Origin of the sequence: Streptomyces olivoverticillatus (genome assembly GCF_014203555.1) — a bacterium.
GTDB lineage: Bacteria > Actinomycetota > Actinomycetes > Streptomycetales > Streptomycetaceae > Streptomyces > Streptomyces olivoverticillatus.
Genome location: NZ_JACHJH010000003.1, coordinates 270899 through 327187 on the forward strand (window position 1 = coordinate 270899; position 56289 = coordinate 327187).

55 protein-coding genes and 4 pseudogenes (1 of these 59 running past the window's edge) are annotated in these 56289 nt (G+C 70.0%); 30 read left to right on the plus strand and 29 right to left on the minus strand.

Features of this window, described 5'->3' with window-relative positions:
• Together FHS39_RS11705 and FHS39_RS11710 are read left to right on the plus strand one after the other, a co-directional pair.
• Positions 1 to 643 (plus strand): IPT/TIG domain-containing protein (locus tag FHS39_RS11705; RefSeq protein WP_184349206.1); only part of this gene is annotated, 643 nt, incomplete at its 5' end.
• Positions 644 to 684: 41 nt separating this feature from the next.
• Positions 685 to 933, plus strand: coding sequence for a helix-turn-helix domain-containing protein (locus tag FHS39_RS11710; RefSeq protein WP_184349207.1), 249 nt, complete (start codon positions 685 to 687; stop codon positions 931 to 933).
• A 223-nt stretch (positions 934 to 1156) separates the two neighbouring features.
• Here FHS39_RS11710 and bioD read toward each other — a convergent pair whose 3' ends face one another.
• The 3 genes from bioD to bioB form a co-directional block, all read right to left on the minus strand.
• Positions 1157 to 1873: a dethiobiotin synthase gene (gene bioD, locus FHS39_RS11715; protein WP_184349208.1), complete on the minus strand. Its 717-nt coding sequence runs from the start codon at positions 1871 to 1873 to the stop codon at positions 1157 to 1159.
• Between the two features lie 100 nt (positions 1874 to 1973).
• Positions 1974 to 3278 carry an adenosylmethionine--8-amino-7-oxononanoate transaminase gene (locus FHS39_RS11720; protein WP_184349209.1) on the minus strand — a complete coding sequence of 435 codons (1305 nt, stop codon included), beginning with the start codon at positions 3276 to 3278 and terminating at the stop codon, positions 1974 to 1976.
• Complete coding sequence (gene bioB, locus FHS39_RS11725) at positions 3271 to 4446, minus strand: biotin synthase BioB (RefSeq protein WP_184349210.1); 1176 nt, start codon at positions 4444 to 4446, stop codon at positions 3271 to 3273. Before bioB ends, FHS39_RS11720 begins: the two co-directional genes overlap by 8 nt.
• A 148-nt stretch (positions 4447 to 4594) precedes the next feature.
• On the opposite strand from bioB, the gene FHS39_RS11730 reads away from it, so the two are divergent.
• Positions 4595 to 5755 carry an 8-amino-7-oxononanoate synthase gene (locus FHS39_RS11730; RefSeq protein ID WP_184349211.1) on the plus strand — a complete coding sequence of 387 codons (1161 nt, stop codon included), beginning with the start codon at positions 4595 to 4597 and terminating at the stop codon, positions 5753 to 5755.
• Positions 5756 to 5791: 36 nt separating this feature from the next.
• Here the strand turns inward: FHS39_RS11730 and FHS39_RS25390 are convergent.
• Positions 5792 to 5962: pseudogene (locus FHS39_RS25390) on the minus strand (DUF397 domain-containing protein); the annotation flags it as partial.
• Between the two features lie 19 nt (positions 5963 to 5981).
• On the minus strand, positions 5982 to 6866 hold the full coding sequence (locus tag FHS39_RS11740; protein ID WP_184349213.1) for a helix-turn-helix domain-containing protein: 885 nt from the start codon (positions 6864 to 6866) through the stop codon (positions 5982 to 5984).
• A gap of 290 nt (positions 6867 to 7156) precedes the next feature.
• Here FHS39_RS11740 and FHS39_RS11745 point away from each other — a divergent pair, with 290 nt between their 5' ends.
• On the plus strand, positions 7157 to 7582 hold the full coding sequence (locus FHS39_RS11745) for an ATP-binding protein (RefSeq protein WP_184349214.1): 426 nt from the start codon (positions 7157 to 7159) through the stop codon (positions 7580 to 7582).
• A gap of 146 nt (positions 7583 to 7728) precedes the next feature.
• On the opposite strand, the gene FHS39_RS11750 is transcribed toward FHS39_RS11745, so the two are convergent.
• The 3 genes from FHS39_RS11750 to FHS39_RS11760 all read right to left on the minus strand — a co-directional run bounded on the left by FHS39_RS11750 (position 7729) and on the right by FHS39_RS11760 (position 9644).
• Positions 7729 to 8202, minus strand: coding sequence for a C40 family peptidase (locus tag FHS39_RS11750; RefSeq protein WP_184349215.1), 474 nt, complete (start codon positions 8200 to 8202; stop codon positions 7729 to 7731).
• A 492-nt stretch (positions 8203 to 8694) separates the two neighbouring features.
• Positions 8695 to 9006 (minus strand): hypothetical protein, encoded by a 312-nt coding sequence (locus tag FHS39_RS11755; protein ID WP_425507768.1) that lies wholly within the window; start codon positions 9004 to 9006, stop codon positions 8695 to 8697.
• Positions 9003 to 9644, minus strand: a complete 642-nt coding sequence (locus FHS39_RS11760; protein WP_184349216.1) for an ATP-dependent Clp protease proteolytic subunit — start codon at positions 9642 to 9644, stop codon at positions 9003 to 9005. The genes FHS39_RS11755 and FHS39_RS11760 overlap by 4 nt, the downstream gene beginning before the upstream one ends.
• Positions 9645 to 9859: 215 nt before the next feature.
• On the opposite strand from FHS39_RS11760, the gene FHS39_RS11765 reads away from it, so the two are divergent.
• A complete protein-coding gene (locus FHS39_RS11765) occupies positions 9860 to 10273 on the plus strand; it encodes a hypothetical protein (RefSeq protein WP_184349217.1) in 414 nt (137 codons plus the stop codon).
• Between the two features lie 17 nt (positions 10274 to 10290).
• On the opposite strand, the gene FHS39_RS11770 is transcribed toward FHS39_RS11765, so the two are convergent.
• Positions 10291 to 11448, minus strand: a complete 1158-nt coding sequence (locus FHS39_RS11770) for a methyltransferase domain-containing protein (RefSeq protein ID WP_343069522.1) — start codon at positions 11446 to 11448, stop codon at positions 10291 to 10293.
• Positions 11449 to 12028: 580 nt separating this feature from the next.
• Here FHS39_RS11770 and FHS39_RS11775 point away from each other — a divergent pair.
• Positions 12029 to 12224 (plus strand): annotated as a pseudogene (locus tag FHS39_RS11775) (NF041680 family putative transposase); the annotation flags it as partial.
• A gap of 370 nt (positions 12225 to 12594) precedes the next feature.
• Here the strand turns inward: FHS39_RS11775 and FHS39_RS25835 are convergent.
• Positions 12595 to 12681: pseudogene (locus tag FHS39_RS25835) on the minus strand (IS5 family transposase); the annotation flags it as partial.
• Positions 12682 to 12862: 181 nt separating this feature from the next.
• Between FHS39_RS25835 and FHS39_RS11780 the strand changes: the two are divergent.
• The gene (locus FHS39_RS11780) at positions 12863 to 13375 is read left to right on the plus strand and encodes a hypothetical protein (protein ID WP_246470146.1); all 513 of its coding nucleotides are present in this window, start codon (positions 12863 to 12865) and stop codon (positions 13373 to 13375) included.
• 723 nt (positions 13376 to 14098) lie between these two features.
• On the opposite strand, the gene FHS39_RS11785 is transcribed toward FHS39_RS11780, so the two are convergent.
• Together FHS39_RS11785 and FHS39_RS26035 are read right to left on the minus strand one after the other, a co-directional pair.
• The gene (locus FHS39_RS11785; protein ID WP_281396807.1) at positions 14099 to 14731 is read right to left on the minus strand and encodes a helix-turn-helix domain-containing protein; all 633 of its coding nucleotides are present in this window, start codon (positions 14729 to 14731) and stop codon (positions 14099 to 14101) included.
• 52 nt (positions 14732 to 14783) lie between these two features.
• Positions 14784 to 15847 (minus strand): IS630 family transposase gene (locus tag FHS39_RS26035; RefSeq protein ID WP_425507769.1). Its coding sequence is split into 2 segments (ribosomal slippage): positions 14784 to 15401 and positions 15404 to 15847, totalling 1062 coding nucleotides; the frame shifts between segments, so codons are not numbered across the junction.
• A 133-nt stretch (positions 15848 to 15980) separates the two neighbouring features.
• On the opposite strand from FHS39_RS26035, the pseudogene FHS39_RS11800 reads away from it, so the two are divergent.
• The 4 genes and pseudogenes from FHS39_RS11800 to FHS39_RS11815 all read left to right on the plus strand — a co-directional run bounded on the left by FHS39_RS11800 (position 15981) and on the right by FHS39_RS11815 (position 20628).
• Positions 15981 to 16825, plus strand: a pseudogene (locus FHS39_RS11800) (IS5 family transposase).
• Positions 16826 to 17018: 193 nt separating this feature from the next.
• A complete protein-coding gene (locus FHS39_RS11805; RefSeq protein WP_184349219.1) occupies positions 17019 to 18077 on the plus strand; it encodes a class I SAM-dependent methyltransferase in 1059 nt (352 codons plus the stop codon).
• A gap of 51 nt (positions 18078 to 18128) precedes the next feature.
• On the plus strand, positions 18129 to 19376 hold the full coding sequence (locus FHS39_RS11810; RefSeq protein WP_184349220.1) for a glycosyltransferase: 1248 nt from the start codon (positions 18129 to 18131) through the stop codon (positions 19374 to 19376).
• A gap of 688 nt (positions 19377 to 20064) precedes the next feature.
• Complete coding sequence (locus tag FHS39_RS11815; protein WP_184349221.1) at positions 20065 to 20628, plus strand: IPT/TIG domain-containing protein; 564 nt, start codon at positions 20065 to 20067, stop codon at positions 20626 to 20628.
• Between the two features lie 352 nt (positions 20629 to 20980).
• On the opposite strand, the gene FHS39_RS11820 is transcribed toward FHS39_RS11815, so the two are convergent.
• From FHS39_RS11820 to FHS39_RS25840, 6 genes are all read right to left on the minus strand, one after another.
• Complete coding sequence (locus FHS39_RS11820; RefSeq protein ID WP_184349222.1) at positions 20981 to 22246, minus strand: IS701 family transposase; 1266 nt, start codon at positions 22244 to 22246, stop codon at positions 20981 to 20983.
• Between the two features lie 537 nt (positions 22247 to 22783).
• Complete coding sequence (locus FHS39_RS11825) at positions 22784 to 23176, minus strand: DUF4265 domain-containing protein (protein ID WP_343069523.1); 393 nt, start codon at positions 23174 to 23176, stop codon at positions 22784 to 22786.
• A gap of 165 nt (positions 23177 to 23341) precedes the next feature.
• Positions 23342 to 24432 (minus strand): IS630 family transposase gene (locus FHS39_RS26040; RefSeq protein WP_425507770.1). Its coding sequence is split into 2 segments (ribosomal slippage): positions 23342 to 23943 and positions 23943 to 24432, totalling 1092 coding nucleotides; the frame shifts between segments, so codons are not numbered across the junction.
• A gap of 46 nt (positions 24433 to 24478) precedes the next feature.
• Positions 24479 to 24931, minus strand: a complete 453-nt coding sequence (locus tag FHS39_RS11840; protein ID WP_184349225.1) for an iron chaperone — start codon at positions 24929 to 24931, stop codon at positions 24479 to 24481.
• Between the two features lie 539 nt (positions 24932 to 25470).
• Entirely contained in the window at positions 25471 to 25941 is a 471-nt protein-coding gene (locus FHS39_RS11845; protein WP_184349226.1) for a hypothetical protein, read from the minus strand.
• 280 nt (positions 25942 to 26221) lie between these two features.
• Complete coding sequence (locus FHS39_RS25840) at positions 26222 to 27490, minus strand: outer membrane protein assembly factor BamB family protein (protein ID WP_184349227.1); 1269 nt, start codon at positions 27488 to 27490, stop codon at positions 26222 to 26224.
• A 1052-nt stretch (positions 27491 to 28542) separates the two neighbouring features.
• Here FHS39_RS25840 and FHS39_RS25140 point away from each other — a divergent pair.
• The 4 genes from FHS39_RS25140 (at position 28543) to FHS39_RS11870 (ending at position 32265) form a co-directional block, all read left to right on the plus strand.
• A complete protein-coding gene (locus FHS39_RS25140; protein WP_221462684.1) occupies positions 28543 to 28971 on the plus strand; it encodes a hypothetical protein in 429 nt (142 codons plus the stop codon).
• Between the two features lie 484 nt (positions 28972 to 29455).
• Entirely contained in the window at positions 29456 to 30289 is an 834-nt protein-coding gene (locus tag FHS39_RS11860) for a hypothetical protein (RefSeq protein ID WP_184349228.1), read from the plus strand.
• Between the two features lie 66 nt (positions 30290 to 30355).
• Positions 30356 to 31705, plus strand: a complete 1350-nt coding sequence (locus FHS39_RS11865) for an FG-GAP-like repeat-containing protein (protein WP_184349229.1) — start codon at positions 30356 to 30358, stop codon at positions 31703 to 31705.
• Positions 31706 to 31770: 65 nt separating this feature from the next.
• Positions 31771 to 32265, plus strand: a complete 495-nt coding sequence (locus FHS39_RS11870; protein ID WP_184349230.1) for a hypothetical protein — start codon at positions 31771 to 31773, stop codon at positions 32263 to 32265.
• A 468-nt stretch (positions 32266 to 32733) separates the two neighbouring features.
• Here FHS39_RS11870 and FHS39_RS11875 read toward each other — a convergent pair whose 3' ends face one another.
• The 4 genes from FHS39_RS11875 to FHS39_RS11890 all read right to left on the minus strand — a co-directional run bounded on the left by FHS39_RS11875 (position 32734) and on the right by FHS39_RS11890 (position 35038).
• Positions 32734 to 33603 (minus strand): IS3 family transposase, encoded by an 870-nt coding sequence (locus tag FHS39_RS11875; protein WP_184349231.1) that lies wholly within the window; start codon positions 33601 to 33603, stop codon positions 32734 to 32736.
• Positions 33600 to 33908, minus strand: coding sequence for a transposase (locus FHS39_RS11880; protein WP_184349232.1), 309 nt, complete (start codon positions 33906 to 33908; stop codon positions 33600 to 33602). Before FHS39_RS11880 ends, FHS39_RS11875 begins: the two co-directional genes overlap by 4 nt.
• A gap of 87 nt (positions 33909 to 33995) precedes the next feature.
• Complete coding sequence (locus FHS39_RS11885; protein WP_184349233.1) at positions 33996 to 34253, minus strand: hypothetical protein; 258 nt, start codon at positions 34251 to 34253, stop codon at positions 33996 to 33998.
• A gap of 608 nt (positions 34254 to 34861) precedes the next feature.
• A complete protein-coding gene (locus tag FHS39_RS11890) occupies positions 34862 to 35038 on the minus strand; it encodes a hypothetical protein (RefSeq protein WP_221462685.1) in 177 nt (58 codons plus the stop codon).
• A gap of 298 nt (positions 35039 to 35336) precedes the next feature.
• Between FHS39_RS11890 and FHS39_RS11895 the strand changes: the two genes are divergently transcribed.
• The 10 genes from FHS39_RS11895 to FHS39_RS11940 all read left to right on the plus strand — a co-directional run bounded on the left by FHS39_RS11895 (position 35337) and on the right by FHS39_RS11940 (position 43613).
• Entirely contained in the window at positions 35337 to 35636 is a 300-nt protein-coding gene (locus FHS39_RS11895; RefSeq protein WP_184349234.1) for a type II toxin-antitoxin system Phd/YefM family antitoxin, read from the plus strand.
• Positions 35637 to 35869: 233 nt separating this feature from the next.
• On the plus strand, positions 35870 to 36172 hold the full coding sequence (locus tag FHS39_RS11900) for an urease subunit gamma (protein ID WP_184349235.1): 303 nt from the start codon (positions 35870 to 35872) through the stop codon (positions 36170 to 36172).
• A gap of 14 nt (positions 36173 to 36186) precedes the next feature.
• Positions 36187 to 36498: an urease subunit beta gene (locus FHS39_RS11905; protein ID WP_184349236.1), complete on the plus strand. Its 312-nt coding sequence runs from the start codon at positions 36187 to 36189 to the stop codon at positions 36496 to 36498.
• Positions 36491 to 38212, plus strand: a complete 1722-nt coding sequence (locus tag FHS39_RS11910) for an urease subunit alpha (RefSeq protein WP_184349237.1) — start codon at positions 36491 to 36493, stop codon at positions 38210 to 38212. The genes FHS39_RS11905 and FHS39_RS11910 overlap by 8 nt, the downstream gene beginning before the upstream one ends.
• Positions 38212 to 38892 carry an urease accessory protein UreF gene (locus FHS39_RS11915; protein WP_184349238.1) on the plus strand — a complete coding sequence of 227 codons (681 nt, stop codon included), beginning with the start codon at positions 38212 to 38214 and terminating at the stop codon, positions 38890 to 38892. Before FHS39_RS11910 ends, FHS39_RS11915 begins: the two co-directional genes overlap by 1 nt.
• Before the next feature lie 21 nt (positions 38893 to 38913).
• Positions 38914 to 39624, plus strand: a complete 711-nt coding sequence (ureG, locus tag FHS39_RS11920; protein ID WP_184349239.1) for an urease accessory protein UreG — start codon at positions 38914 to 38916, stop codon at positions 39622 to 39624.
• On the plus strand, positions 39621 to 40415 hold the full coding sequence (locus tag FHS39_RS11925; protein WP_184349240.1) for an urease accessory protein UreD: 795 nt from the start codon (positions 39621 to 39623) through the stop codon (positions 40413 to 40415). The genes ureG and FHS39_RS11925 overlap by 4 nt, the downstream gene beginning before the upstream one ends.
• A 172-nt stretch (positions 40416 to 40587) precedes the next feature.
• Positions 40588 to 42180, plus strand: a complete 1593-nt coding sequence (locus FHS39_RS11930) for an alpha/beta hydrolase (RefSeq protein WP_343069526.1) — start codon at positions 40588 to 40590, stop codon at positions 42178 to 42180.
• Positions 42181 to 42342: 162 nt separating this feature from the next.
• Positions 42343 to 43188, plus strand: coding sequence for a hypothetical protein (locus FHS39_RS11935; protein WP_184349242.1), 846 nt, complete (start codon positions 42343 to 42345; stop codon positions 43186 to 43188).
• 32 nt (positions 43189 to 43220) lie between these two features.
• On the plus strand, positions 43221 to 43613 hold the full coding sequence (locus FHS39_RS11940) for an SSI family serine proteinase inhibitor (RefSeq protein WP_184349243.1): 393 nt from the start codon (positions 43221 to 43223) through the stop codon (positions 43611 to 43613).
• 45 nt (positions 43614 to 43658) lie between these two features.
• Here the strand turns inward: FHS39_RS11940 and FHS39_RS11945 are convergent, their stop codons facing one another.
• From FHS39_RS11945 to FHS39_RS11965, 5 genes are all read right to left on the minus strand, one after another.
• Complete coding sequence (locus FHS39_RS11945) at positions 43659 to 43817, minus strand: hypothetical protein (RefSeq protein ID WP_184349244.1); 159 nt, start codon at positions 43815 to 43817, stop codon at positions 43659 to 43661.
• A gap of 128 nt (positions 43818 to 43945) precedes the next feature.
• Positions 43946 to 44899, minus strand: a complete 954-nt coding sequence (locus FHS39_RS11950; RefSeq protein ID WP_184349245.1) for a cytochrome c oxidase assembly protein — start codon at positions 44897 to 44899, stop codon at positions 43946 to 43948.
• Between the two features lie 102 nt (positions 44900 to 45001).
• Entirely contained in the window at positions 45002 to 46027 is a 1026-nt protein-coding gene (locus FHS39_RS11955; protein WP_184349246.1) for a 6-phosphofructokinase, read from the minus strand.
• Between the two features lie 104 nt (positions 46028 to 46131).
• Positions 46132 to 46860: a type 1 glutamine amidotransferase gene (locus tag FHS39_RS11960; protein ID WP_184349247.1), complete on the minus strand. Its 729-nt coding sequence runs from the start codon at positions 46858 to 46860 to the stop codon at positions 46132 to 46134.
• A 30-nt stretch (positions 46861 to 46890) separates the two neighbouring features.
• Entirely contained in the window at positions 46891 to 48129 is a 1239-nt protein-coding gene (locus FHS39_RS11965; protein ID WP_184349248.1) for a Mur ligase family protein, read from the minus strand.
• Positions 48130 to 48294: 165 nt separating this feature from the next.
• On the opposite strand from FHS39_RS11965, the gene def reads away from it, so the two are divergent.
• On the plus strand, positions 48295 to 48855 hold the full coding sequence (def, locus tag FHS39_RS11970; RefSeq protein WP_184349249.1) for a peptide deformylase: 561 nt from the start codon (positions 48295 to 48297) through the stop codon (positions 48853 to 48855).
• A gap of 28 nt (positions 48856 to 48883) precedes the next feature.
• On the opposite strand, the gene FHS39_RS11975 is transcribed toward def, so the two are convergent.
• Positions 48884 to 49528 carry a TetR/AcrR family transcriptional regulator gene (locus tag FHS39_RS11975; RefSeq protein WP_184349250.1) on the minus strand — a complete coding sequence of 215 codons (645 nt, stop codon included), beginning with the start codon at positions 49526 to 49528 and terminating at the stop codon, positions 48884 to 48886.
• Positions 49529 to 49676: 148 nt separating this feature from the next.
• Here FHS39_RS11975 and FHS39_RS11980 point away from each other — a divergent pair, with 148 nt between their 5' ends.
• Positions 49677 to 50906, plus strand: coding sequence for an acyl-CoA dehydrogenase family protein (locus tag FHS39_RS11980; RefSeq protein ID WP_184349251.1), 1230 nt, complete (start codon positions 49677 to 49679; stop codon positions 50904 to 50906).
• Positions 50907 to 51081: 175 nt separating this feature from the next.
• Positions 51082 to 51678, plus strand: a complete 597-nt coding sequence (locus FHS39_RS11985; RefSeq protein ID WP_184349252.1) for a DUF4352 domain-containing protein — start codon at positions 51082 to 51084, stop codon at positions 51676 to 51678.
• On the opposite strand, the gene FHS39_RS11990 is transcribed toward FHS39_RS11985, so the two are convergent.
• The gene (locus tag FHS39_RS11990) at positions 51668 to 52450 is read right to left on the minus strand and encodes a 4'-phosphopantetheinyl transferase family protein (protein WP_343069527.1); all 783 of its coding nucleotides are present in this window, start codon (positions 52448 to 52450) and stop codon (positions 51668 to 51670) included. The two genes, FHS39_RS11985 and FHS39_RS11990, sit on opposite strands and share 11 nt — an antisense overlap.
• 391 nt (positions 52451 to 52841) lie before the next feature.
• On the opposite strand from FHS39_RS11990, the gene FHS39_RS11995 reads away from it, so the two are divergent.
• Positions 52842 to 55685 (plus strand): AAA family ATPase, encoded by a 2844-nt coding sequence (locus FHS39_RS11995; protein ID WP_184349253.1) that lies wholly within the window; start codon positions 52842 to 52844, stop codon positions 55683 to 55685.
• Positions 55686 to 55696: 11 nt separating this feature from the next.
• Positions 55697 to 56289: the start of an AAA family ATPase gene (locus FHS39_RS12000; protein WP_184349254.1), read on the plus strand. The gene runs 2152 nt beyond the window's last position; the window shows 593 of its 2745 coding nt (coding positions 1-593); it begins with the start codon at positions 55697 to 55699; its stop codon lies beyond the right edge, outside the window.

The following is a 56289-nucleotide window of genomic DNA, read 5'->3' on the forward strand; positions in this document are numbered from 1 at the left end:
GTTCGGCACCAAGCCGGCCGCCTCGTTCACCCAGGTCTCCGGGGTGCAGGTGCAAGCCGTCAGCCCCGCCGGCGCCGGAACGGTCGGCGTCACCGTCGCAACCCCGGGCGGCACCAGCGGCCCGGCGAACTTCTACTACCTCAACCCCCCATCAGTCACAGGACTGACACCCACAGCGGGTCCACTGGCAGGCGGCACGACAGTGACGATCAACGGCACCAACCTGGAAGGCGCCACCACAGTGACCTTCGGCGGCACCGCCGGAACCATCACCGCCGCCACCGGCAGCACCATCACCGTCACTACCCCCGCCAAGGCCACCGCCGGGCAAGTCGCGATTGTCGTCACCACCCCGGGCGGTAGCACCGACAACCTGACCTTCACCTACACCGCCGCACCCACGATCACCGGTGTCACCCCCAGCGCAGGCACCACCGCCGGAGGCGCCGTCGTCGGCATTACCGGCACCAACCTCGACACCACCACCCGCGTCACCTTCGGGAGTAACGCGGTACCCACCCTCGCGCCCCTGACCAGCACCAAACTCGCCGTGATCACACCTGCGGGGAGCTTGGGGCTCGTCAACGTCACCGTCACCAACCCTGCCGGAAGCGCCGCCTCCCTCGCCTACACGTACATCTGACCTTGTGGACGGAGGTGCTGCTTTTCGTCTGTCTCACATGCATGGAACGGATCTACATGCTGGAGCGCACCGCCGGCGCCCGCGCGTCCAAAGAGGCCCGCGGCCTGCTGACCGGCCGTCCCGCGAAGCTGAACGCGACCACCCGCGCCGGAGCCGCCCAACAGATCAAGGACGGCGCGATCCCCGAGCAAGTCGCCGCCGAACTCAGCGTCAGCCGCTCCACGCTCTACCGGGAACTACGCAAACACCGTGAAGGCGCCACCGCCGAACTCGTCGGGCAGGAAGGCTGATCAACGACCCAGACCGCATCCGCCCAGGTCAGGGGTATCCGTTGTTTTTTCAGTGATTACTACGGGGACCCCGACGGCTACCGCGATTCTTCCCCCGGCCGCCCCGATCGGCACCGGCGGCGCGCCGCAATATCCGTTCACCGAGGGGAAGTTGGGAAACCAGAGGCGTATGCGCCGGGTGGGCCGAAGGGGTCGACAGGGCCGACCGCGACCGCGGGTGCCGTCAGGGCCGCCGCTCCGCCGCGAACCGGGCCGCGTCCCATGTGCCGTACAGCTCCGGCGCCAGCCAGCCGGCCGCCACCGCCCGGAAGTCGTCGGGCGGCAGCGTGCCCGCCCCCTCCGGGACGGCTCCCAGCAGCGGAGCCTCGGCACACTTCGGCAGGTCGGCGAGGTTGCAGAGAGTGGCCAGATCCGGATCCGCGGGCCAGCTGCCGATGACGACGCCCGCGCACCGCAGACCGCGCGAGCCGAGCGCCTCCGCCGTCAGCGCCACGGAGTTGAGGGTGCCCAGCCCGGCCTGCGCCACGACCAGGACGGGCGCGTCCAGCAGTCGGGCCGCGTCGGCGAGCGTGCTGCCCGCCTCGTCGATGCGGACGAGCAGCCCGCCCGCGCCCTCGACCAGGACCAGGTCGTGGTCGGCGGCCAGCCGCGCCGCCGCCTGCTCGATCTCCCGCGGCCGCACCGGCGCCCGCCCGGCGCGCCGGGCCGCCGTGTCGGGCGCCAGCGGTTCGGGGAAGCGGGCCAGTTCCGCCCCCGTCACCGGGCCCGCCAGCCGCAGCACCTCCGCGACGTCCCCCGGCTCGCCCGGGGCGACACCGGTCTGCGTGGGCTTGAGCACGGCCACCGACCGGCCGGCGGCCAGCGCCGCCGTCGCGACGGCCGCCGTCACCACGGTCTTGCCGATCTCCGTGCCCGTACCCGAGACCACCAGCACCGACATGACTTCCGCTCCGTTCCGTCATGGCGCCGCCCGCGTCGCGGCCGTGCGCCCCACTCCCGCCGCCCGCGCGGCGATACTCCCCCGGACAGGCCCCGAGGGGTCAGCCCTCCCGTGCGGCGGCGCACACCGCCGCACAGATCCGTGCCACGTCCTCGTCGTCCGTCACGTACGGCGGCATCGTGTACACGAGGTTGCGGAACGGCCGCAGCCACACCCCCTCGCGCACCACGGCGCGCGTCGCGGCCGCCATGTCGATCTCGTGGTCCAGCTCGACCACGCCGATGGCGCCGAGCACGCGCACGTCCCGGACGTTCGGCAGTGCGGCCGCGTCGGCCAGGCCGTCGCGCAGCCCCGCCTCGATCCGCTTGACCTCCGCCTGCCAGTCGCCCGCGAGCAGCAGGTCGATCGAGGCGTTCGCGATCGCGCAGGCCAGCGGGTTGCCCATGAACGTCGGACCGTGCGCCAGCACCGGCACCTCGCCCGCGCTGATGCCGTCCGCCACCCGCGACGTGCACAGCGTCGCGGAGAGGGTGACATAGCCGCCGGTCAGCGCCTTGCCGAGGCACATCACATCGGGCGTGACGCCCGCGTGATCCGCCGCGAACAGCTGCCCCGTACGGCCGAAGCCCGTCGCGATCTCGTCGAAGACCAGCAGCACGTCGTGCTCGTCGCAGGCCTCCCGCAGCACCCTCAGGTACTCCGGGTCGTGGAAGCGCATGCCCCCCGCGCCCTGGACGACCGGCTCCACGATGACGGCGGCCAGCTCGTGGGCGTGGCGCGCGATCACCTCCCGCAGATGCGCGGAGTAGGCCGGTGCGGCGTCCGTGTCGTAGTCGTGCGGCGGAGCGTCCGCGAAGACCTGCCGGTTCAGCACCCCGGACCACAGCCGGTGCATCCCGCCGTCCGGGTCGCACACGGCCATCGGCTGCCAGGTGTCCCCGTGGTAGCCGCCGCGCCAGGTCATCAGGCGCTGCTTCTCCGGCCGGCCGAGCGAGCGCCAGTACTGGAGGCACATCTTCACGGCGACCTCGACCGACACCGAACCGGAGTCCGCGAGGAAGACGTGCTCGAGCCCCTCCGGGGTGATCTCCACCAGCCGGGCCGCCAGCCGCACGGCGGGCTCGTGGGTGAGCCCGCCGAACATCACATGGCTCATCTTCCCCAGCTGCGCCTGCGCGGCCTCGTTGAGCACCGGGTGGTTGTAGCCGTGCAGCGCCGACCACCAGGACGACATGCCGTCGATCAACTCGTGCACGCCGTGCGCCGGTTCGGCGAGCCGCAGCCGCACTCCGGAGGCCGATTCGACGATCAGCGGCTCCTGGCGGCCGGGCATGGGGCCGTAGGGGTGCCAGACGTGCTGCCGGTCGAGGGCCAGCAGCCGGTCCGGGGTGAGCGGCTCAGGCATTGGGCGGCAGGTCCGTACCCGCGCCGCGGCGGCGCACGGCGACCAGGTCGGTGCGGGCCTCGCCCACGGGGGCGCCGTCCGCCGCCTCGGGGGTCGCCTCGCCGTCGCCGCAGGGCCCGCAGCCACCGCCGCCGTGCCCGCCGCAGCCCGCGGCGGCGACGTCGGCCCGGTGCTCGGGGAGCGTCGTGGTGCCGGCGCCCTCCACCTCGAAGCCCGCGTCCGCGATCATCGCCAGGTCGGCCTTGCCCTCCTGGCCCTCGCTGGTCAGGTAATCGCCGAGGAAGATCGAGTTGGCCAGGTGCAGCGCGAGCGGCTGCATCGAGCGCAGGTGCACCTCGCGCCCGCCCGCCAGCCGCACCTCCACGTCGGGGCAGACGAACCGGACCATCGCCAGGATGCGCAGGCAGCGCTGCGGGGTGAGGTTCCACTCCTTGGCCAGCGGCGTGCCCTCGAACGGGATGAGGAAGTTGACCGGCACCGAGTCCGGGTCCAGCTCGCGCAGCGCGAAGACCACGTCGACCAGGTCCGCGTCGCTCTCGCCCATGCCCGCGATCAGCCCCGAGCAGGCCGACATGCCGGCCGCCTGGGCCTGCTGCACGGTGTCCACCCGGTCGGCGAAGGTGTGCGTGGTCGTGATGCCGCCGTAGGTGGCCTCGGAGGTGTTGAGGTTGTGGTTGTAGGCGTCGGCACCCGCGGCACGCAGCCGCTCGGCCTGGCCGTCGGAGAGCAGCCCGAGGCAGGCGCAGACCTCGACGTCCTCGTTCTGCTCCTTGATCGCCTCGATGGTCTTCGAGACCCGGTCGACGTCCCGGTCCGTCGGGCCGCGGCCGCTGGCCACCAGGCAGACCCGCTTGGCGCCGCCCGCGACGCCCGCGGCCGCCGCCTGCGACGCCTCTTCGTGCCCCAGCCACGTGTACTTGAGGATCTCGGCCTTGGAGCCCAGGCGCTGCGAGCAGTAGGAGCAGTCCTCCGGACACAGCCCGGACTTCAGGTTGACGAGATAGTTCAGCTTCACCCGTCGCCCGAACCACTTGCGGCGCACCTTGCCCGCCGCGGCCACCACGTCGAGTACGTCGTCGTCGGAGGTCGCCAGCACGGCGAGCGCCTCTTCACGGGTCGGCAGCTCCCGCCGCAGCCCCTTGTCCACCAGCGTGTTCAGCAGGTCCATGGTCGAGATCCTCGCCTACGCACCCGCCCCCCGCGCAAGGTAGAGACCGAACAACAGGGGGTGATCGAGGTGTGTGTATCGCCACACCCTGCCCCGGCGCACCGACGACTAGGTTTTATGCAAACCCGCCAAACCCGAGGGACGGCCCATGCCCCAGCACCCGTTCGACTGGATCGACGCGCAGCACCAGCGGCAGCTGGCCGCCGGGCTGGTGCGGACCCTGCGTCCGCGCCCGGCCGACTCCGCGCTCGTCGACCTCGCGGGCAACGACTACCTGGGCCTGACCCGTCATCCGGAGGTCACCGAGGCGGCCGCGCGGGCGGCCCGCCGATGGGGCGCGGGGGCGACCGGCTCCCGGCTGGTCACCGGCACCACCGCGCTGCACGCCCGGCTGGAGGAGAGCCTGGCGGAGTTCTGCGGCTTCGAGGCGGCGCTGGTCTTCTCCTCCGGATACGCGGCGAACCTCGCCGCGGTCACCGCCCTCACCGGCCCCCCGGGCCCGGACGGCACCGGCGCGCTGCTGGTGTGCGACGAGGGCAACCACGCCTCGCTCATCGACGGGTGCAGGCTCGCACGGGCCGAGAAGGCCGTCGTGCCGCACGCCGACCCGGCCGCCTTCCGCAAGGCCATGGCCGCTCACCCGGGCCGGGCCCTCGCCGTCACCGACTCCGTCTTCTCCGTCGACGGCGACGCGGCACCCCTGCGGGCGCTCGCCGAGGCGTGCCGGGAAAGCGGGGCCGCGCTGCTGGTGGACGACGCCCACGGGCTCGGCGTCCTGGGCGAGGGCGGCCGGGGCGCCCTGCACGCGGCGGGGCTCGCGGGCGCGGACGACGTCGTCGCCACCGTGACGCTCTCAAAGTCGCTCGGCAGCCAGGGCGGAGCGGTGCTCGGCCCCGCCAAGGTCATCACCCACCTCGTCAGCAACGCCCGCACCTTCATCTTCGACACCGGCCTCGCTCCCGCGGCGGCCGGCGCGGCGCTGGAGGCCCTGGCGGTGCTGCGGCGCGAGCCCGAGCGCACCACCCGGGTCCGGGCGGTGGCCGACGAGCTGCACCGGCGGGTGACGGCGGCGGGACTGCCGGCGGTGCGCCCCGACGCGGCGGTGGTCTCCGTACGGGCCCCCTCCCCGGAGGCCGCGGTGCGCTGGGCCGCGGACTGCCGGGACGCCGGGGTGGCGGTGGGGTGCTTCAGGCCGCCGTCCGTGCCGGACGGCATCTCACGGCTCCGGCTGACCGCCCGCGCGGACCTGTCGGACGGGCAGGTCGCCCGGGCGGCCGAGACGATCGTGCGCACCGCACCCGCCTGCTGAGGGCTCAGCCTCCGAGCCCGTGACCCCGCACAGGTCGGTGACGAATGCGGACCAGGCGGCGGGGGAGAAGAGCAGGACGGGCCCGGCTGCGCACTTCGAATCGCGCACGGCCAGCAGGCCGGGGCCCGCCCCCGCTGTCTCGACGCAGTTGTTCATCCCGGTGCTGTGGCTGCTGCGGTGCCACACGTACCGAGGCGTTGCAGACATGGTGCCTCCCTACGAGCCGTCACCGATCCCGGTGACGAATGATCTCGGTGATGAATTCCAACGAGTTCTCGTGCGAGAGGGCGTGCGCTCGGAGCTTGGTGAATGCCGAGCCGTACGCCCAGAGGTCTTCCTGCCGCTCCAAGTAGAGGCTACTCGTCAAATGGTCGATAACAACCACGTCCAGATCCGCAATGCGCGGAAACGACAAGATAACGAAAGGACCGGTGACGCCCATATGGTTGCCGCCGGTGAACGGGAGGATGTGCAGCCGGACATGCGGCAGTGAAGTCGAATCCCTCAGATGCCGCAGCTGTCCCGCCATGATCTCGGGCCCGCCCACTTCGTGCCGCAGCACCGCCTCGTCGAGGATCGCGCACAGCTCCAACGGCCGTGCGGTGCGCAGCACCGACTGCCGCGCCATGCGCACCCGCACGAGCTGCTCGACCAGTTCGGGGGCGGGGTCGCCCAGCGCCGCCCGGGTCACCGCCCGGGCGTACTCGGGCGTCTGCAGCAGCCCCGGCACCACCGTGGTCTCCAGGGTGCGCGCCCGGCACGCCTCCGCCTCCAGGCTGATGAAGTCGAGGTAGGAGGCGGGCAGCAGCTCGCGGTAGCCGTGCCACCAGCGTCGGGAGCCGCTCCGCGGCCGGCCGGGCTCCGCCGGGTCGGCGCCGCACAGCGCCCTCAGCAGGGCGCGCAGTTCCGGATCAAAGACGCTGTAGACGTCCAGCAGCCGCGCCACGTCCGCGGGCTTGGCGCCGCTGCTGCCCGTCTCGATCCGGCTGACCTTCGACTGGTGCCAGCCGACCGCGCCCGCGGCCTCCCGGCTCGTCATGCCGGTCAGTTCGCGCTGGCGGCGCAGTTCCGCGCCCAGCTTGCGGCGGCGCACCGCGGGTCCGTACCGCATCAGCCCTCACTTCCCGCCCTCGGGACGCATTCACCGCCAGGCAGATCGATCCACACGTACTCGATTCACACGTTTCAGAGTCAATAGACCAGTGTGGTGCCCAAATCCGGTCGCTCATCGCAGAGTTCACCGCTTCGGGCGACAGATATATCCATAATCCGGTGGATGGGAGGCATTGAGGACGTTGTCAATGGCACGCTGAGGCGCAGAGCCGTCCGAGGAAATGTCCGGGCTCGACTTGCCCGCACGAATGCGTCGCAGTCCGGCCTCGGTGGGAAAGGGGCAGCGCCATGGCAGACCGCCAGGAAGCAACCGTCACCCTGCCGAGCGTCCCCGCCTCGGTCTCCACCGCCCGGCGGCACGTGCTGGACATCCTGGCGCAGTGGGGCCTGCCGCGCCGTACCGAGGATGCCGAAACGGTCCGGCTGATCGTCTCCGAGCTGGCCACCAACACGGTGCAGCACACGCGCGGCCAGTCGTCCACCTTCACCGTGGACGTCCGGCTCGACCGGGACGAAGAACTGCGGATCGGGGTGACCGACAGCCACCCCCGCCATCCGCGGCTGCCCGCCGCCGTCCAGCAGGACCACGGCCGCGGCATGGTCATCGTCCGCTGTCTGGCCGCCGAGCGCGGGGGCAGGGTCACGGTGGTCCCGACCGCGGAGGGCGGCAAGACGGTGTGGATCCGTCTGCCGTGGATCGCACCGGCGCACTGACCGGCGCCGGTGGGCCGGGCGGAGGCCGCCCGGCCCGCGCTCTTGTGGAGCGCCCAGCGGGAACCGGTTGGGTTCGACTGCGAGGTTCGGAAGGTGGTTTCCACCGTGGGGCACACCATGAGGCGCACGGGGGCGAGCCGGTGGGCTCAGTCGTCGATGCGGCCGTACCAGGCGTTGCCGGACCAGATCCGCTCGCGGCGGACGACCGAGCCGGTCTTCGGGGCATGCCAGATCTGGTTGTCACCGGCGTAGATGCCCACGTGGTAGACGTAGCTGCCGTAGTGGAAGAACACCAGGTCCCCGGGCTCACGGGCGGAGCGGGGGATGTGCAGGGTGCGGTTGTACTGGTCGGCAGCCGTGCGCGGCAGTTGCTTGCCGACCTGCTTGAAGGAGTAGAGGGTCAGCCCCGAGCAGTCGAAGCTGTACGGGCCCGTCGCACCCCACCGGTAGGGGGAGCCGGCCTTCGAGATCGCGACCTGCAGGGCTTTGATGGAGATCGATGCCGCTTCCGCGTCGTTCACGCCGCCCGGCACCAGCATCGTGGCTCCCACGGCGGCGATGGTCAGGGCCGATGCGGTCTTGACCCTGGACAGCATTGAGGGACGTTTGTGAGCGCCCATGCCCAACCCTTCGTCAGCCGCCTGTGAAGGATGACCTGTCGGGTTCGGGCAGGCGAAGATGCCCGGCCGCGTGAGCGGCTTCACCCCAAGGGACGGCCGTGCCGTGCGTGTTCCGGCCGCCCCGTCGTGCCTGGGTCCTCCATCCCTGCCGTTGCACTTGTGTCGACCAGCCGCCCGGGCGGCGGCAGGGTTCGGCGTCCGCCCGGACCGCCCCGCCGTGGTGGCGGGGTCTTGTCGTCGCAGGGATCTTGACGCAGTCACGCCATCGATTCCGAGTGGATCCCGCGCTATGTGAGCCTCATCACCTCTGGGTAATTCGGGTGGACGCGGGGCGGTTTGACCATAGCGGCGTACCCCTGGTGAGACCGTCACCTGCGGCGTGATCTCTGGCTCCGGACGGAAACCGCGTGCGCCGCTGAGAGTGATCACTGCACGGTGTCTACGACTGCCTACGCCGTCTGCCGGTAATCGATCAAAAGATGTTTCCGACCGTCAGTTCGCCGTCGGCGGGGTGAGCGCCAGTCGTCCGGCCCGGCGTTCCCCGTCAAGGATCCGCAACGCCCGCGCCAGCGTCCCCCCGTGCATCTCGTGTTCGCCCCGGTCGTGCATCACGGCCAGGGCGTCGCGCAGCGCCGTGGCCGCGACCACCAGATTCTGCGCGGCTCGTAGCCCGCTGTACGTGTGATGCGCCCGGGCGGGGTTGATCCGGCCCAGCTGATCCAGTGCTTCCAGGTAGCGGTCGACGACTTCGGCCTCCGCCCGGGTCAGGGCGGGCAGCGGCGGCAACTCGGGCGGCAGCTTCACCGGGCACCCGCCGAGGACGGTCCGCCCTGCCCGTCGCGGCTCCAGGCCACGCGGTCGACCAGCCCGTAGGCCACTGCCCCGGCCGCGTCGAAGACGGTGTCGCGCTCGGTGTCCCGCTGGATCCGCTCCGGAGACTGCCCCGTGTGCAGGGCCAGCGCCCCGATCAGGCGCTCCCGCGTGCGCAGCAACTCCTCGGCCTGGAGCGCCAGGTCGGAGGGCTGCCCCTGGACGGGCTCGGCCAGCCGCGGCTCGTGGATCAGGACCCGGGCGTGGGGAAGCATCATCCGCCGGCCCGGGGTGCCCGCGGCGAGCAGCACGGCGGCGGCCGACGCGGCCTGGCCGATGCAGACGGTCTCGATCTCGCACCCGATGTAGCGCAGGGTGTCGTAGACGGCGCTCATGGCGGAGAAGGAGCCGCCGGGCGAATTGATGTACAGGGAGACGGGCCGCTCGGGCGCCGCGTACTCGAGGTGCACGAGCTGGGCGATCACGTCATTGGCCGCGGTGTCGTCGATCGGGGTGCCCAGGATGATCACGCGCTCGGAGAGCAGCTTCGAGTACGGGTCCAGGGTGCGGGTGCCGCTGCTGGTCCGCTCGGTGAACTCGGGCAGGACGTAGCGGGCGGAAGGTCGGTCCATGTGCCACACCTCTCTCGTGGTGGGGAGCCGGAAGGTCATCTGTAAAAAATGTACAGGACGTACATCCCGATAGAATGGGACCGGATTCTAATGATCACGCCAAATGCCCAGGTCAGAGGGCCTTTTTGCTCCTCGCTGGTCACAGATATCTCACAACTGTTCCTGGAACTGCGGCACAAGGTCGAGATCCATCGGATGGCCGGGTGGGTCGTCGAGTGCCCGATCGACGAGATGAACCGCCCGCCGGGATCCAAGGACGCCGCCCTGCGGATCCCGCCGACCGAGCCGGGGGTCAGGCGCTGTTCACGGCTGGGGCGGCGAGCTGGCGACCTGCCGCAAGCGACGTCAACACCCGTGACGTCAACTACAAGCGCTACCGCGACGAGTGCCTGCGTGAGGGCCTTGACCCCGACGTCGCGGTCGAGGTCGAGGCCCTTACCCCCGGCCTGCTGCGAAGCCGGCTGAACGACGCGATCGAGGCCCTGGTCAACGACGTCCGGAAGTGGAACATCGAGGCCCGCACAGAAGAGGCCGAGCGGGAGCTGCTGCGCTCCCTGCACGGCACCGTGAAGAAGATCGTTCGCCGCACCACAGGCGAGCCATCCGCCGAAGACGAAGAGAACCGGTAGACCTCGCCCACCACACCCTACGAGGCCCTGTTCCCGCTCGGCGTCGCGTCGTGACGGGGTAACCAATAGGGACCGGTCTCGGGGTCCTTGCACCAGGTGAACTGCGTGTCGGGCAGCACGGTCATGCCGAAGTCGTACAGCGACGGCTCGCCCTGCTGCGCCCAGCCGTCGAGGACGCGCTCGGCTTCGTCGGCCAGGCGGCGCGGCCCTCCTTGACGGACGAGGGTCGTGCCGACCCCGCATGCGGTGAGGGTGGCCCAGGAGGAGTGGCCGTCGTGGAGGAAGCCGGTAACGCGGTGGTCGTCGCCGGTTCGCGTGAAGACCTCAAGGTCGGGAAGGCAGACGCGCAGGACGAACAGCACGTTGCCGTCGTTCAGCCGGCCAGGAGGGAGGGCGAGGGCGCGCTCGTCTTCTGTCGGCCCATCGCCGCGGACCTGCCGCCAGCTGCGGCGGGCCTCGGGAGTAGTGCGGCTGGGCATGAAGGCGGCCAGGCCCTGCATCCATCCGGTCGCCGACTTGCCGTCGTCGGCGACGGTCAGCGCGACGTGCCCGAGCCGGCCCCAGGGAGTGACAATCCGTCCGCCCGGACGGGTCTGCTCGATCCACGCCCACGGCACGGACTCGACCGCATAGGTGGACACCACCCGGTCGTACGGGGCCCCGTCGGGCCAGCCGAGTTCGCCGTCGCCGGTCTTCACCGCCACCCCTGCGCCCAGGGCCTCCAGCCGGTCCTGCGCGGCGGAGGCGAGGGCGGGGTCCACCTCCACGGTGGTGACCAGGCCGGGGCCGGTCCGCCAGTCCAGCAGGGCGGCGCTGAGACCCTGACCGGCGCCGAGTTCGAGGACACGGTGGCCGGGCTCCAGCATCAGGGAGTCCAGCATGTCCGCGATGATCGCCGGACAGGACAGGCTGGAACTCGGCACGCCGCCGGTGATCTGGGTGATGGCCGGGTCGTCCGGCCCTGCGTAGACCTCGGCCGCCCACCGCTGCGGGTCGGCCTTCCGGCCGACGGGGACGTAGGCATGGCCGTCCCAGTGCCACAGCCGGTCGGGAGCGAACAGGTGCCGGGGACGGGCCGCGAAGGCGTCCCGGATCCACGGCGAGTCCGCGGGCCAAGCCCCGCTTTTGTCCATCGCGGCCGCCAGGCGGGCGCGCCGTTCCTCACACTGGAGCACGAGACCTCTACTTCCTACGCGTCCCGGACGGGGGCGGCGGCGGAGGAACCCGCCCGTCGCTGTTGCCCGGCGGCGGCTCGCCTTTGCTCAGGTCCTCGTCGGGCTTGCGATGATCACCCATCGGAGCCTCCTTCGCTCGCATCGGCGAACTCCCAGAATCGCGTGCCCCGGAGTGTGCCACCCCGCGAATGCCGGGTAATGGCAGGAACAAGCCAGGCCGGGCGGCTGGAGTGCGGTTCAGCCGATCGGGGTGAGTCGGTAGCACCAGGCTTACGAGGGCTGCGCACCGTGGCCGAGGCTGCGCTGCCGCCGACGTGGCGGGGGCGCGTGGATAGGCCCTACTGGCCGCCACGGGCAGGGTGCAGAGCACCGCTGGTCCACGTGCCCTCCACTTTCGGGCCGCCGGGGTGAAGTACATGACGGCGTGGTACCGCTCGACGCCTGCTCGTCCGGGGCGGTCATCTCAACGTGATCTGCTCGATCTCTACGTAGAGTGTCGTGCGCAGAGTTGATGTCAGTGCGGCGCAGGGTTTTTGTCAGTGGGGAACGCCCCGGCGTGGGATTGCGCCGGGGGCGATGTGTGATCGCCACCCACACCCAGCTCCGGCTCGCCCGGCCGCTCGTCCGCGACCTGCGGTACCCGTGGGAGAAGCTGGCACCGCCCGAGCGGCTCACCCCGGCCCGGGCCCGGCCGACCGCCGGGCTCGAAGAACCGCTGCACCGCCACCCGTCATGACGTGGGCAGAGTCCTCGCCACCGGCGAGCCGTTCCAGTGACCCGCCCACCACAAGGTCGGCACCATGCCCCGTCGGATCAGTTAAGAGTCAAGGTCAAAGAGCGTTTCATCCTGGTAGAGGCGTTTGGTAAGAGGGCTGACTGACGTGCCGGGCAGGCTGTGTGGCCGTTGGCGGGGCGGGGCGGGTTCAATGTGGGGATGAACGATTCTCTGTGGGGTCGGCTCTCGGCTGGGGACCAGCGGGAGGTGGGCCAGCTGGTCACCGCCGGTCGCCACATTCAGGCCATCGCGCTGATGCGTGAGCGCGCGGGCCTGCCGCGGCCAGGTCTCCGTGACTGTGTTGACCTCCTGGAACACCGCGCCAGTCTCCTGCGGGGGTAGGTGGGGACAGGCGATGGCGCCGGGGTCGATCAGGTGTCGCGCCAGTTCGGGGTGGTTTCGCCGGTGAGGCGGCGGCTTATCAAGTCGACCATGGCTAGCTTGATCATGGCTTCGGAGATTGTTCACCTCGGAACCCTGGACTTCGTCGCCGGGAAGGAGAACGTGATCTTCCTCGGGCCCAAGATTATCCGGGGTTGAGCGCGTCTCTTCCTGTGTTTGGCCAGTTGGTAACGGTTCAGATATCGCAACAACAGTGAGCGTTGTCGTCATGATCAGCGTCCTCCGTAGGATCGCAGCATGCCCTCTGACGAACGCATGACCAGGTCCTCGTTTTCCGGTCACATCCAGCCGATCGCCGTTCCTCGGCCGATGCCGCTCCTTCCGCACCGGATCTGGTCAGATGAAGACTGGGAGCGCATCCAGCTCGGCTACTGCTCCCGGGATATGGACGAGAAGTGGGACGTCTTCACCGAGGGCAGTGTCGTCTTCCTGCACCGGAGCTGGACGGGCCATGGGATCTTCCAAGCAACCTTTGCTCCGGCGGATGAAGGTGGCTGGCAGATCACTGCAGCCGTGGTGGAACGCGACCGGAGGCGCTATCGGGGTGATGACGACGAGTACAACTGCCTGATGCTGGAGCTATTGATCAGCGCGGTCGTGCTTGGTGAGCCAGCGCAAGAACCCCGCGCGAAACTGGCGGAGTTGACACGGAAGGCGCCGGGAAGGCGCCGGGTTCCGCAGATGCTCCAGCTGGGCTGGCGTAACACAGTGCTCTGGGTCTGTGCTCGGATTCGTAGGTCAGCGGCCTGACCGGTCAACTGGGCTGAGCATCGAACTGGGCCTGTTCGGTCCCACCTCGGCGGGCGAGTTCACGTCGGAGGTCGAGGTTCTCGCCGTGGGCCTGTTCCAGTGCGTCCCGCAAGGCCTGGATCTCCTGGCGGTGTTGCTTCTTCAGCTGGGTGATCTTGTGGCGGTCCCACTGGCGGACGGCGTCGCGTTGCTGGTCCGGGGTGTAGGTGAGGCTGTCGGCCTCGCCGGTCAGTGCCCCGTTTATGGCGAGTGTCCAGGCTAGCGGGGGCAGGTCGCCCCGCGCTCCGCGGGTGAGGAAGGCGGTGAGCTGCTCCTGGGCGCGGTCCTGTCACCGGCGCAGGGTGGCGGCCGGAACGGTCTCGGTGCTGGTCACGGGCTCAGTTCTCCTCGGTGCGGGGCTGGGCGAGCATGCCGCCGTGCGTGATGACCAGGTCGGCGAAGTGTCGGTCCCGGCCAGGGCGAGCGGCCCTGGCCGGGACCGATGGCGGGCAGGCTCGAGGTGAGGCTACTCAGGCTGGCGTGAGTACGAGCACCGATCCGCCGGACCGAAGCACGGCTTTGGATGGTGCCCATGAGCCGAACCGAGACTCCCGTAGACAAGAGCGTCCTTCAGGACCGCGCGCGACAGCAGAGCGCGGGCTTCGCCCTGATCCTGCTGATCCCGACCGTGCTCGTCTGCGGGCTCCTGTACATCGCCTCCGATTACGGCGGCCGCTGCATCACCTACGGCGAGGGCTGCTCGCAGGGGAAGCGGGGGTGTTTGCCGAGCCACGTCCTGATCTCGGCGGTGTTGTGGGTGGCGTAGTTCAGGGTGGCCACGACGACCTCCTCGACCTGGTCGAGGAGGATCGAAGGCGGCCGGCCCGAGCGCGGCTCGTCATGCAGACCATCGAGGCGTTTTGCGATGAACCGGGCCCGCCAGCGGTCCACGGTCGACCTGTCGATGCCGAGGTCGGCCGCGGCCTGCTGGTTCGTCCCGCCCTCCGCGCAGCGCAGCACGATCTTGGCCCGCAAAGCGAGGAACTGGGCGGTCTTGGCCTGCCGCGCCCACTGCTGCAGCTGCCTGCGCTCAGAATCGTCGAGGATCAGGTCGGCCTTCGGCCGGCCAATCCAGCCGGCGTCCTCAAGCCCAGCCATCCGCTCTGCGGCGAAAGCCCGACGCCACTTGCCGACCGTCTTGGCCTGGACACCGACGAGCCGTGCGACACCCGCGTTTGACATGCCATCAGCACACGCCAGGATGATGCGGGCCTTCTCGGCCGAGCGCCGGTGCGGCATTTTCGTCCGGCGCATCAACTCGGCGCGCTCGGCCTCGGACAACGTGATCGCCACAGCAGACGGTCCCGAATGCGACATGACAACAGGGTACTTACTACTGAGTTTGAACTCGTGATGTCGTCTTCCGGGATCAGGGGTTGATGGTCAGTCCTGTCTCGGCAAGGCAGCCGTCTATGAGGTGGCTGCGGTACTGGACGTGGCGGAGGCCGCGTCGGATGCGCTGCATCAGGTGCTCCGGGGTGGTGAAAGCGACGTTGGAGAGCCAGCCGCGCCGCAGCAGGGACCAGACACCTTCGACGGGGTTGAGGTCGGGGGCGTAAGGCGGCAGGTAGTAGATGGTCAGCCAGTCCCGGGTGGCGGCGAACTCTCGCAGGCCGGCGGCCTTGTGGACGTTGAGGTTGTCCCAGACCAGGACGATCGGGCCGCCGAGCTGCTGGTGTGCTGCGATGAGCAGGTCGCGGTAGTCACGCCAGGAGAAGCTTTTGCGCCCGTCGCGGTTGCCGTCGTCGCGGCGGGGCCGGTAGATCAGCCGTGACCGATGGCCTGGTTTGTAGCAGGTCAGGGCGGCGATGGAAATGCGTCTGCGGGAGCGGCCGCGGACCCGCACCACTGGGGTGCGGCCTCGTTGCGACCAGGTCTTGGCGTGCGGCGGCGTCATGGAGAAGCCGGCTTCGTCCTCGAAGACGAGCCATGCTCCACGGGCCGCCGCAAGTCTTCCGCGCAGGGCCAGGTCTCCTTCACCCAGCCGGCCACGGCTCCGTCGTCGCGTTCCAGGGCCCGGCGGGCGGGGACCTGGCAGGACCAGCCATTGCGGACCAGGAGCTTGCGCACACCCTGAATGGTGTAGGTCAGGTGGAAGCGCCGGCCGATCACGGTCTTGATCCGGCCCAGAGTCCACCGCTGGTCCTCCCAGCCGTGCGCGGCCGGCCCCTTGGCCAGCTCCACCTCCAGCTGTGCGAACTGCTTCTCGCTCAGCCTCGGCAACGACGCCGGCCCCTGTGACCGCAGAGCACGCGGACCACCCTCCTCCCACGCCTGCCGCCATCGCTGCACCGACCGGACACTGACGCGCAGGTCTTTGGCAACTACCGAACTCGCCTCGCCCCTGGCGAACCGCTCGGCCGCCCGAAGCCGTAACTCCTCGCGGAAATGCTGGCGTTCGGCGGTCAGTCCGCCACCCTGTGGATACCGCATGCCCCGGTGATACCGCAGAGAGCTGCCGCCCGTCAGCCCCTACGACACCACGAGTTCAACCTCAGTAACCCTCAGGATTTCTGGCGCAGCACACTAGGCCGTTTCTTTCGGATCACTTGATCGTTGGTTCGGTGTGCCGTTGACGGACGCGCAGTGGGCGCGGCTCGAGCCGTTGCTGCCCGACCGAACCCCAAAACGAGGCGGTCGGTGGCGTGATCACCGTGAGGTGATCGACGCGATCGCCTGGAAGTTCCAGACCGGGTCGCAGTGGGTTCACCTGCCGGAGAAGTACGGCTCGTGGAAAGGCGCGTACACGCGGCTTCGGAACTGGGCGATCGACGGCACCTGGGAACGTGTCTTCACTGCTCTGCTCGCCCAGGCTGACGCGGATGAGGACCTGGAGTGGGTGGTCGCGGTCGACTCGACCATCGTGCGCGCGCATCAACACGCGGCCGGGGCCCGCAAAAAGGGGACCCGGCCGGCGAGCCTGGCGACCACGCCCTCGGCCGGTCCCGGGGCGGGCTGACGACCAAGATCCACCTGGCCGCCGTCGGCCGCTGCCGACCACTGTGCTTCGTCCTCACACCCGGGCAGGCTGGCGATGCACCCGCTTTCGAGCAGGTCATGGCCAGGATCCGGGTGCCACGGCCCATCGGAAGACCCCGGACCAGGCCGGATGTGGCCCTGGCCGACAAGGCCTATTCATCCCGCGCCATCCGCGAACACCTGCGACGCCGCGGAATCCGGGCAGTGATCCCGGTCCCCGCCGACCAGCAGGCCCACCGCAAACGACGCGGCAGCCACGGCGGCCGGCCACCCGCCTTCGACCGCGAGGCTTACAAGCAACGCAAAACGGTCGAACGATGCATCAACCGCCTCAAACAGTGGCGTGGCATCGCCACCCGCTACGAGAAGACCGCAACCGTCTACCTCGCCGGACTCTACCTCGCAGGCATCTTCCTCTGGTCAGCACGCTGATCCGAAAGAAACGGCCTAGCCGGGAGGGGAGGCAGCGGACCGGCCATGGCATCGGTCCCGGACGGCGGAATCGGACACCACACCGGTCCATTCGGGTGAATTCTGGACTCTCACGGGGACCAAAACCCCTTGTTCGGGTCAATCTGGTTATCCGTGTTGACGGGCGGCGGCCAGCCGAAGGGAGTCTGCCGGGATGACAACGCGAAGCAAGCGGGTCGCCGCCGGCAGACCCCGCTACCAGCAGGACCTGGCACAGGGCCTGGAGCGGTTCTTCGAGCCCCGGCAGGCCACCTGCCCCTGGTGCGGCTCGGGGCGTCTGCACCAACGGCTGCGTACCGCCGACTGTCTGCAGCGCAAGCCGGGCACCTTCGCACTCGACCAGTGCGGCAACTGCCGGCATGTGTTCCAGAACCCCCGGCTGAACGCGGCCGGGCTGGAGTTCTACTACCGGGACTGCTACGACGGCCTGGGCGAAGCGACCATGACGCGCATGGCTTCCTCACCCATCGCCATCCGGCTCTACCGGGCACGCGCCCGGGCACTGCCCCCACCGGCCCGCCCGCGCCGCTGGCTGGACGTGGGCACCGGCCACGGCCACTTCTGTGCCGTCGCCCGGACGATCCACCCGGACACCGAATTCGACGGGCTCGACATCGGCCAGGGCGTCGAGATCGCGGCGCGTCATGGCCGTATCGCCAGGGCCTACCGTGGCGCCTTCACCGAACTCTCCCGCCAACTGGCCGGACATTACGACGTGGTGAGCATGCACCACTACCTGGAGCACACCGTCGCGCCACGGCAGGAGCTGGCAGCGGCGCACACCGCCCTGCGGCCGGGCGGCCACCTGCTGGTCGAGGTCCCCGACCCGCAATCCGCCGCCGCCCGGCTCTTCGGCCGCTGGTGGGGCCCCTGGCTCCAGCCCCAGCACCTGCACTTCCTCCCACTGGAGAACCTGTGCGGCGCCCTGACCGCGCAAGGGTTCACCGTCGTGGCCACCGACCGGCGCGAGCCGCATGTCCCCACGGACCTCACCTCCGCGGCGGCCAACGTACTCAGCCGCTTACTCCCCAGCGCCGACGTGCCCTGGCTGCCCGAGAAACCCGGACTCCTCAGCCGCACGGTCCGGCCTGTCTCCCTGCTGGCCGGCGCGCCCCTGCTGGCAGCCCTGTTCGGACTCGACCTGCTGCTGGCCCCCGTGGCGCGCGGTACCCGGTTCGCCAACGCCTACCGGGTGGTCGCGCGCCGGGACTGACCACATGCACCACCGCACCGTTGCACCTCGGGAAGCGAGGCACAGCCGACCATGCGCGTACTGATCGCCACCGCGGGATCGCATGGGGACGTCGTCCCCTACACCGGCCTGGGGCTGCGTCTGCGGTCAGCCGGACACGAGGTGTCCATCGCCACCCACACGCGCTCCGCCGAACTGATTCGCCGCTGCGGCCTGGGCTTCCATCCACTGCCGCTGGACGATCAGGCCATGGGCGAACCAGGACGGCAACCGGGAGAGCAGGGCCGTGGCGTTCGTCTCCCCCCGGCCCAGCAGATGTGCCTGGCACGCCAATTGGCACCGAAGCTCGCCGATGCGGTGGCCGATGCCTGCGCCTCCCATCCCGAAGTCCTCCTGGTCTCGGGAAGTCTGGCACCCCTGGGGCTGACGGCAGCGGCTGGTCTGCGCCTGCCCAGTATCGGTGTCTTCCTCCAACCCCTGGCTCCCACACGTGAGTTCCCCCCGGTCGTCCCCGGCATGCCGTCCCTGGGCAGGCTCGGCAACCTGGCCGCGGGACACTGCGTCCAGTCCGTGCTGGCAACCGCGTTCCGGCCCGGGGTACGCCGGCTGCAACGCCGGCTGGGGGTAACACAAGGAGCCCTACGGCGCCGGCGGGCAAGCTGGCAGGTGTACCACGGCTTCAGTCCGGTGGTGGTCCCCAGACCTGCCGACTGGCGGCCGGGCATGGAGGTGGCCGGTTACTGGTGGCCGCCGCAGGCCCTGGGCTGGGAACCGGAGCCCCGGCTGGCGGAGTTCCTGCGGTCCGGCCCACCGCCGGTGTATGTGGGATTCGGCAGCATGGCGGGGGTCGGCCCGGAACCGGTCGGGCGTTGTGTCGCACGGGCCCTCGAACTCGCCAGGGTACGCGCGGTCGTACAGGCCGACTGGGCCGGTCTGTCGATCGAGGGGGACGATGTGCTCACCATCGGCGAGGCCCCGCACACAGAGCTGTTTCCGCTGATGTCGGCGGTCGTCCACCATGCGGGCGCTGGAACCACGGCGGCCGGTCTCCGCGCGGGGGTGCCGTCCGTCCCGGTGCCGGTGATGCTGGACCAGCCGTTCTGGGCCTCGCGTCTGGTCGCCCTTGACGTCAGTCCGGGCAGCATTCCCCTGCGCCGGCTGTCCGCCGAAGACCTCGCCGCGGCCATCCGGAAGGCGGTGTACGAACCTCGCTACCGCCGCCGAGCACGGCAGCTGGCGGCATCGATCAGGGCGGAGGACGGCGCCGGCCCCGTCCTGGCCGCGGTGGAGCGTCTGGCCGACGGAGGACGCTCCGGATAGCGGGGCTGCTTCACAGGCCGGTGCGGTTGCCGAGGTATCCGGTGTCCCTCCATGCCCGTTCCGGTGAGCAGGTGTCCCGTCTGTGACCGCGCACGTCCGGTGGCAAAGCGACCCGGGCGGCACAACGGCGACCTGGGGGAGAGACCGGCTGGACGGACGACACGACATGCACCGCCGCCGCTGTGGGCGCCGACGGCTTCGCGCAGCTACCGGCGCGTGGCCGCCGCCGGCATGACCAGAGCGCCGGAGACATCACACAGCCTCCGCGCCCGGACCCGCACCTGACGCCCTGTGCGCCATTCAGGTGAACCAGCGTCAGCCCCCTTGTCCGGTGGCTCACGCTTATGGGGTACTGGATTCACCCAAACCGGTGGGTCGCCCCTCGCTCTCCGAAACAGTGACGCGGCTCGCGGTTTCTTCGCATGACTTCGCGCGGACGTCACGTCGCGGGTCCGCGGTGTTCGCGGACCGGGTATCCCGGCGGACGGGCACCCTCGCGCAGGCTCCGGGTCCGTCGTCGGTGCGGCGCATCGCACGGGCGGCGCAAACGGTACGGCCCGGGAGCTGTCAGACGAACCGGCCGCCGCTTCGAGCATTCGACGCCCCCCACTGCGCGGGACCGAGGCTCGGGGCCGGCACACAGTCGCCGATCAGTCCCCCCTTGACACCTCAACGAGGAGGAACCGTCATGTCCACACTCATCCCACCTGTCCCAGGTCTTCAGGCGAACCTGCTCGCCACGACCCCGAGCATCGGGCTTCTCATCCCGATGGTCGGACCCGCTACCGGAGGCACCCCTGTCCTCATCATCGGATCGGGGCTCGCCAACGCCACGTCGGTCACCTTCGGCGGTACGCCCGCGACCGTCCTGTTCCAGGACCCGCTCGGGCTCCTCATCATCGCCCTGGCCCCGGCCCACGCCGCGGGTCCTGTGCAGGTGGTCGTCACCACGACCAGTGGCACCAGCGCGCCTGCCCTGTTCACCTACCTGACCCCGGCACCTCCGATTGCCGCCCTCATCACCCCGAACACCGGTCCCGCCGCCGGGGGCACCCCGTTCACCATCACCGGCGTCAACCTCACCGGTGCTGCGGTAACCTTCGGCGGCATTGCCGCCACCGGGGTGACCGTCGACACGACGGGCACGATCCTGACCGGTGTGACGCCCGCGCACGCGGCCGGCAACGTCCCCGTGATCGTCACCACTCCCGGAGGCAGTGCCCCGGTGCCGGGTGGCTTCACCTACGTGTGATCCCCGCCTGTACGGAGTCACCAAGTGCGGGCGTCGTCAGCACGCCGTACGCGCTGAAGGCTCTGCACCGGGAACTCGGTGACGGCTGGACAGCCGAGGACGGACGCCGACTTGTCACGACACCGTACGCAGCGGGCTGCACCATCGCAGCCCGCTGCAAGCGGTTGGCGACGGAAAGGGTCCGGCCGGGTGTGCGGCACAGCTTGCTCCCGGTGCCGGGACAAGGTGCCGGAGTACTAGTAGGGCTTGGTCAGGTTGGTGTGAGTGTGGGTATGTCGCGGTGACAGGTGGGGCAAGCGCCGGTCCAGACCGTGAGGAAGGGTCTGCAGTTCGCGGACGACCTGGTAGAGGGTCAGGCCGGCGCTGTTTCTTTTGGGGCTCTGGCCAGGCGTTGGAGGGTGCAGAAAGCGTGGGCGGCGGAGACGAGGGTGACGTGGTGGTGCCAGCCCTGCCAGGTCCGTCCTTCGAAGTGGGCGAGTCCCAGGGCTTGTTTCATCTCGCGGTAGTCGTGCTCGATGCGCCAGCGGAGCTTCGCGAGCCGCACCAATGTGGTCAGCGGGGTGTCGGCGGGCAGGTTCGAGAGCCAGAACTGGACTGGTCCGGGCTCGGTGGCGGGCCATTCGGCCAGTAGCCAGCATGCGGGCAGTTCCGCACCGCGGGCAGCTTGGCGGACCTTCCGTCCGGCGGGTCGGATCCGCAGGGCGGTGAACCGTCCGTACATGCGCTTCAGGCCGCTGCGGCCGGTGCCGCGTCGGGAGCCCTCGCGCCACTGAACGGACCTGGCCGCGGCGCGTCCGGCGTCGGTGACCAGCTCTTTCACGCTTCTGGCTGCATCGGGGTACTTCGCTGCCGGCGGGCGGCCGGTTCCGCCGTAGGACGGGACGGCCGGCACCGCGTCGCCGGGGTGTGCGGTCACCGTGGTGGAGATGCCCACGACGTAGTGCAGCCCGCGTTCTTCGAGGCCGAGGCGGAAGGCGGCGGTGTCCCCGTATCCGCCGTCGGCGACGGCCAGGGGCACGTCGATGCCCCAGGACCGTGTCTCGTCGACCATGTCCAGGGCCAGCTGCCACTTCTCGACATGCCCGGTGCCGGCGGGGATGCCGCACTTCACGCGGCGGCCGGCCTTGTCCGGGTCGGCCTTCGGTGAGGACGGGTCCCAGGTCTCCGGGAGGAACAGACGCCAGTCGACGGCGGCCGACGCGTGATCGGAGGCCAGGTGAAGGGACACCCCGGCCTGGCAGTTGGTGACCTTCCCCGCGGTGCCGGTGTACTGCCGCGTCACGCACGCCGAGGCGTCACCGTCCTTGAGAAACCCGGTGTCATCGATGATCAACGCAGTCGGCTGGATGGCCTGTTCCATCTTCCACGCGAGACGGGCCCGCACGTGTGCCGGGTTCCAGGGGCTGGAGGTGACGAAGTGCGCGAGGGCCTGCCGGTTGCCGTCCGCCCCGAGCCGGGCCGCCATCGGCTCGACCGACTTGCGCTGTCCGTCCAGCAGCAGTCCCCGCAGGTAGGTCCCGCCCCACCGACGCTGATCCGCCCGCGCGAACGGCTCGAACACCTCCTCCGCGAAGTCCTCCAGATCACACCGGACCGCAGCCAGCTCCTCAGGCGTCACAACCGATCAACTGAACAACCGATCATCAGGACACGCCACTGCGGGATCAACCTGACCAAGCCCTACAAGCTCCGCTCACAGAACATCACACAGGAACCGATCCAAAACTGCCGCCTGAGGCCCATGGCACCTTGGACTCGTCTGTAACAGCGGTGATCAACGCCACGAGGTTGTCGGTCCAGCAGTCCGACTCCTTGGTCGCCACCCCGACACGGCAGACGCTGCACACGAGGTTGGGGCCGTCTTGGCCGGCGACTCCGCAGCAACCAACCAAACGCCGAGAATCGGGGTGCGGCGCAGTCCCCCGGAACGTCATCCGGATGCAAGATCAGGAGACTCGCATTGAAATTGACCTTGAAGGTCCCCGCGGTCATCCGGGGAGAGGCAACCTCGTGGGCCGCCGGCCGTTCAGGCCCCCTCAGCGGCCCCCGGGCACCACCTCGCTCGTCAAAGGCTGCCGGCAGTTGGCACAGCGAAATATGGTCATCCCGTTGCCCTCCTCGCCTCCGCGCCATGAAAGGTGAGCGACCCTGGCAGTTACCCCTCTGCCGTGGCCCGCCACGCGGCAGTGACACACCCTTCCTCCCAGTGCCACCACCCCTTGGCCTCCCCATGCTCCAAGAGCTTCCGGATCCGAGGCAGGTCCGCATGCGGTGGAACATCGAGAGCCACCATCCGGAACTGCTCGATCCCCTCACCGGTCGTGCCGAGGCGGTGGAACGTCTCCAGCACGGTCTGCCGGGCAGCCCCCGATCCGCCGTCCCTCAGGACGATCAGGCGAATGGTGCAGTTCTCCGAGGCCCGCACGGTCTTCCCGGCCCAGCGGACACCTTCATCGTCGCCCTCCACCCGGATGATGTCACCGCCGGCGACCCCGCGTACAAACCATGGAGTGTTGTCCAGACGCACGGTCCCGTCGCCAAGGTCCACCCCCCCACAAGCTCTCCACGCTCGCTGGCGGCCAGCCGTCCTCGTCTGACTCCAGCCGGAAGTGGACCTTCACGTGGTCGTCTCTGATGCCTGTCACCGCACCATCGTCCACAGCAACGACCATCGCTCTCGTAGCACTCGGACGCCCAAGTCGGCGGGGTGATGTCATGGCTGGCCCGCGATGAGGCCGGTCTCGGCGATGAACCCGTCGAGCAGGCCCGACCGGTACTGCATCCGTTTCAGACGGGTGCGGACCAGTCCGGCGAGTTCATCGGTGCTGCACGGAGCCAGGTTTCCCAGGCTCCTCTTCAGGTGCGCCCATACGCCTTCGGCAGGGTTGAGATCGGGGCTGTACGACGGGAAGCGGAAGACCGTCAGCCAGGCCGACCGTCGGCCGATCAACTCGCGCATGGTGGCGTCGACATGGTGGGTGTAGTTGTCCCACACCAGCACGATAGGCCCGCCGAGCTGCTGGTGAGCAGCTTCTAGGAGCAGGGCGAAGTCCCGCTCCCGGAAGCCCTTCTTCTCACTCTTGCGGCCATGGTGGACCAGCATCCGGAACACGAGCCGGGTGCGGTGGCCCGGTCTGCGGCAGACCAGGGCCGCCAGAGAGATGCGCCCCGAACCGGCGGCGCGGACGGTGACCCGGGGCGGGTGCCCGCGCCGGGACCAGGTACGCGCCCGCGGCGGCCGGAGCACCTGACCCGCCTCGTCCGCGAAGCGCAGCCACGCGTCCTGGCCCCTCACCGTCTTTCCACGCGCGGCCATGTCTCCTTCATCCAGGCGGCCACCGCCGTCTCGGTGCGCTCGGCTGCCCGGCGCCCTGGAACCTGCACCGACCAGCTCATCTGGCGCGGGATGCGCCAGGTCTGCGCAAGGCTGAAGCGGATATGGAACCGCCGGGCGATCACCGTGGCCACCCGCGCCAGCGTCCACCGCTGGTCCTCCCTCCAACCGTGCGCGGCCGGCCCCTTCTCCAGCTCCGCCGCCAGCCAGACACACCAGCCGGGCTTCATCCTCGAAGGCCGTCCGGACGGGCCCTTGGAACGCAGGGCATCCGCGCCACCCTGACGCCAGCGAGCGCGCCAGTCATAGGCCGACTTCCGGGAGGAGACCCGCAGGGGCCACGCGACCTGCGGTGACCTCACCCCTTGCGCGAATAACTCGGCGGCCTCGAAGCGCACTTGCTCCCGCTGAGCCCGCTGCTTCGCGGTCAGACCACCCCCGTCGGGATATCGCGTGCCACCGGGATACACCCACCACCGAAGATCACTACGACCCCTGATGAGACCGCCGACCGCCTCAGCTCACCGCTTGCTTCACGAGCGCACCGATCCGCGCCTCCACCTCGGCCGTCACCTCGGTCAGGGCGAAGCCGGCCGCCCACATCGTGCCCTCGTCCAGCTTCGCCTGGTCGCTGAACCCGAGCGTCGCGTAACGTGCCTTGAACTTCTCCGCGCTCTGGAAGAAACAGACGACCTTGCCGTCCAGCGCGTAGGCGGGCATCCCGTACCAGAGCTTCGGCGCCAGGGCCGGGGCGCTGGCTGTGACGACGGCGTGGACGCGCTCGGCCATCGTCCGGTCCGAGTCCTGCATCTCAGCGATCTTCGCGAGTACGTCCCGCTCCGCCTCCGCCGCCTTGTCCGCGTGCGAGCGGCGGCGCGCTGCCGTCTTCAGCTCTTGGGCGTGCTCCTTCATCGCGGCCCGCTCCTCGGCCGTGAACCCCTCGTACGCACTGTTTCCGGTGCTACTCATGACAGATCTCCCCCTTGAGGATCTTGACGTGCGGGATCTTGAGGGGACCTTATCCAGGCTCACTGACACCGGGCTCACGAGCGACCAGCACATACAGCAGTCGAAGGCCCCAGTCCGTCACCGATCACGGAGCGCGTCGATCAAGCTCACACGAAGGGTGGGAGGTCCATAAGGCAGGTTTGGCCGCACATCTGATCACGAGTGGCTGATTTCAAGGATCCCATCACCCTGAACCGAAAACCTCAGTAGCGCCCACCCAGGCATGCTTCGCCGGCGAGCCGCATTCGGTGGTGTGGTTGCTCTCGGGGCGATCATTCTGGGACTGCTGCTGACCACTTTCGTTGAAGAGAACCGGTACAGGGTTGCCAGGAGCGTCACGGCCCGATGGTGACTGGGCGGGCGCGCGGCAGTGTGGGGGAGTGCTGCGGGCGGTGGCCAGTTGGGGGCGGTGCGCGGTACGGACGGTGAGGGGCCGTCGGCGAGGCGGGGCCGGCGCAGGCTCATGGCATGGGTGGAGGGGCCACCGTCCCTCGAGGCGGTTACTTGCTTGCCAGGAGAACCGGGCAGTCCTTGGTGTGGACGACGAAACCGCCGAGGTAGGGGGTGTAGTCGTCCTCGGGCACCCAGGGCTTCTGGCACCCTTCACAGCGACCGCCGTCGGGTTCCTCATGGGTGGCCCGCGCCTCCATCAGGGGAGCGCACCGGCCGCACGAGGGTTTCGAGCAGACGTCGAACTGGTCGTCGCTGTTGAGGGAGCTGCGCCAGCGGTAGTGGTGGCAGGACTCGTCCGGGCCGTCCTGCGGGATCCGGCCCAGGGCCCAGCTGATCTTGGCGCGCGCACGCGCGAGCGCGCCGGGAACCGACAGGTCCTGCAGGAGTTCCGCAGCGTCCAGCAGCGCGTTGCATCCTTGGACGACGGCGGGGAAGTCGCTGGTGGGCGCCGGTATCTCCTGCCGTACGTCCTCGGCGTCCGCCGCGATGCGCCACTGTTCGAAATCGGTGCCATCCACTGGTTTCTCCGTTGCTTTGGGTGATTCGTTGCGTAGTCCGAAATGGACTGCGCGGGTCGGCGTGGCGGCCGTGTTGCTCTCACCGAGGCAGCAGGGTGGCGGCCAGCCGCTTGACGAACTGCGTCTCGACGCCGCTGCACCCGTCAAAAGCCCGGTGGCCAGGGCGTTGTGCGAGCCGGTGTCCACGAGGCCCGGGCGTTCCGGGCCGCTCACGGGGTATTGGTTCCTGGCCTCGGCTTCGACACGGTCTCGTGCTCTTGGCCGGCGCAAGGGTGGCTGGTCAGCCCACGGCGCGGTAGGCGGTGACGCCCGGGCCGTCCTTGGTGTGGGTGATGCCGACGTAGCCGTCTGCGATGTAGGGGGCGATCCCGGGCTGGTTCTCCTTGTCCTTCCCGCTGGCGGCGTCCAGGACGACGGGATTGCCGTTGGCCATCCCGTAGATCAGCCCGGCTCGCACCAGGCTCACCGTCGGTGCTACCCGTGTGCCGGCTGCGTCGGGCAGCCGCCACCGCTCCTGGCCGGTTTTGAGGTCGTAGGCGGCCACCTTGTGGTTCACGCTGCCGTCCACGCATACGGTGACCGCGGCGCCGTCGTAGGCGCAGTCGGAGCCGGGGGCGTCCTTGGGCAAGGTGTTGCGGATGGCACCGGTGGCTGCGTCGAGCAGGAAGTTCTGTGCGCCGTCGCCGTCCTGCACCTTCTCGTAGGTCATCACGGCATCCGGCCCCGCGGCGGAGAGCTCTTTGCCCGTCCGCGGCGACGTCCACGCATCCTTGCCGCTGGCCGCGTCCAGCCCCACAACCTGTTCGGTGTCGGAGTTCTTGCGCATCGCGACAATGCGGCCCCCGGCGACGACCGCACCCTTGCTGTAGGTTCCCGGGGCCACCCATATCCGCTGGCGGCTGGCCAGGTCGACACCGAAGAGCTGGCCGCGGGCGAAGACGACGACGGTGTCCCCGCCCCGGCCGACCACGTATGCCTCAGCCTGATCCCCGGCAGGGTACTCATCCGGCAGCGCGATCTCGGTGAACCAGGCCTTGGCGCCGGCGTTAGCGGTGTCCACCGCCATGAGCTCCACCACATCATGGGACTTGGTGGTCCCCGCACCGGTCACGCGCGTCACCACCGCGTTCAAAACCCACGTCTTCCGCCCGAAGGGAGTGATGAGCGGCGCCTCGGCGGGGTTGTCGGACGAGAAGCCGCCGCCCACGTCCTTCAGCTTCGTCACCGCCTCGTGCTCAGAGGTGATGGTGACCGGAAAACTCTTGGCATAGCCGCTCACCGCATCAAGTCCGTCCGGCCGCGAGATGAAAACCGCGCCGTTATGCAACGCCACCGGCATCGGGAACTGCTTCCCCATGGCGGACTTGCCCACACCCGCGGACTCCGGCAGCAAGATGCTCTGATCCAGCGAGAATCTCGTCGGCGCGGCAAAGCTCTTGGGAGACGGAGAGGCACTGGGCTTCGCCACTCCCGCTCCGCCCACCGCGCCCTTGTCACCGTCCGCGCCGCCGCCATTGCACGCGCTCAGCGTGGCCAGCGTGACGGCCACCGTGCCGAAAACAACGACCCCCGGAGTTTCATGAAAGCCCCCTGCTCGATCTCCGACTCAACCAAGGGAGCGTAGAGCACCCAAGCCCCAGCCCCTCCAACAGGCAAGTAGACCCGGAGCAGGACACGCTCCTCTCCAGGTACCGCCTGGACTGTGCAGGCACGGCGAGGCGGGGGCCCGGCGCCCCCGCACGAGCTACTGCGCCCGTGTGCGAACTGCTCCTCTGGGGATCCTTCATACAGGTGCAGGAGGGTCGGACCGCGGTGCGGGGAGCAGGAAGCTCCTTCACCGCCGCGAACCGCCTGGCAGAAGTCTCGCATGGGGGAGCCGACCATCCTAAACCGGTCCCATTACGCCCAACCGGGCCGCAGAACGCCCGCTGCGCCATCGAGTGGGCTGACGAGAACCGGATTCGTCACAACGGTCGGCCGACCTCGCCCTCGTGGCCGTCCCGCAGTCCCTCCAGACTGAGTCCCCACCCGATTCGAGTGCGCGCAGCAGTCCGGCGTTTCCCCGGACGGCGGTTGAAATCCAGGACCTCGTGCGCCGACGGCTGACGCGGACCCGGAAGACACGACTCCGCACTGTTCACCGCGCTCGGCACCTACAAGGCCACCCGCCACCTCGTCGCCGCCGACTTCGCGGAGTGCGCATAGACCAACTGCACGGCGCAGCAAACGACCCAGACCAGCAACGCGAACAGCACGGAGAAGCCCACGACCAGCCGGCAGCGCACCGCCACAGACCTCCCCGCAGGCACCCGCGTCATGTCCTCCGAGGGGCGACGGTGAACCGTCAACGGGCACGACATCGGACGCGTCGCCAACACCGATCACCCGAACTACGGCCGCGAGTACGTCGGCGTCAGCTGGGACGCAGTCGAGGGCGACAAGGGATGCAACCGACGCAGCCGCCCCTTCGTCGACGAGCTGACGATCACCGCCCCACCGGAGAGCCCTCGCCTCGGTGAGCGAGTCACCTACAAGTCCGGACGTCACACGGTGAACGCCATGGTCACCCGGCTCATGAACGAAGCTGGGCAGGTAAGCGTCGTGGCCGACGGAGACCGGACGGGGAGCATCCACTACGTTCGCGTTGCACCCGGATTGCTGACCGTGCAGGCGCTGGACATCGACAGTCTCCACGCCGCCGCCCTCTACGAGAACCAACTGCGCACCCACTTCATCGCCGAAGACGCCCGTCAGGGCGAGACCGTCATGGCCCATGAGATCGAGCACCAAGGCGAGCCCCACCCGCAGTCGGCCGACGAGGCCCCCACGCTCTTGACCGTCGAGGACGTCGCCCGCCGCCTGGCAGAGATCGCCCACCACCAGCACGACGACGAAGCCGCCCACAGCCTGGAGGACCAGCTCCACGCCGACGTGCTCCGTACCATCGCGGCCGGCGCACCCGACGCCGAGTTCCTCGCCGCGGCCGCCTTGCGAAGCGGGACCGTCAACTTCGCCCGCTGGACCGCCTGAGCCTCGCCCGGCGGCCACCCGTCGCCGGGCCCCACCGAGGAGCCCTCATGCGACTCTTCTGGCCCAACCTGACCTGGCGCAAGGCCAAATAGCCAAGCAGGTCATACCGCGCAACGAGCAGTGACGGCGCATGGGAGTGCAACCTCGACCACGGCGGCAGGAGTTGGCGCCTCCAAGGCCGGCAAGGCCGTGACCTCGCCATCTGGGCGACCGCAACAGCGCTGACAAGCTCCAGAGTCTCGCCGACGACCATGCCGCCGCCCCATGCCAAGCCGTAGACCGACTTCCGGCCCCAGAAGTGACCCCAAGACGAACAGCTGCAGTTCGCCGACGGGAGACAGCCAGGGTGCACAGCGGGACGCCTTGCGGCCGATGACGCAGAGTTGCCGATACCGGACACATCGCCATTTCGGTCATGGACATGCCTGACTTTCACCGCTAACCTCTCCTGGTTCACACCAAGTACGCACATCAGGGGAACTACGTGCGCAAGAGACCCAGACTCCTCGCAGGAGTCGCAGTAGTCATAGGCGCGCTGCTCGCGTCGACGCCCGCACAAGCCGCGCAAGGCACTAGTAAGACCTACAAAACGGTGTTCACGGCAGTCGATGGTGCCGGACCGGACGCAAAACCGGTAACCAAGCCATCGCGCCAAATACCCAAGTCGCTGGAAGACCGCCGTCGGGCCGTCAAATCAGCACCCGAGAGCCCAGAGGAAGTAGAGAAAAGGCGCCTCAGCCTCATTCGGCAGTCAAAGCGGAAGGGAATTTACACACCCGACAGTAATAGCCCTCAATTTTGCCACAATTCGCTGAGTGGCAGCCAGAAAGAGATGCACAAAGCAGTGGACCATTGGCGATACTGCGACATCCAACGCTACACGGTGGAATACAAAGAGTGCGAGAATGGAAAGTGCACAACCGTTGGAAAAATAAACTTTCGAGGGACGCTCGCAGGTACTGGCCAGCAAGGACTGAACGAATCGGATCGCCAGCTCCATTTCGAGGCACTGCTGGATGACCCCCGGGACTATGGCGCAGATCCCCGCCTCATGACGAAACCGCTGACGCTGGGCATGGTGTGTGCCGTAATAAAACCACGCGGCGCCGAGCCATGCCAACATGGCGGAAGTAATGGGCGATCCGATTCCATCGAGAAATGGATCGCGAACGGCTACGCCCGGTGGGATTTTAAGTTTCCGGCCGACTCCCTCACCGATCGAGACAAGCTAACACACATAGACTTCAATCTGATCGGAAGTCCTGGGGCGGCGGTGCCGGCTGAGGGATCCTGGGAGTCTAGCTCCGGCGGAGCCTGATGCGACTCAGCTCCATACATGCTGGAGCCTGTAGCCAGGAATACTTTCGGATGTGTATTTGATCAGGTGGCATCGATCTTCACGTTCAAATCGACGCCAGAGACCAAGGAATCAGCGAAACACATTTGGGAAGCACAGTACTACCCAGACCTTACACTCCCGCCGGCAAAGGTAAAGGACATTCCCGGGAGTATTGAATCAAGGAGGCCTCTGAATCGTCTATACGGGAAGAAAGAGAACGAATATAATCGAGCTAAGAGTGTCGCTGCATGCGGGAAGTGGTACGGCAAAGGCTACTCTTCCCAAAACGGCGGACAGGAGTGTGACGAATACCCATTCGCGTCCACTTATGAGGGATCCTGGACTGCCGACCAAAACCCCAAAGCTGGGTCTCACTTTTCTGTGAGGACCATCCCAAGCGCGGATAATCGAAAGGGCGGTAGCGACCTCGAAGAGTTCTATCGCGACAATCGAATCCTCGACCATGATGCTTTCTACGTCAAGGTCGTCAAGGAAGACGGCACTGATATGGCGCTTCCGGCTCCGCCTGTCCCGTCGCGGAAGAACCATGAGCCCATGGGCGACTTGAACGGTGACGGCAATGCAGACCTCATCGCAATCGACAGTGACGGCACGGGAAAGCTCCGCTTTTACGCAGGGCGGGGTGACGGATCACTCGCAGATCCGAAGCAAATCGGCAACGGAGGGTGGGCCCACGCGGCGATCACCCACGGCGGAGACTTCAATGGCGACGGCAATCAAGACGTAGTGGCACGCGTCGGAAGCGAACTCCGCCTATACCCTGGCAACGGCGACGGCACGGTAGGTGCGCCGCAGGTCTTCAAGGGGAACGGCGCCGGCTGGGACCCCTCCATCACCAAAATAATCACTGTCGATGATGCCACTGGAGACGACTATCCAGACGTGATAGCCATCTCCAACAACAAGCTCTGGCTCTACCCCGGCGACCCCGACAACAAGCCGGGCCTGAAATCGCCTATCCAAATCGGCGGAGCGGGCTGGGATAAGTTCGACCTCATCGCCCTCGACGACGTCGATGGAGACGGCTACTCAGATCTGGGAGCACGGAACCGGAACGACGGAATGTCGTACTTCTACCCTGGCCCACTCAATCATGACCTTTCTCAGCGAACCCCGATGATCCGCGAGCAAAGCGGAGATAGGGCCACGACAAGGCTCTATGACGGAGTCAATTTGCCCTTCATTACTTCCGCCCACGACAGCGACGGTAACGGCAGGATGGATATGTGGGGAATCGGAATGATGGGCAGAGGGAAGCTTAATTTCATCATGGATGATCCAAAAGTCGACAAAAACCCTCAGGGTGACTTCCCGTGGATCAGTCGGAGTAAGGAAGTCGGTAATGGCTTTAATGGCATTCTAGCCATCGGCTGAGTCGAGCCCGAAGCGCCATCTGCCGATTTGCGCTGAAAATTAGATTCCTATCTCTAGGAGTGTGTTTGAGTAGCATGCAAGTTCTAGCCTCAGCTGAATTTCGCCCCATTCTCTACCACGGCACGATCGAGGTTGGGCCTATCTGGTTCCGCCAGCGCCCTGAAAACGATAAGCATGTGGAAGGCCACGGGGATGGGTTGCGGCTTAACAGCTACGATCCCACCTTGTATCCAGAGGTGCGCCTGGAGCATATCTCTGGAAACCCGCACGGCTTGCCCCCCGGAAACTGGGACTACTCCCAGATAATCTCTCGTGTCACAGTCAAGGCCCCCGTGCAAGTGCTGAGCATGTTCGGCCAGAGCCATGGAGCACTTCCTCTGCCAGCCGGGCTGTACGACATGAGGATCCTCCTGCGACGCGATGAAATCGCAATCGAAGAGGACGACGAGCCCGACGAGTTCATCGACGACTTCGATGACGAAGAACTGGACATTTCCCCCGGGGACCCTGTCGAGCACTGGCTCATCCAGTTCTGGCCCGCCACCCAACCGACTGACTGAGTCAGGTTCTCTGAGAGTTGTTGGGCACTGTGAGCCCCCTGACCTGTCCTTGGGCGGGGGGCTCACTGCCACTGATCTGATCGAGTGTGGTCGCCGCGACCGGCTTGCAGACCTTCGCGAACGCGTGGCCGGCGTCATCGTCGCTGGCCATCTCCTCCTGGTGAGAGGGTTCTGCGCCCAGGGCGATCGCGGTGTCCCGGGCGCCCCTCATGACGACTTGCACCATACCCATGGATGCCTGCCTCATCCCCGAGGCAACGAGGTGCATTCTGTCCCCCACCGAGCATGACCACACGATCGCCTCGACGCCCTTGCTCCTGGGAGCCGCATCTGGATCTCGTCCCCCCTCGCGAGCGTGGCTATCGGAGACTGCGGCAGCACTTGATGAAGTGGCGGCCAAGGCGGGGTTCCTCCAAGGTCGCCCCTGGTGAGCTTGTTCCGCTTTGGCGGACACCATCGGTGTGGTGGTCAGGCCGCGAGGGCGGCCTCGTAGGCGGCGGGACTGCGGTAGCCGAGACTGCTGTGCATTCTGCGGAGGTTGTACCAGCTTTCGATCCACTCGAAGATCGCGGCGCGCGCAGCTGCCCGGCTGGGCCAGGGCCGGTCGCAGGGAAGTTCGCTCTTCAGGGTGGCGAAGAACGACTCGGCAAGGGCGTTGTCCCAGCATTGCCCGGTGCGGCCGACCGACAGCCGGATGTCGAACTCGTGGGCCAGTGAGGCGAATTCACGGCTGGTGTACTGGCAGCCGCGGTCAGAATGGAAGACCACTGCGGATGCCGGGCGACGCTGGGTGCAGGCCGTGCGCAGTGCGTCGGTGACCAGTTCGGTGCGCAGGTGATCGGCGGTGGCCCAGCCGACGACGCGCCGGGAGGCGATGTCGATGACCGTGGCCAGGTAGAGCCAGCCCTCCTCGGTCGCGATGTAAGTGATGTCGCCGCACCACCGCGTGTCGAGGGCGGGGCAGGGCCGGAAGTCACGACCCACAAGGTCAGGCCGGGCAGCTGCCTGCGGGTCGGGAACCGTGGTGCGGTGGTACCGCCTGAGGTGTCGGCCGGCCAGGCCGGCAGACCTTATGAGCCGGGCGACGCGGCGGCGGCCGCAGACGGTGCCCTCGTGCTGGAGGGCGGCGTGGACGCGCGGGGCTCCGTAGGTGCCACGTGATGCCGCGTGGACTTCCGTGATCCGCTCGGTCAGTTCCGCGTCGCGGACCGCACGGGGCCCGGGCGTGCCGGTGCGGCGGGCATAGAAGGCGGCTCGGGAGACCTTGAGCAGCTCACAGGCGCGTTGGACGCTGTGACCCGCCTGCTTCTCCGCCTCGATGAACGGGTGCACGTTCACCGGGTCTCCACAGCGAAGAAAGCCGTCGCACGCTTGAGGATCTCCACGTCCTCCCGAAGCCTGCGGTTCTCCCGCCGCAGCCGGGCCAGTTCCTCCTTCTCGGCACTGGTCAGCCCGTCCCGCTCGCCGGCATCGGTCTCGGCCTGCTGGACCCAGAACCGCACGGCGGTCTCCGTCAGGTCGAAGTCCTTGGCGACCTGGCCGATCGAGCGTTCACCCCGCTGGCAGAGCTCGACGATCTCGGCCTTGAACTCCGGCGTGAACGAGCGGCGAGGACGCGGCTTCTTCTTCCCCATGCTCTCCATGGTGGACATCCTTCCGGGGCCAGAGCCCCTGATCTCGGATGTCCGTCAAACCGAATCAAGCCCAGAAGACCTCCTACTCACCCCGCGTCAGGCCCCAGCCCCCTGCCCCAGTGAGCGCTCTGCCGAGGTGCTGTCGGGCACGGTCACGCGTCGGCGTCGCCGGGTGTGACGGCGCGCAGGGGAGCAGCGGCCGGTGTCGTCGAGCTGGGCGAGCTCGCGCTCGAAGCCCATCAGCAGCGCGAGCCGGTCCTCCGACGCCTTCGCGCGCTCGGCGAGATGCTCGTTCAGCTTCGTGCGGGTGCGAGACCCCGAGCCGGAGAGAGTCTGGTCGAAGAGCCGGGCCACCGAGTCCAGGACATCAGCGGCGGACTGGTGAGCAGCGTCAGCAGGATCGGGTGGCGCCGGTTCGCTCGCTCGGCAGGACGGACAGGTCGAGGGTGTCGGCGTCCAGCCCGAGCAGGAACCGCAGCCTACCCACCTCGCTCTTCACGCTCGCCGGTAACGCCCGAACCAGTCCGGTCACCAGCCAGTGCAAGTGCGCGACGACCGCAGCTTCGGGTCCACGGCCAGCAGGCCGTCCAGACCACTGGTCCGCTCGCCGGTCAGCATATGCGCAAGCCGGACAGCAGGAACTCCTCCAGCGCCTTTCACTCCGGCGACTTCGCCGCCCGCCACCCCAGGGCTGCGCGACTTCGCCGAGGTGCTGCGCCGCTCCCGCTTCGCCTCCGCCGCGTCAGCCGCCGCCCTGCGGGGTGAGATCGACGCATGGTGCGCGCTCCCGGCGCATCAGCGCCTGGCCCTCTCGTCAGGCCCCTCCCGGGGTGCCAGGATTCCGGGCCATGAGCACTCGGCGAGCGCAGCGTATGGCGGATCACTGGTGGTGGCGGCCCGGGTGGAGGGAGAGCCTGCCGCCGCTCGTCTTCGTATTCGCCGACACCACGGCCGCGAAGGGCCTACCCGGCACCCGCCCGGCGACGACCCCGGCCCCGCGGCGGGTCGCCGATCATGGTGACGGTCTTGCCGGGCTCGACCCAGCCCATGTGGGCGGCGTGGTAGCCGGTGAGGTGAACGTTCCTCAGTGCGAGCAGCGACGGCAGGCGTGCCGTGTCGACGTCCGCGGGGATCTTCACCAGGATGCCGTCCGCACCCGGTCGGTCAGCCCGGCCAGGTCGTCGGAGGCGTGCAGCCACAGCCGGGCGGTGTTCGCGGTGTCGGGGACGATGAGTGTCTGGTCGGCGCCGACCGTGCGGGCCGGCGCGGTCGCCGTGTGCTGCAGCTGCTCCGCTGCGGGTAGCGGGTCGTCTCACCTCGTCTCACACATCTCTCACAAACGAGAGCGCACAAGCGCACGCAAGAACCTCTGACCTGGACCTTCGCTGTCGCCACGGACCACGGCGGACCAGGTGGACATTGCCTAGGCTAGGGAGCATGACCTACGAGATTCCTGTGACGCAAGCCCGGGCCGAGCTGGCGGACCTGATCAACCGCGTCGTCTATGGCGGGGAGCGGGTGGTCGTCACCCGCCACGGGAAGCCGCTGGTCGCCCTGGTGTCCGCCGCCGACCTGCAGCGACTGGAGGAGAGTGCGGCGGGCGAGGAGGCGGCGGACGAGCCGGTGATCACCACGGTGTCCGCGGTGCGCCCGATGTCCTCGTCCGCGCCTGGCGAACACCGCCGCTTCGGCATCGCGGCCGAGCACCGAGACCCCGGACGGCCGTCGCGCCCCTGACGCCCGGCGGGCGGCCGCGCGCCCTGCCGGCCGCTCCGTCGCCGGCCGCTCCGTCCCGCCCCGGGAGCTCTGGCTATGACAGCGCAAAGAGTCAGTTAACGCGTTGGAAAAGGTTGCGCTCTAATCTGCAATCACTGGCCACCCGGTGAAGAACCCCAGGTCAACCCTGTGTTGAACTCTGGTTAGGTTCCCGCTGCGTTCAGGCTGCAAGGGACGACAGTGAGGTGGGACGCATGCAACTGACCCCGCATGAGCAGGAACGTCTGCTCCTTCACGTGGCCGCCGACGTCGCCGAGAAGCGCCGGGCCCGGGGGGTGCTCCTCAACCACCCCGAAGCGGTGGCCTTGATCACCACCCACATCCTCGAAGGCGCCCGCGACGGCCGCACCGTGGCCGAGCTGATGTCCTCCGGCCGCAAGGTGCTCACCCGTGACGAGGTCATGGAGGGCATCCCCGAGATGATCCACGACGTCCAGGTCGAGGCCACCTTCCCGGACGGGACCAAGCTCGTCACCGTCCACGAGCCCATCGTCTGACGAGGGATACGCCGATGATTCCCGGAGAGATACTGCATGCGCCGGAGCCGGTACGGCTCAATGAGGGCCTGCACCGCACCCGGATGACCGTCCTCAACGCCGCAGACCGGCCCGTTCAGGTCGGATCCCACTACCACTTCGCCGAGGCCAACCCCGGCCTGGACTTCGACCGCGGCGCCGCGCACGGCAAGCGCCTGGACATCGCCGCCGGCACGGCCGTGCGCTTCGAGCCGGGCATCCCCGTCGAGGTCGACCTCGTGCCGATCGGCGGCAAGCGCATCGTCGAGGGCCTGCGCGGCGAGTGCGGGGGCCCGCTCGATGTCTGAGCTCAGCCGGGCCGCCTACGCCGACCTCTACGGCCCGACCGCCGGTGACCGGATCCGGCTCGCCGACACCGACCTCGTCGTCGAGATCGAGGAGGACCGCTGCGGCGGCCCCGGACACGCCGGGGACGAGGCGGTCTTCGGCGGCGGCAAAGTCATCCGCGAATCCATGGGCCAGTCCCGCGCCACCCGCGCCGAGGGCGCCCCCGACACCGTCATCACCGGCGCCGTCGTCCTCGACCACTGGGGCATCGTCAAGGCCGACGTCGGCCTGCGCGACGGCCGGATCACCGGCATCGGCAAGGCGGGCAACCCGGACACCATGGACGGGGTCCACCCCGACCTCGTCATCGGCCCGGAGACCGAGGTCATCGCGGGCAACGGCAAGATCCTCACCGCCGGTGCCATCGACGCCCACGTCCACTTCATCTGCCCCCAGGCCGCCGACGAGGCCCTCGCCTCCGGCATCACCACCCTGCTCGGCGGCGGCACCGGCCCCGCCGAGGGCAGCAAGGCCACCACCATCACCCCCGGCTCCTGGCACCTCGCCCGGATGTTCGAGGCGATGGAGGTGTACCCCCTCAACATCGGCCTGCTCGGCAAGGGCAACACCACCTCGTACGACTCCATGCGCGCCCAGCTGCGCGCGGGCGCCGTCGGCTTCAAGATCCACGAGGACTGGGGGGCCACCCCCGCGGCGATCGACGCCTGCCTCGCCGTCTGCGAGGAGAGCGGCGCCCAGCTCGCCATCCACACCGACACCCTCAACGAGGCGGGCTTCGTCGCCGACACCCTCGCCGCCATCGCCGGACGCTCGATCCACGCCTACCACACCGAGGGTGCGGGCGGCGGCCATGCGCCCGACATCATCACCGTCGTCTCCGAAGCCAACGTCCTGCCCAGCTCCACCAACCCCACCCGGCCGCACACCGTCAACACCGTCGAGGAACACCTCGACATGCTGATGGTCTGCCACCACCTCAACCCGGGCGTCCCCGAGGACCTCGCCTTCGCCGAGTCCCGCATCAGGCCCGGCACCATCGCGGCCGAGGACGTCCTGCACGACCTCGGCGCGATCTCCATCATCTCCTCCGACTCCCAGGCCATGGGCCGCATCGGCGAGGTGGTCCTGCGCACCTGGCAGACCGCGCACGTGATGAAGAAGCGCCGCGGCGCCCTGCCGGGCGACGGCCCGGCCGACAACCTCCGGGCCCGCCGGTACGTCGCGAAATACACCATCAACCCGGCCGTGGCCCAGGGTCTGGACCACGAGATCGGCTCCGTCGAGACCGGCAAGCTCGCCGACCTCGTGCTGTGGGAACCGGCCTTCTTCGGTGTCCGGCCGCAGCTGGTCATCAAGGGCGGCCAGATCGCCTACGCGCAGATGGGCGACGCCAACGCCTCCATCCCCACCCCGCAACCCGTCCTGCCCCGCCCCATGTTCGGCGCGATCGGCCGCGCACCCGCCGCCAACTCCCTCAACTTCGTCACCCAGTGGGCCATGGACGACGGACTGCCCGAGCGCCTCGGCCTCGGCAAGCGCTTCACCCTGATCCGCTCCACCCGCTCGGTCACCAAGGCCGACATGCGCAACAACGACGCCCGTCCGCGCGTGGAGGTGGACCCGGACACGTTCACGGTGACCGTGGACGGGGAGACGATCGAGCCGCAGCCCGCCGTGGAACTGCCCATGGCCCAGCGCTACTTCCTCTTCTGATGGGCGCCGGACACGCAGCGCTCCTCGTCCTCGCCGACGGCCGGTTCCCCGCCGGAGGGCACGCGCACTCCGGCGGGGCCGAGGCGGCCGTCAAGGCCGGGCGGGTGACGGACGCGGCGTCCCTGGAGGACTTCTGCCGGGGGCGGCTGCACACCGCCGGGCTGAGCGCCGCCGCGCTCGCGGCCGCGGCGGCCGCCGGGGTCGACCCGCTCGCCCTCGACGACGCCGCCGACGCCCGTACCCCCTCGCCCGCACTGCGGGCCACGGCCCGGCGGCTCGGCCGCCAGATGACCCGGGCCGCCCGCGCCGCCTGGCCCTCACCCGAACTCGACGCGCTCGCCGCCGCCCGGCCGCGCGGCGCGCACCAGCCCGTCGTCCTCGGACTGACCGCGCGTGCCGCCGGGCTCGGCCCGCTCGACGCCGCGCACGCGGCCGCCTACGAGGCCGTGAGCGGCCCGGCCACCGCGGTGGTACGGCTGCTGGGCCTCGACCCGTTCGACGCCACCGCGGTGCTGGCCCGCCTCGCGCCCGAGCTCGACCACGTCGCCGAGCGGGCGGCCGAGGCCGCACGGCGGGCCGTGCACGAGGGCCCCGACGCCCTCCCCGCGTGCTCGGCACCGCTGCTCGACATCACGGCGGAACAGCACGCGGCGTGGCCGGTGCGGCTCTTCGCCTCGTAAGCCCCGACCCCCGGAGGGACCATGCACCTCGACCACCCCGACGTCTACCCCCATCGGCACACCTACAGTGCCGCATCCCCCCTGCGCCCCGACGGACGGCGGCGGGCCCTGCGGATCGGGCTCGGCGGGCCCGTCGGGTCGGGGAAGACCGCGACCGTCGCCGCCCTGTGCCGGTCGCTGCGCGAAGAGCTGTCCATCGCCGTCATCACCAACGACATCTACACCCGCGAGGACGCCGAATTCCTGCTGCGCAACGCCGTGTTGCCGCCCGAGCGGATCACCGCCGTGGAGACCGGCGCCTGCCCGCACACGGCCATCCGCGACGACATCTCCGCCAACCTCGAAGCCGTCGAGGACCTGGAGGCTGTGTTTTCTTCCTCGAGCGTCGGCCCGCTCGACCTCATCCTCGTCGAATCCGGCGGCGACAACCTCACCGCCACCTTCTCCAAGGGCCTCGTCGACGCGCAGATATTCGTGATCGACGTCGCGGGCGGCGACGACATCCCGCGCAAGGGCGGACCCGGCGTCACCACCGCCGACCTGCTGGTCGTCAACAAGACCGACCTTGCCCCCTATGTCGGCGCCGACCTTGAGGGCATGGCCCGCGACGCCGAGGCCCAGCGCGGCGACCTGCCTGTGGCCTTCACCTCCCTCACCGCCGAGGACGGCGTGGCACCGGTGCGCGACTGGGTGCGCGGGCAGCTCGCCGCGTGGACCACCCCCGCCGCATGACCACCCTCCTCGACCTGCCCGCCCCCGCCGGCCTGCACGCCGCCGCGCGGATCGTCGCCGCCCCCGGCGCGGGCGGCCGCACTGTCCTGCCCGTCCTCGAAGGCGACGGCCCCTTCGCCCTGCGCCGCCTGCGCTCCCACGCCGGAGCGGCGCACGTCTGCCTGGTCGGCGCGATGAGCGCCCCGCTCGGCGGCGACCGGCTCGCCCTCACCGCGGTCGTGGAGGACACCGCCGCCCTGCGCTTCACCACCACCGCCGCGACCCTCGCCCTGCCGGGCCGCACGGGAGCGCCCGCCGCCTACGACGTACGGCTGGCCGTCGGCGAGGACGCCACCCTGCACTGGCTGCCCGAGCCGCTGATCTCGGCCCGCGGCAGCGACCTGGCCCAGACCGTCCGGGTCGACCTCGCCGCGAGCGCCCGCCTCGTCCTGCGCGAGGAGCAGGTGCTGGGCCGCGCGGGCGAGCCCACCGGGCGCCTCACCACCCGCCTGACCGTGCGCCGCGCCGGCCGTCTCCTCTTCGACCAGGAGCTGGCGTTCGGTCCGCGGGTGCCGGGCTGGGACGGGGGAGCGGTGCTGGGCGGCCACCGCGCGGTCGGCCAACTGCTCGTCGTCGACCCTGCCTTCGCCGCCCGTCCCGCCGAGCCCCGGTTGCTGGGCCCGACGGCCGCCGTCGCCCCCCTCGCCGGCCCCGCAGCAGTGGTGAGCGCGGTGGCACCGGACGCGCTGGCCCTGCGAAAGCTCCTGGATTCGGCGGCGTCCCGGCTGAATGCCGTATTGCAGCCGGTTTAGCGGCAGTTGAGGCAAACGACGGTACTCGTACCTATGCGCGTGTCGTCATCTTTACGGATTAGTAAAGAACGCCCTTACACCCTGTCCTTTGTGGCAAGGGAGACGAAAGGATTCCCCGCAGACCACGTGATCACCGCCGTTGAGGCGGCACATGCAGCAGGGGGATTCCCACGTGAGACCTACAGCGATATTCGGTGCGGCCGGCACCGTGGTGACGGGCGCGCTCGTCGCCGGGTTCCTGGCCGCGCCGGTGGCCGACGCCGCGCAGCGGGTGCCGGGCGGCGCCGCCGAGGCGAAGGGGGCGCAGATCGCCGCCGACCGGGCCGCCAAGGCGGGCATCAAGTGGCAGGACTGTCCCGCCGACTGGGCCCTGGAGAAGCCGATCGAGTGCGGCTACGTCACGGTTCCGGTCGACTACGCCAAGCCCAACGGCCGCAAGATCAAGATTGCCGTGGACCGGGCGCGCTCCACCGGCACCGCGGCCGAGCGCCAGGGTGCGCTCGTCTACAACCCCGGCGGCCCCGGCGGCTCCGGCATGAGGTTCCCGAAGCGGATCACGACCAAGAGCCCGCTGTGGACCAAGACGTCCAAGGCGTACGACTTCGTCGGCTTCGACCCGCGCGGTGTGGGCCACTCCGCCCCCATCTCCTGCATCGACCCGCAGGAGTTCGTCAAGGCCCCCAAGGCCGACCCGGTGCCGGGCAGCGAGGCCGACAAGCGCGCCCAGCGCAAGCTCGCCAAGGAGTACGCCGACGGCTGCGCCGAGCGCAGCGGCTACCTCCTGCCGTACATGACGACGCCCAACACCGTCCGGGACATCGACGTCATCCGTGCCGCCCTCGGTGAGAAGAAGCTCAACTACCTGGGCGTCTCCTACGGCACCTACATCGGCGCCGTCTACGGCACCCTCTTCCCGACCCACGTCCGCCGCCTGATCGTGGACAGCGTCGTCAACCCGGCGCAGTCCAACATCTGGTACCAGGCCAACCTCGAGCAGGACATCGCCTTCGAGGGCCGCTTCAAGGACTGGGAGAGCTGGGTCGCCAAGCACGACTCGGTGTTCCACCTCGGCACCACCCAGGCCAAGGTCCAGCAGGGCTGGGAGAAGCTCCGCGCCTCCGCCAAGCGGAAGCCCATCGGCGGGCTCGTCGGCCCGGCCGAGCTGATCGGCTGGTTCCAGAAGGCCGCGTACTACGACTCCTCCTGGGTCCCGGTCGCCGACACCTGGAGCAAGTACCTCGCCGGTGACGAGAAGCCGCTGGTCGAGGCCGCCGGCCCGAACATGGCCGACAAGGCCGGCAACATCGCCTCGGAGAACGGCAACGCCGTCTACACCGCGGTCGAGTGCGCCGACGCCAAGTGGCCCACCAGCTGGGCGAAGTGGGACCGGGACAACACCCGCATCGACAAGCAGGCCCCGTTCATGACGTGGTCCAACGCCTGGATGAACCTGCCCTGCGCCACCTGGAAGGCCCCGCAGCAGACGCCCGTCGAGGTCACCACGCACAAGGGTCTGCCCAAGACCCTCATCGTGCAGTCCACCCGTGACGCCGCGACCCCCTACGCGGGCGCCGTCGAGCTGCACAAGCGCTTCCGCGGCTCGGAGCTGATCACCGAGCAGGGCGCCGGTTCCCACGGCGTCACCGGTCTGGTCAACCCCTGCATCAACGAGAAGGTCGACGCCTACCTGCTCACCGGCAAGACCGACGGCTCGGACGTGACGTGCGCCGCGCACGCCACCCCGGAGCCGCCGAAGGCCGGCTGACGCCACCCGCACGGCCGTATCACCCGCCCCGCCCCCGTCCGCAGCGACGGGGGCGGGGCGGACCGCTATCCGGGTGAGTACGCATTCCCTTGTGCGAATATCGTCGTTGACCCAAGTAACCCGTTGTGCCCCTCGGGGCGTCTGCCGGTGAAAGGGTCCGCCATGCATTCCGTGCGTCGTCTGGTCCGACAGTATGTGCTCGCCCCGGGTGCCGCCGCGGTCACCCTCTCGGGCTCGTTCTTCGCCCCCGCCGCACACGCCGCCGAGGCCTGGCGGCCCGGCATTCCCGACTGCGTAGGCGTGGAGGGCGGCCACGACAATCCGAGCCTCGGCCTGACCAACAGGGAATGGGTCCTCGCCGAGAACGGCCGGCTCGGCTACGACAGGTACGCCACCTGCCGGTTCGTCATCGAGCACCGCTCGTCGTACGTGAACCTGCACGACAAGAGCACATCGGACACCTTCGGCGCCTGTGACGGGCCGAAATGGGGCCTGGAGCTCAAGACCCTGGGGGCGTCCACCAAGTCGAGCGCGGAATCGCACGGCAGGTCGGTCACGGACCTGATCACCGCGAGCATCGCGAATGGGGTGAGCATCGCCCTCAGCGGCACCAGAACCCGCGACGAGAGCACCACCTGGAGCGACACCGTGGGGGAGGAGGACAACTTCAAGATCGACGTCCCCGCCGGGAAGCGGGTCTACCTGCAGACCGCTCCCTGGTTCCGCAGGAGCGCCGGATACCTGCAGATGACGTACTGGAGGGACACCCCCGGCCGCAGGAGCCGCGTCGAGAACATCGACCTCATCACGCACACACCGCTCTTCAAGGCCGACGGATCGCTGCGCCTGGACCACCAGACCAAGTGGCTGCCCTGCCCCTCGCGGCACTCGGAAGACCGCCCGGAAGATCCGCCGAAAGACCCCCCGAGCGACCCCCCGAAAGACCCCCCGAGCGCCCCCCCGAGCGACCCTCCGAAGACCAAGACCAAGACCAAGACCAAGACCTGAGGCCGCGCCGCCCCGCCGAGGAGACCCCACCCATGTCCGTACGCGCCACCGCTGCCGCCGCCACGGCTGCCACCACCCTCCTCGCGCTGCCGCTGACCCCCGCGACGGCCGACGAACGGGACGGAGGCAGGCTCCTGCTCACCGTCTCCGGCTCCCGGAACACCTGGATCCGAGGGGTGCGGCTGGAGTGCCCGGCGCCGAAGGGACACCATCCGCACGGCGCCGAGGCGTGCGCGAGCCTGAAGGCGGCCCACGGCCGCCCGGAGGGGCTCACCGCCGACCGGAGCAGGGCCTGCACCCAGGAGGAGGACCCGGTCACGGCCACCGCCGACGGCGACTGGGAGGGCAGCCGGATCGCCTGGCGGAAGGTCTTCCCCAACGCCTGCGTCCTCGACGCCGAGACCGGCCCGGTCTTCCGTTTCTGAGCCTTCTGAGCCTTCTGGGCCATTCGAGCCTGCGGGCTCCGGGGCTCAGGTCCTGCGCGCCGCCAGCGTCCCTATGGTCATCAGGCCCAGCACCACCCACGTGAACCACAGCCACCCGTCGCTGCCGATCGTCACCGAGTAGGCGGTCACCAGGATCAGACCGGCCATGGTCAGCCAGAACATCGTCTTCGCCGTTGCGGGCACCGGGCACCTCCTCACGGCGGTCCGCTGCGGCGTCGGGGCGTACGCGGGGGCGTACAAACGCGCGGACCGCGGCCAGGAGACCATGGTCTCCCCACCGCGGTCCGTACCGCCATACCCGTGCCGTGCGGCTACTGTTCCCGCGCCCGGAGCGAGGCCAGATACGCGTTGTAGGCCGCCAGCTCCTTGTCGCCGTCCCGGTCGGCCGTGCGGTCCGAGCGCTTCGCCTGCCGCTGGTCGGAGCGGTACCACTGGTAGACCAGGGCGATCAGCACCACGACCGAGGGGATCTCGCTGAAGGCCCAGGCGATGCCGCCCGCCGCCGTCTGGTCGGACAGGGCGTCGATGCCCAGCGAGGCCGGCGGGTGCATGTACGTGCCGATCATCGGCTGGGTCGCCATCATCAGCGCGATGCCGAAGAACGCGTGGAACGGCATGCCCGCGAACAGCTCCAGCATCCGCATCACGTAGCCCGGCCGGTGCGGGCCGGGGTCCACGCCCATGATCGGCCAGAAGAACACCAGGCCGACGGCGAGGAAGTGGACCATCATCGCGATGTGGCCGGTCTTCGTCTCCATCAGGAAGTCGAAGAGCGGGCTGAAGTACAGCGCGTAGAGGCTCGCGATGAAGAGCGGGATCGTGAACGCCGGGTGCGTGATGATGCGCATGTAGCGGCTGTGCAGCAGGGCGACCAGCCACTCGCGCGGTCCCCTGCGGCCCCGGCCCGCCGCCGGCAGCGCGCGCAGCGTCAGCGTCACCGGCGCGCCGAGCAGGAGCAGGATGGGGGAGAGCATGCTGATAACCATGTGCTGCACCATGTGCACGCTGAACATGACCATGCCGTAGTCGTTGAGCTTGGTGCACATCACCAGCGCCACGGTCAGCACACCCAGGACGAAGGCCACCACCCGGCCCCACGGCCACGCGTCACCGCGCCGCCGCAGCCGCACCACGCCCCAGCCGTACAGCGCCAGCCCCAGCAGACAGCCGATCATGAAGAACGGTTCGCCGCTGAACTGCAGACCGCGCCCCAGCGTGAACGGCGGCATGTCCATGTGCATCATGCCGTGCCCGCTGTGATCCATCCGCTCTCTCCCATTTCGCACCAATGCGCCGGGACCAGACTAGAGCCGCCCCCGGCCGGAGCTCCGGCCGGGGGCGGACCCGGAGACGAGGGGGATCTCAGCTCACAACACGCACTCCGCCTCGGAGTAGCGCTCCCACGGCACCGTCTTGAGCTCCTCGACGGCCCGGGCCAGCGGCACCAGCGTGATCTCCGTGCCGCGCAGCGCCGTCATCATGCCGAACGCGCCCGCGTGCACCGCCTCCACCGCGTGCCAGCCGAAGCGGGTGGCCAGCACCCGGTCGTACGCGGTGGGCGTACCGCCCCGCTGCACATGGCCGAGGATCACCGGACGGGCCTCCTTGCCCAGGCGCCGCTCCAGCTCCCCGGCGAGCTGCCGGGCGACGCCGGCGAACCGCTCGTGCCCGTAGACGTCGGTGGCGCCGGTCTCGAACGCCATCGAGCCCTCGCGCGGCTTGGCTCCCTCGGCCACCACGACGATCGCGAACCGCTTGCCCGCCGCGAAGCGCCTGCCGACCGTCTCGGCCAGCTCCTCGATGTCGAAGGGCCGCTCGGGGACGACGATGGCGTGGGCCCCGGCGGCCATGCCCGAGTGCAGGGCGATCCACCCGGTGTGGCGGCCCATGACCTCGACGATCAGCACCCGCTGATGGGATTCGGCGGTGGTCTTCAGCCGGTCCAGGGCGTCGGTCGCCACCCCGACCGCCGTATCGAACCCGAAGGTGACGTCGGTGGCCGCTATGTCGTTGTCGATGGTCTTGGGCACGCCTACGACGGGCAGTCCGGCGTCGGACAGCAGCCGGGCCGCCTTGAGGGTGCCTTCACCGCCGATGGGTATCACGGCGTCCAGGCCGAGCTCCGCCACATGGGCCTTGGCGCGCTCCACGCCGTCGCGCAGCTGCGCGGGCTGCACCCGGGACGAGCCGAGGACGGTGCCGCCGGTGGCCAGGATGCCGGCCACGGCCTCCAGGTCCAGCGGGCGGTGGTCGCCCTCCAACAGGCCGCGCCAGCCGTCGTGGAAGCCGATGACCTCGTCGCCGTGGTCGACGACCGCACGGTGCACGACGGACCGGATGACGGCGTTGAGTCCGGGGCAGTCGCCGCCGGAGGTGAGCACACCGATGCGCATGACAGGGCCAACCTTCGTAACAGGGCCGGTGACCGGACCCCGTCGTCCGGTGGGAATCCCCGCCACCCTAACCGGCCGAGGGCGGCGGGGAGTGCGACCGTCCGCTATGCGGGCTGTGTCGCCGCGGCGATCCGCTCGGCGCGCAGCGCCTCGTACCACCGGTCGTCCACCGGCGGCAGGGCGTTGACGTCCAGCGCCAGCCTGATCAGCAGGTCGGAGATGTGCGGGTTGCGGGCCATGACCGGGCCGTGCATGTACGTACCGAAGACGGTGTCGTTGTACGCGCCCTCGGTGCCGTCGCCGGTGCCGTTGCCGTTGCCGAACCGCACCCGGGCGAACGGGCGGGCGTTCGGGCCCACATGGGTGACGCCCTGGTGGTTCTCGAAGCCCGTCAGCGGGGGCAGGCCCAGCTGGGGGTCGATGTCGGCGAGCACGTCGCCGACGCAGCGCTCGCCCTCGCCCCGGGTGCTGACGACGTCCAGCAGCCCCAGGCCCTGCTCGCGCTGGCCCAGGTCGTTGATGAACTCGTGGCCCAGGATCTGGTAGCCGGCGCAGACCGAGAAGACGATCGCGCCGTTGGCCACGGCCCGGTTGAGACCGCCGTCGCGGCGCAGCCGCTCGGCGGCCAGCCGCTGCGGACGGTCCTCGCCGCCGCCGATCAGATAGATGTCCCCGGAGGTGGGGATCTGCTGGTCGGACCGTACGTCGACGCGCTGGACGTCCAGGCGGCGCTGGTGCGCACGCCGCTCCAGGACCAGGACGTTGCCCTGGTCCCCGTAGGTGCTGAGCAGGTCGGGGTAGACCCACACCACACGCAGACTGTTCTGGCTCATGCTCACAATCCTTTGAGTGCTGTCCGCGGGTCAGTTGCCGACGCGTCGGCGGATGTCCTGGAACGCCGTGTAGTTGGCGATCAGCTCGATCCGGCCGGGCGGCGCCGCCTGCACGGCCTCGTCCACGGTCTCGCAGACCCGGAAGTCCACGCCCGCGACCTCCAGGCGCACCGCCAGGTCGAGCTTGCGGTCGCCGATGACGAAGATCGGGTGCCCGGCGAGCCGGGTGTAGTCGACGTCCCACAGCCACGAGGTGTCGGTGCCGTCCGCGCCGCGGGCGTTCACCGAGAGGATCACCGGGGCCGGCGGGCCGTCGATCAGGGAGAAGGTCTCCAGCCAGCCGGCCGGGTTCTTCGCCAGCAGCAGCCGCACCTCGCGGTCCAGGAAGTGCACCGTGTCGTACCGGCCGGCGACCGCCTGCACCTGGTACATCCGCTCCAGCGCCACCTGGGGAGGCACCCCGAAGGTGGCGGCCACGGCCGCCGAGGTGGTGGCGTTGGCCTTGTTGGCCCGGCCCGGCAGCTGCAGGTGGATCGGCCAGGCCGAGCCGTGCGGGTCGAGGACGTAGTCGCCCGACAGCGCCCAGCTCGGGGTGGGGCGGCGGAAGCCGCACTCGCCGCAGAACCAGTCGTCGCCCGGGCGCTGCATCACGCCGCCGCAGGAGGGGCACGACCAGGCGTCGTCCTTCCACTCCTGCCCGGCCGCCACCCACACCACGTTCGGCGAGGAGGAGGCGGCCCACACGATCAGCGGGTCGTCGGCGTTGGCGATCACCACCGCCTTGGTGCCCGCCAGGCCCTCGCGCCACTTCTCGGCCAGCATGCGGGTCTCCGCGGCGCGGTCGAGCTGGTCGCGCGAGAGGTTGAGCAGCGCTATGGCCTTGGGCGAGACGTCGCGTGCGACGCCCGCCAGGTACTTCTCGTCCACCTCGATCACGCCGTAGCGCGCGTCCGAGCCGCCCGCCAGGGCGGAAGTGATGCCTGCGGGCATGTTGGCGCCCAGCGCGTTCGACACCACCGGACCGCTGGCGCGCAGCGCCTCCGCGATCAGGCGGGTCGTGGTCGTCTTGCCGTTGGTGGCCGACACCAGGACCACGTCCAGGTGGGTGGCCAGCCGGGCCAGCAGGTCGGGGTCGAGCTTGAGCGCGACCTTGCCGCCGATCACCGACCCACTGCCACGGCCCGCTGCGCGCGACACCGCCGCAGCCGCTTTGCCTGCCGTCACGGCCAGCTTGGCCCGCGGCGACAGCGGCCCCGAGTTGCCTGCCATCGTCCTAGATCCTCCTTGTTCCGGCGCCGTGCCTGGTTCCTGGTCAGCCGGTGGAACGCCCCCTCCGCGCCGAATTGCCAGCCAGGAGGCTTCGGTCGGGGATCAGCCTATCGAGAAGCGGCCGCGGGCCCGAACCCGCGGCCCCGGGAACGTACGCTTGGGCCCATGCGAAGAGGCACCATTCCCGGCAGTTCAGGACGTGTGCGGCCGATGAGGCTGCTCGGAGACCCGGGTCTGGCCGCCCCCTGCGAGGAGGTCACGGACTTCGGTCCGGACCTTGCGCGGCTTGTCGAGGACATGTTCGCCACGATGTACGCGGCGGGCGGCGTGGGGCTCGCCGCCAACCAGATAGGCGTGCCCCTGCGCGTCTTCGTCTACGACTGCCCTGATGACGAGGACCTCCGGCACCTCGGACACCTGGTCAACCCGCGGCTGGTCACGGCCGAGGGGGTGACGGTGCGCGGGCCCGAGGGCTGCCTGTCCCTGCCGGGCATAGAGGCGGGGACGCCGCGCTTCGACGAAGCCGTGGTGGAGGGCCGCACGGCGGACGGCAGCCCGGTGCGGGTGTCGGGCACCGGATTCTTCGCCCGGTGCCTGCAGCACGAGTGCGACCACCTGGACGGCGGACTCTACGTCGACCACCTGACGGGCCTGCGCCGGCAGCGGGTGCTGCGGGCCGCCCGGCGGAGCGGTCTGACCCCCGTCCTGCGCGGCCGGACGGGCTGATCCGCCCGCCCGGCGGCCGGGGGCGGCGTCAGAAGGCCGGCCCGCCGGCCAGATTGCCGGAGGCGGCCAGCCGCCCCCACAGCAGATCCGCGAGGTGCCGCACCAGCCGCTCCCGCGGGAAGGGCCGCTCGCGCAGCCACCAGTCGCCCGCGGCGTGCATCATGCCGACGATCCCGTGCCCCCAGGCGCGCGCCACCTCCTCGCCGTCCGGCCCGAGCTCCACCCGCTCGATGATCACCTGCGCCAGCTCCTCCCCGAGGCGGCGCAGCAGCGGAGCGGAGTGCCGCCCGACGTCGAAGCCCGACTCCGCGCCCTGGACCTCGTCGGCGGGGTGCATCAGGAAGCGGTAGACCTGGGGTCGTGCCTCGATGGCCGCCAGGTAGTTGTCCAAGGTCGCCTCGACCCGCTCGCGCCGTCCCGTCGGGCAGTCGAGCGCGGCGCGCAGCCCGGAGAGCAGCGCATCGGTGTGCCGGACGGCCAGCGCCCGGTAGAGGCCCCCCTTGTCCCCGAAGTGGCGGTAGAGGATCGGCTTGGTGATCCCCGCCTCGGCCGCAATGGCGTTCATCGACGCCCCGGGCCCGTCTCTGAGCACCACCCGGTCCGCGGCCTCCAGCAACTCCCTGCGCCGCTGCTCAGCCGCTCGCTGCTGGTCGTCCCGCTGACTGGTCTCCATAAGACGTGCCTCCCCGCCCAGTGATTCGTAATGCCTGCGCAACGTAACACCCGCTCCACGGAGCGGATTCGAGGGGCGGGGGCGTTGACACCCGCTACCCATGGGTAACATACTCGCGTTACCGCAGGTAACGATGCCGGGAGGGGCCATGGGGGAGTTCGCGCTGGAGCTCAACGACGACCAGAAGGGCGTCCGTGACTGGATTCACGGCTTCGCCGCGGACGTCATGCGTCCGGCCGCCGCCGAATGGGACGAGCGCGAGGAGTTCCCCTGGCCGGTGGTGCAGGAGGCGGCCAAGATCGGCCTGTACTCCCTCGACTTCTACGCGCAGCAGTTCTTCGACCCCACGGGCCTGGGCGTCCCCCTCACCCTGGAGGAGCTGTTCTGGGGTGACGCGGGTCTGGGCCTGGCCATCGCCGGTACGGGGCTCGCCGCGATCAGCGTCCTCACCAACGGGACCGAGGAGCAGGTCGGCACCTGGGTGCCGCAGATGTACGGGGACGCGACGGACGTGAAGGTGGCCGCCTTCTGTTCCTCCGAGCCGGACGCGGGCTCGGACGTCTCGGCGATGCGCACCCGGGCCCGCTACGACGAGGCGGCGGACGAATGGGTGCTGAACGGCACCAAGACCTGGGCGACCAACGGCGGCATCGCCAATGTCCACGTCGTCGTCGCCGTGGTCGACCCGGACCTCGGCCCCAAGGGCCACGCCTCCTTCATCGTGCCGCCGGGCACCCGCGGCCTGTCGCAGGGCCAGAAGTTCAAGAAGCACGGCATCCGCGCGTCCCACACCGCCGAGGTCGTCCTGCAGGACGTCCGCGTCCCCGGCTACTGCCTGCTGGGCGGCAAGGAGAAGCTGGACGAGCGGCTGGCCCGGGCCCGCGAGCGCGTGGGCAAGGTCGGCGGCGAGCGGGTGGCGAACGCGGCGATGGCCACCTTCGAAGCCTCCCGCCCGGCCGTCGGCGCCCAGGCCGTGGGCATCGCCCGCGCCGCGTACGAAGTGGCCCTGGACTACGCCAAGACACGCGTGCAGTTCGGCCGCCCGATCATCGACAACCAGGGGATCGCCTTCCAGCTGGCCGACATGCGCACCCGTATAGACGCGGCCCGCCTGCTCGTCTGGCGTGCCTCCTGGATGGCCACGGCGGGGAAGCCGTTCACGGCGGCGGAGGGCTCGATGTCCAAACTCTTCGCGGGTGAGACGGCCAAGACCGTCACGGCGCAGGCCATGCAGATCCTGGGCGGCAACGGCTACACCCGCGAGTACCCGGTGGAGCGGATGCACCGCGATGCGGCGATCTACACGATCTTCGAGGGCACCAGCGAAATCCAGCGCCTGGTGATCGCCCGGGCGGTGTCGGGGGTGCCGATCCGGTAGGGGGCGACCCTGGTCCAGTAGGTCCGTTTCACCCGGTGATGCGGCGAAGGGGCTTCGACGATTTGATCACTTGATTGTCACAGGAGTCCCACAGGGGCCCCTCGTGGTCGATCTTGGTTCTGGCGGGCGGTAAGAATGTGCACGTCAAAACGAACCACCACGGGGGATTCCTCTAATGCGTCGTCATCTCACCACCGCTGCGCTCGTCATCGCCGTCGCGGCCACCGCCACCGCCTGCAACGGTGATGGACAGAACGTCGACAACTCCAAGCCCAGCAGCTCGGCCGGCGCCGACAAGAGCCCCGCGCCCCAGGGCGGCGGCACGTCGGGCGGCGGCAGCACCGGCCAGGACTCGAAGCCTTCCTCGAGCGACACGCTCACCCTCAAGGGCAAGGACGGCGAGCAGGTCGCCGTCACCCTCAAGGGCTTCGCCGACCCGGCCCAGAGCAACAACAAGTTCATGAAGCCGGCCGCGGGCAAGCACTGGGTCGCCGCCCAGTTCGAGCTCGTCAACAAGGGCAGCGGCACCTACACGGACGCTCCGGCCAACGGCGCGAAGCTCGTCGACACGAACGGCCAGAACTACACCCAGACCCTGGCCAACATCACCGAGGGCCCCACCTTCCCGGGCACGGTGAACCTGGGCGCCGGCGAGAAGGCCCTCGGCTGGGTCGTGTTCTCGGTGCCGGACGGCACCAAGCCGAAGGCCGTGCAGTACACGCTGGACTCCGGCATGGCCAAGGACACCGGCGAGTGGGTCCTCAAGAAGTGAGCAAGCCCTCGGGATTCAGCCGCCTGACGTCATAGCGGCTGTGGAGCGGGCCACGTACGGCGGCGGCCGCGTGGCCCGCTCCCACAGGTACGTCCACGATCGTCCACCCGGCGGGCCAGGAAGGCGTGCCGGGTCCGCCGTTGCCGACGTAGTCGAGGTCGGGGGAGCGGCCGAAGCCGGTGCCCAGACCCTTCAAATAGGCCTCCTTGCGCACCCACAGCCGGGCGAAGACCGCGGGCCTGCGCACGACCGGGGCCGCCATGATCTCGCGGCGCTCGGCGGGGTGGAGCACCTCGGAGACCTCCGCGACCGTGTGGGCCGCCGGAAGCTGCTCGGTGTCCACGCCGACGGGGGAGGCGGCCACGCCGATCAGCACGAGGTTGCCGCCGTGGGACATGGAGAAGTGCGGGGCGTTCGCCGCCTCGACGGCGGGCCGGCCGTGCGGCTTGCCGCAGCAGGGGCAGGGCTCGCGGGTGAAGCGCACCTCCCCGGCGGACAGGCCCAGATAGGCGCCCAGCACCTTGCGCAGGGTCAGGTGCGCCGCCACGTATTTGGTGCGGTCCACGGCGTGCACGAAGGAGGCCGCCTGCGCGCGCTCGCGCTCGTCCAGCGGGGACTGGTCGAGGTCGGCGGAGGCGAGCCAGGGGTCGGGGGTGTGCAGCAGCCAGAGGTCGAGCACTCCTTCGGACGGCTTGCTCAGGGCGTCCGGCCATGGAGCGTCGAAGGCGCTGCCCGGGCGCAGGGCGGCTGCGGGGTCCAGATGTAGCTGCACGGGTCGCTCCGGTCTGTCGGTGACGGCCGGGAAGCGATCGGGGGCGCCCCGGCCGGACGGGCGGAACGCCGCAGCGTACAGGAGTCATATGTCTGTCGGATATCACGTCCGGCTGGTGCGTTCATTTTTGGGCTGAATCCGTCGTCTGACGTCATTCTGTTAACCAAGCCTGTCATCAGGGTACGCCCAGTAGGCGAGCTGGGACAGACTGTCCAACTTGGCCGTGCGTAGCCGCCATTCTGTCTGAAACGTGATGGGTCCTCACCAGACGGACTGTTACCGTCGTTTCCGATCTTGACCGTGCAAGTCGGCTCATGAAGGCTGTCTTCCACACGTCGACTGACAAGGTCGAGTTGCAGGTCGAACGGGGCTTCACGAAAGAGGGAACGCCGTGGCGGTCAGTGTCGATGCAGGTCAAGGCGGTATACGCCAACTGGTCGGCCGTTCCGTCGAGCTCAACGGATTGATCCGGCACGCTGCCCGGGCGCGCGCCGGCGCCGCCCGCGCCGTGCTCGTCCGCGGCCCCGCCGGAATCGGCAGGACCAGCCTGCTGGCCGCCGTCGCCGACCGCCTGAGGGCGGCGGGCATCACCGTCCGTCACCACACCGGCCGCCTCGACGACGCCGGGACCGGCCGCCGCGGCGCAGGCGCCCTCTTCGGCCCGGAGCTGACCCGCGGCACACCCCCCGCCCCTCCCGCCCGCGACGCCTACGCCGTCCATCGCCTCCTGCACGGCCACGCCGTGGGCCTCATGGACAAAGGGCCGCTCGCCCTCGTCCTCGACGACGCCCAGTGGTGCGACGAGACCTCCCTCAGAGGCGTCGATTTCATCCTGCGCAGGGCCGCCACCCGGCCCCTGTTCGTCCTCCTGTCCCAGCGCACCGACTGCCACGGCCCCGGCACGCCCGTCCTCGCCGAACTCCTCGCCCAGGACCGCTGCGCCCTGGTGGAACTCGGACCGCTCGGCGACGGCGCCACCTCCCGGATCGTCGGCCAGGCCCTGGGAGCCGCCCCGGACGAGCGCTTCGTACGGCGCTGCGCCGAGATCTCGCGCGGCAATCCCCAGCTGCTGCACCGTCTGCTCGCCGGGCTGCGCGAGGCCGGAGTGCGTCCCGACGCCGCCGGAGTGCACAAACTGGGCGCGCTCGGCGACGGAGTCGTCGCCTCCTCGGTGCCGGACAGCCTGGCCGGGCAGCCCCGGCACGTACGGCAGGTGGCCCGCGCCCTGGCCGTCCTCGGCCGCGCCGAAACCGACCTGCTGGCCGCCGTCTCCGGGGTCACCGGCAAGCGCATGGCGGCCGCCATGGAGGCCCTGCGCCGCCACGAGGTCATCACCCCCGGCACCCCGGACACCATGAGCGACGCCGTGCGCACCGCCGTCCTCGCCGACCTGCCCGCCCCCGGTCTGGAGGAGCTGCGCGCCCGCGCCGCCCGGGTCCTCAACGACACCGGCCGGCCCGCCACCGAGGTGGCCGACCAACTGGTGCTGCTCGCCGAGGTCGACGAGCCCTGGATGCTGGCCGTCCTGCGCGACGCCGCCGCCGAGGCGCCCGGCCGCGCCACCGCCAAGGCCGCCGTGCGCTACCTCCAGCGCGCCCTGACCGCCGCCCTCACCGAGACCCAGCGCAAGGACGTACGCGTCGAACTGGCCAAGGCCTCCGCCCAGGTGGCCCCCGCCATGGCCCTGTGGCACCTGCGCCAGGCCCTCGACACCGCCGTCGGCCCCCACGACCGCGCCGCCATCGCCGTGGACTACGGAATGGCGGCCGTGGGCACCCCGAACGCCCCCGAGGCGGTCCGGGTGCTCGGCACCGTCCTCGACGCCCTGCCGGACGGCCCCGGCGCCGGAGTCACCCTCGCCGACCGGGAGTTGCGCACCTCCGTCGAAGCCGCCCTGCTGGTCACCGCCGTCAACGAGAAGGCGGCCATGGCCACCGTCCGCGAACGGGCCCGCGCCTGGCCCGTACCGCTCGGCGACAGCCCCGCCGAGCGGCGGCTGCTCTCCGTGGCCAGCGCCTACGCGGCGCTGGAGGGCCGCCCGGCCCGCGAAGCGGCCTCGCTCGCCCGCCGGGCGCTGCGGGTCGAGGAGGCCGCCCCCGCCGGATGGTGGGTGCTCGGCTCCTCCCTCGTCCTCGGCCTCGCCGACGAGGCCGACGAGGCGCTGACCGGACTGGAGCGCGCCCTGGCCACCACCCGCGCCCGCAGCGAGCCCCGGCTGCACATCGCGGCACTGGCCAACCGCTCCCTGACCCTGCACGGCATCGGCGACGTGACCGCCGCCCTCGACGCCGCCCGCGCCGCCGTCGAGTTCGCCGCACAGAGCGAGCGGACGGCCGGCACGCCCATGCCGCACATCGCGCTGAGCACCGCCCTGCTCTCCCAGGGCCGGGCCGACGAGGCGGACGCCATCCTCGACCGCATCGGCGGCCGGGGAACCGACCGGCACATCTGGGAATGGCACCACTACCTCTACGCCAAGGGCCGCGCCCGCCGCGAACTGGGCGATCTCGAAGGCGCCCTGGAGGTGTGGCGGCAGTGCGGGCGCAGCCTCGCGGAGGCCGGGGTGACCAACCCCGTGCTGGCCCCCTGGTGGCTGCCCGCCACCACCACCCTCTCCCGCCTCGGCCGCGGCGTCGAAGCCGCCGCTACCATCGCCCGCGCCGAGGAGTCCATCCGCCGTTGGGGCACGCCGAGAGCCCGCGGCACCGGCCTCCTCGCCGCCGCCATGGCCACCGGAGGCCGGGCCAGACTGGACCTGCTCTCCGAGGCCCTGGAGGTCCTCGCCGACTCACCGGCCCGCCTGGAACACGCCAAGGCCGCCTACCAGCTCGGGCACGAACTCCTCAGCCGCGACGACGCCCCCGCGGCCCGCCGCCACCTGCGGCTCGCCATCGAACTGGCCACCCGCTGCGGCTACCACGCGCTCGGCGCCGTCGCCCGCAACCTGCTCGTCACCGCGGGCGGCCGCATGCCCCAGCTCGCCGCCAGCCCGCTGGACTCCCTCACCGAGAGCGAGCGCCGCATCGCCGCGCTGGCCAAGCGCGGCGTCAGCAACAGGGAGATCGCCGAAGCCCTGTTCATCACCCCCCGCACGGTGGAGATGCACCTCACCAACGTCTACCGCAAGCTCGACGTCCGCGGCCGCACCGACCTGCCCGGGGGGCTCGGCTCCCACAAGACGCCCGGCCACCGACGCCGCCGGACGGCAGCCGACGCGACCGTACCGAGCCACTAGGAGAGAGAGCGGTGGAGCCGCAGGTGACGGACGAGCGGCCGCCGATGCGGCCACCGGTCGACAGCGGGTACGAACTCCTCGAACGCGACGAGGAACAGCAGCTGTTACGCGGCCTGCTGCGCGGCCTGCACGCCGGGCGCCCGGCACTGGCCGAGATCCACGGCGCGCCCGGCATGGGCCGCAGCGCCCTGCTGGAGCGCGCCGTGCACATGGCCCACGAGGAGGGGGTGCACGTCGCCACCGCCCAGGCCTCGCAGGAGGAGACACAGCTGCGCTACGGCGTCGCCGCGCAACTCCACGCCGCGACGGGCCCCCTCCCCGGGGCCGAGGGCCTGCTGCGCCCGGCCCGCGAGCGGGACGACCTCACCGCCGCGCTGTGCCGCGCCTTCCTCGCCGCCGCCCGCGAACGGCCCCTGATGCTCGTCGTCGACGACGTCCAGTGGGCCGACCCCCACTCCCTGCGCTGGCTGCAGGCGCTGGCCCGCAGGCTCTCCGCCGCACCCCTGATGCTGCTGACCAGCCGCAGCGGCGCCACCCCCGGCGGCCCGCACGACCGCATCGAAACCGGGAGCCTGGCCGAACACACCGTCGCCCGGCACACCGT

What these genes read in the sequence shown, in the direction of transcription:
- FHS39_RS11710 (WP_184349207.1), top strand. Translation starts at nt 685, where the DNA reads ATGGAACGGATCTACATGCTGGAGCGCACCGCCGGCGCCCGCGCGTCC.
- bioD (WP_184349208.1), bottom strand. Translation starts at nt 1,873, where the DNA reads ATGTCGGTGCTGGTGGTCTCGGGTACGGGCACGGAGATCGGCAAGACC.
- FHS39_RS11720 (WP_184349209.1), bottom strand. Translation starts at nt 3,278, where the DNA reads ATGCCTGAGCCGCTCACCCCGGACCGGCTGCTGGCCCTCGACCGGCAG.
- bioB (WP_184349210.1), bottom strand. Translation starts at nt 4,446, where the DNA reads ATGGACCTGCTGAACACGCTGGTGGACAAGGGGCTGCGGCGGGAGCTG.
- FHS39_RS11730 (WP_184349211.1), top strand. Translation starts at nt 4,595, where the DNA reads ATGCCCCAGCACCCGTTCGACTGGATCGACGCGCAGCACCAGCGGCAG.
- FHS39_RS11740 (WP_184349213.1), bottom strand. Translation starts at nt 6,866, where the DNA reads ATGCGGTACGGACCCGCGGTGCGCCGCCGCAAGCTGGGCGCGGAACTG.
- FHS39_RS11745 (WP_184349214.1), top strand. Translation starts at nt 7,157, where the DNA reads ATGGCAGACCGCCAGGAAGCAACCGTCACCCTGCCGAGCGTCCCCGCC.
- FHS39_RS11750 (WP_184349215.1), bottom strand. Translation starts at nt 8,202, where the DNA reads ATGGGCGCTCACAAACGTCCCTCAATGCTGTCCAGGGTCAAGACCGCA.
- FHS39_RS11760 (WP_184349216.1), bottom strand. Translation starts at nt 9,644, where the DNA reads ATGGACCGACCTTCCGCCCGCTACGTCCTGCCCGAGTTCACCGAGCGG.
- FHS39_RS11780 (WP_246470146.1), top strand. Translation starts at nt 12,863, where the DNA reads ATGCCCTCTGACGAACGCATGACCAGGTCCTCGTTTTCCGGTCACATC.
- FHS39_RS11785 (WP_281396807.1), bottom strand. Translation starts at nt 14,731, where the DNA reads ATGTCGCATTCGGGACCGTCTGCTGTGGCGATCACGTTGTCCGAGGCC.
- FHS39_RS11805 (WP_184349219.1), top strand. Translation starts at nt 17,019, where the DNA reads ATGACAACGCGAAGCAAGCGGGTCGCCGCCGGCAGACCCCGCTACCAG.
- FHS39_RS11810 (WP_184349220.1), top strand. Translation starts at nt 18,129, where the DNA reads ATGCGCGTACTGATCGCCACCGCGGGATCGCATGGGGACGTCGTCCCC.
- FHS39_RS11815 (WP_184349221.1), top strand. Translation starts at nt 20,065, where the DNA reads ATGTCCACACTCATCCCACCTGTCCCAGGTCTTCAGGCGAACCTGCTC.
- FHS39_RS11840 (WP_184349225.1), bottom strand. Translation starts at nt 24,931, where the DNA reads ATGAGTAGCACCGGAAACAGTGCGTACGAGGGGTTCACGGCCGAGGAG.
- FHS39_RS11880 (WP_184349232.1), bottom strand. Translation starts at nt 33,908, where the DNA reads ATGGAGAGCATGGGGAAGAAGAAGCCGCGTCCTCGCCGCTCGTTCACG.
- FHS39_RS11895 (WP_184349234.1), top strand. Translation starts at nt 35,337, where the DNA reads ATGACCTACGAGATTCCTGTGACGCAAGCCCGGGCCGAGCTGGCGGAC.
- FHS39_RS11900 (WP_184349235.1), top strand. Translation starts at nt 35,870, where the DNA reads ATGCAACTGACCCCGCATGAGCAGGAACGTCTGCTCCTTCACGTGGCC.
- FHS39_RS11905 (WP_184349236.1), top strand. Translation starts at nt 36,187, where the DNA reads ATGATTCCCGGAGAGATACTGCATGCGCCGGAGCCGGTACGGCTCAAT.
- FHS39_RS11910 (WP_184349237.1), top strand. Translation starts at nt 36,491, where the DNA reads ATGTCTGAGCTCAGCCGGGCCGCCTACGCCGACCTCTACGGCCCGACC.
- FHS39_RS11915 (WP_184349238.1), top strand. Translation starts at nt 38,212, where the DNA reads ATGGGCGCCGGACACGCAGCGCTCCTCGTCCTCGCCGACGGCCGGTTC.
- ureG (WP_184349239.1), top strand. Translation starts at nt 38,914, where the DNA reads ATGCACCTCGACCACCCCGACGTCTACCCCCATCGGCACACCTACAGT.
- FHS39_RS11925 (WP_184349240.1), top strand. Translation starts at nt 39,621, where the DNA reads ATGACCACCCTCCTCGACCTGCCCGCCCCCGCCGGCCTGCACGCCGCC.
- FHS39_RS11935 (WP_184349242.1), top strand. Translation starts at nt 42,343, where the DNA reads ATGCATTCCGTGCGTCGTCTGGTCCGACAGTATGTGCTCGCCCCGGGT.
- FHS39_RS11940 (WP_184349243.1), top strand. Translation starts at nt 43,221, where the DNA reads ATGTCCGTACGCGCCACCGCTGCCGCCGCCACGGCTGCCACCACCCTC.
- FHS39_RS11950 (WP_184349245.1), bottom strand. Translation starts at nt 44,899, where the DNA reads ATGGATCACAGCGGGCACGGCATGATGCACATGGACATGCCGCCGTTC.
- FHS39_RS11955 (WP_184349246.1), bottom strand. Translation starts at nt 46,027, where the DNA reads ATGCGCATCGGTGTGCTCACCTCCGGCGGCGACTGCCCCGGACTCAAC.
- FHS39_RS11960 (WP_184349247.1), bottom strand. Translation starts at nt 46,860, where the DNA reads ATGAGCCAGAACAGTCTGCGTGTGGTGTGGGTCTACCCCGACCTGCTC.
- FHS39_RS11965 (WP_184349248.1), bottom strand. Translation starts at nt 48,129, where the DNA reads ATGGCAGGCAACTCGGGGCCGCTGTCGCCGCGGGCCAAGCTGGCCGTG.
- def (WP_184349249.1), top strand. Translation starts at nt 48,295, where the DNA reads ATGCGAAGAGGCACCATTCCCGGCAGTTCAGGACGTGTGCGGCCGATG.
- FHS39_RS11975 (WP_184349250.1), bottom strand. Translation starts at nt 49,528, where the DNA reads ATGGAGACCAGTCAGCGGGACGACCAGCAGCGAGCGGCTGAGCAGCGG.
- FHS39_RS11980 (WP_184349251.1), top strand. Translation starts at nt 49,677, where the DNA reads ATGGGGGAGTTCGCGCTGGAGCTCAACGACGACCAGAAGGGCGTCCGT.
- FHS39_RS11985 (WP_184349252.1), top strand. Translation starts at nt 51,082, where the DNA reads ATGCGTCGTCATCTCACCACCGCTGCGCTCGTCATCGCCGTCGCGGCC.